The 54968-nt window shown below is 70.3% G+C and carries 57 protein-coding genes and 2 pseudogenes (1 of these 59 only partly in view); 23 read left to right on the top strand and 36 right to left on the bottom strand.

Translation table 11 applies throughout. The features are described 5' to 3' along the window. The 3 genes in view from KUM44_RS19130 to afsQ1 are tightly spaced (each overlapping or abutting the next) and all read right to left on the bottom strand, a layout consistent with a single transcriptional unit that may run on beyond the window. Positions 1–418 carry the 5' portion of a hypothetical protein gene (locus tag KUM44_RS19130; protein WP_217209262.1) on the bottom strand. It extends 179 nt beyond the left edge of the window, so 418 of the gene's 597 nt are visible here — the first part of the coding sequence; its start codon is at positions 416–418; the stop codon falls past the left edge of the window. Further along, complete coding sequence (locus KUM44_RS19125) at positions 418–1977, bottom strand: HAMP domain-containing sensor histidine kinase (RefSeq protein ID WP_217209260.1); 1560 nt, start codon at positions 1975–1977, stop codon at positions 418–420. Before KUM44_RS19125 ends, KUM44_RS19130 begins: the two co-directional genes overlap by 1 nt. Next, on the bottom strand, positions 1974–2651 hold the full coding sequence (gene afsQ1, locus KUM44_RS19120; RefSeq protein ID WP_217209258.1) for a two-component system response regulator AfsQ1: 678 nt from the start codon (positions 2649–2651) through the stop codon (positions 1974–1976). Before afsQ1 ends, KUM44_RS19125 begins: the two co-directional genes overlap by 4 nt. 250 nt (positions 2652–2901) lie before the next feature. Here afsQ1 and KUM44_RS19115 point away from each other — a divergent pair, with 250 nt between their 5' ends. Further along, the gene (locus KUM44_RS19115) at positions 2902–3648 is read left to right on the top strand and encodes a SigE family RNA polymerase sigma factor (protein ID WP_217209256.1); all 747 of its coding nucleotides are present in this window, start codon (positions 2902–2904) and stop codon (positions 3646–3648) included. 196 nt (positions 3649–3844) lie between these two features. Here KUM44_RS19115 and KUM44_RS19110 read toward each other — a convergent pair whose 3' ends face one another. From KUM44_RS19110 to deoC, 5 genes are all read right to left on the bottom strand, one after another. After that, the gene (locus tag KUM44_RS19110) at positions 3845–4237 is read right to left on the bottom strand and encodes a DUF6281 family protein (protein WP_217209254.1); all 393 of its coding nucleotides are present in this window, start codon (positions 4235–4237) and stop codon (positions 3845–3847) included. A 61-nt stretch (positions 4238–4298) separates the two neighbouring features. Next, the gene (locus tag KUM44_RS19105; protein WP_308402665.1) at positions 4299–4934 is read right to left on the bottom strand and encodes a uridine kinase; all 636 of its coding nucleotides are present in this window, start codon (positions 4932–4934) and stop codon (positions 4299–4301) included. Between the two features lie 138 nt (positions 4935–5072). Beyond that, entirely contained in the window at positions 5073–5993 is a 921-nt protein-coding gene (locus KUM44_RS19100; RefSeq protein WP_217209252.1) for an aldehyde dehydrogenase, read from the bottom strand. Continuing rightward, entirely contained in the window at positions 5986–7422 is a 1437-nt protein-coding gene (locus KUM44_RS19095) for an aldehyde dehydrogenase family protein (protein WP_217209251.1), read from the bottom strand. The genes KUM44_RS19100 and KUM44_RS19095 overlap by 8 nt, the downstream gene beginning before the upstream one ends. A gap of 5 nt (positions 7423–7427) precedes the next feature. Continuing rightward, positions 7428–8390 (bottom strand): deoxyribose-phosphate aldolase, encoded by a 963-nt coding sequence (gene deoC / locus KUM44_RS19090; RefSeq protein ID WP_217209369.1) that lies wholly within the window; start codon positions 8388–8390, stop codon positions 7428–7430. Positions 8391–8705: 315 nt separating this feature from the next. Here deoC and KUM44_RS19085 point away from each other — a divergent pair, with 315 nt between their 5' ends. Continuing rightward, the gene (locus KUM44_RS19085) at positions 8706–9401 is read left to right on the top strand and encodes a PH domain-containing protein (RefSeq protein WP_217209249.1); all 696 of its coding nucleotides are present in this window, start codon (positions 8706–8708) and stop codon (positions 9399–9401) included. Between the two features lie 41 nt (positions 9402–9442). On the opposite strand, the gene KUM44_RS19080 is transcribed toward KUM44_RS19085, so the two are convergent. The 5 genes from KUM44_RS19080 to KUM44_RS19060 all read right to left on the bottom strand — a co-directional run bounded on the left by KUM44_RS19080 (position 9443) and on the right by KUM44_RS19060 (position 14392). Next, a complete protein-coding gene (locus KUM44_RS19080) occupies positions 9443–10627 on the bottom strand; it encodes a hypothetical protein (RefSeq protein WP_217209248.1) in 1185 nt (394 codons plus the stop codon). Positions 10628–10810: 183 nt separating this feature from the next. Then, entirely contained in the window at positions 10811–12442 is a 1632-nt protein-coding gene (locus tag KUM44_RS19075) for a phospho-sugar mutase (RefSeq protein WP_217209368.1), read from the bottom strand. 249 nt (positions 12443–12691) lie between these two features. Then, on the bottom strand, positions 12692–13516 hold the full coding sequence (locus KUM44_RS19070) for a purine-nucleoside phosphorylase (RefSeq protein WP_217209247.1): 825 nt from the start codon (positions 13514–13516) through the stop codon (positions 12692–12694). A 109-nt stretch (positions 13517–13625) separates the two neighbouring features. Next, complete coding sequence (locus tag KUM44_RS19065; protein ID WP_217209246.1) at positions 13626–13904, bottom strand: type II toxin-antitoxin system RelE/ParE family toxin; 279 nt, start codon at positions 13902–13904, stop codon at positions 13626–13628. 50 nt (positions 13905–13954) lie between these two features. Continuing rightward, entirely contained in the window at positions 13955–14392 is a 438-nt protein-coding gene (locus KUM44_RS19060; RefSeq protein ID WP_217209245.1) for a gamma-glutamylcyclotransferase, read from the bottom strand. Positions 14393–14473: 81 nt separating this feature from the next. Between KUM44_RS19060 and KUM44_RS19055 the strand changes: the two genes are divergently transcribed. Both KUM44_RS19055 and KUM44_RS19050 read left to right on the top strand, forming a co-directional pair. Continuing rightward, positions 14474–15937 (top strand): NAD(P)H-quinone dehydrogenase, encoded by a 1464-nt coding sequence (locus tag KUM44_RS19055; protein ID WP_308402664.1) that lies wholly within the window; start codon positions 14474–14476, stop codon positions 15935–15937. A 166-nt stretch (positions 15938–16103) separates the two neighbouring features. Then, entirely contained in the window at positions 16104–17042 is a 939-nt protein-coding gene (locus KUM44_RS19050) for a DeoR/GlpR family DNA-binding transcription regulator (RefSeq protein ID WP_217209243.1), read from the top strand. Between the two features lie 113 nt (positions 17043–17155). On the opposite strand, the gene KUM44_RS19045 is transcribed toward KUM44_RS19050, so the two are convergent. Together KUM44_RS19045 and KUM44_RS19040 are read right to left on the bottom strand one after the other, a co-directional pair. After that, positions 17156–17725, bottom strand: a complete 570-nt coding sequence (locus tag KUM44_RS19045) for a TetR/AcrR family transcriptional regulator (RefSeq protein ID WP_374202051.1) — start codon at positions 17723–17725, stop codon at positions 17156–17158. Positions 17726–17808: 83 nt separating this feature from the next. After that, positions 17809–19581, bottom strand: coding sequence for a biotin carboxylase N-terminal domain-containing protein (locus KUM44_RS19040; protein WP_217209241.1), 1773 nt, complete (start codon positions 19579–19581; stop codon positions 17809–17811). 360 nt (positions 19582–19941) lie between these two features. Here KUM44_RS19040 and KUM44_RS19035 point away from each other — a divergent pair, with 360 nt between their 5' ends. After that, complete coding sequence (locus KUM44_RS19035; protein WP_217209240.1) at positions 19942–20463, top strand: hypothetical protein; 522 nt, start codon at positions 19942–19944, stop codon at positions 20461–20463. On the opposite strand, the gene KUM44_RS19030 is transcribed toward KUM44_RS19035, so the two are convergent. Further along, positions 20432–21052, bottom strand: coding sequence for a nucleoside triphosphate pyrophosphatase (locus KUM44_RS19030; protein ID WP_217209239.1), 621 nt, complete (start codon positions 21050–21052; stop codon positions 20432–20434). The genes KUM44_RS19035 and KUM44_RS19030 overlap by 32 nt on opposite strands. Positions 21053–21083: 31 nt before the next feature. Beyond that, a complete protein-coding gene (gene mmpB / locus KUM44_RS46810; RefSeq protein ID WP_302186017.1) occupies positions 21084–21212 on the bottom strand; it encodes a morphogenic membrane protein MmpB in 129 nt (42 codons plus the stop codon). Between the two features lie 120 nt (positions 21213–21332). Here mmpB and KUM44_RS19025 point away from each other — a divergent pair, with 120 nt between their 5' ends. Next, the gene (locus KUM44_RS19025; RefSeq protein WP_217209238.1) at positions 21333–22463 is read left to right on the top strand and encodes an SGNH/GDSL hydrolase family protein; all 1131 of its coding nucleotides are present in this window, start codon (positions 21333–21335) and stop codon (positions 22461–22463) included. A gap of 81 nt (positions 22464–22544) precedes the next feature. On the opposite strand, the gene KUM44_RS19020 is transcribed toward KUM44_RS19025, so the two are convergent. Together KUM44_RS19020 and KUM44_RS19015 are read right to left on the bottom strand one after the other, a co-directional pair. After that, positions 22545–22754, bottom strand: coding sequence for an acyl-CoA carboxylase epsilon subunit (locus KUM44_RS19020; protein ID WP_217209237.1), 210 nt, complete (start codon positions 22752–22754; stop codon positions 22545–22547). Positions 22755–22771: 17 nt separating this feature from the next. Continuing rightward, the gene (locus KUM44_RS19015) at positions 22772–24394 is read right to left on the bottom strand and encodes an acyl-CoA carboxylase subunit beta (protein WP_217209236.1); all 1623 of its coding nucleotides are present in this window, start codon (positions 24392–24394) and stop codon (positions 22772–22774) included. Positions 24395–24504: 110 nt separating this feature from the next. Here KUM44_RS19015 and KUM44_RS19010 point away from each other — a divergent pair, with 110 nt between their 5' ends. Continuing rightward, a complete protein-coding gene (locus tag KUM44_RS19010; protein WP_217209234.1) occupies positions 24505–25365 on the top strand; it encodes a biotin--[acetyl-CoA-carboxylase] ligase in 861 nt (286 codons plus the stop codon). A 98-nt stretch (positions 25366–25463) separates the two neighbouring features. Further along, positions 25464–26594 carry an adenylate/guanylate cyclase domain-containing protein gene (locus KUM44_RS19005; RefSeq protein WP_217209232.1) on the top strand — a complete coding sequence of 377 codons (1131 nt, stop codon included), beginning with the start codon at positions 25464–25466 and terminating at the stop codon, positions 26592–26594. A 124-nt stretch (positions 26595–26718) separates the two neighbouring features. On the opposite strand, the gene KUM44_RS19000 is transcribed toward KUM44_RS19005, so the two are convergent. Further along, entirely contained in the window at positions 26719–27330 is a 612-nt protein-coding gene (locus tag KUM44_RS19000; protein ID WP_254389762.1) for a hypothetical protein, read from the bottom strand. Positions 27331–27541: 211 nt separating this feature from the next. On the opposite strand from KUM44_RS19000, the gene KUM44_RS18995 reads away from it, so the two are divergent. The 3 genes from KUM44_RS18995 (at position 27542) to hutH (ending at position 31274) form a co-directional block, all read left to right on the top strand. After that, complete coding sequence (locus KUM44_RS18995) at positions 27542–28342, top strand: enoyl-CoA hydratase/isomerase family protein (protein ID WP_217209230.1); 801 nt, start codon at positions 27542–27544, stop codon at positions 28340–28342. Between the two features lie 104 nt (positions 28343–28446). Next, the gene (locus tag KUM44_RS18990) at positions 28447–29592 is read left to right on the top strand and encodes a sensor domain-containing diguanylate cyclase (protein ID WP_217209228.1); all 1146 of its coding nucleotides are present in this window, start codon (positions 28447–28449) and stop codon (positions 29590–29592) included. A gap of 143 nt (positions 29593–29735) precedes the next feature. Beyond that, the gene (gene hutH, locus KUM44_RS18985; protein WP_217209362.1) at positions 29736–31274 is read left to right on the top strand and encodes a histidine ammonia-lyase; all 1539 of its coding nucleotides are present in this window, start codon (positions 29736–29738) and stop codon (positions 31272–31274) included. A gap of 54 nt (positions 31275–31328) precedes the next feature. Here the strand turns inward: hutH and KUM44_RS18980 are convergent, their stop codons facing one another. Together KUM44_RS18980 and KUM44_RS18975 are read right to left on the bottom strand one after the other, a co-directional pair. After that, positions 31329–32087, bottom strand: a complete 759-nt coding sequence (locus KUM44_RS18980) for a hypothetical protein (RefSeq protein ID WP_217209226.1) — start codon at positions 32085–32087, stop codon at positions 31329–31331. A gap of 42 nt (positions 32088–32129) precedes the next feature. Next, a complete protein-coding gene (locus KUM44_RS18975) occupies positions 32130–32468 on the bottom strand; it encodes an LAETG motif-containing sortase-dependent surface protein (protein ID WP_308402662.1) in 339 nt (112 codons plus the stop codon). Between the two features lie 148 nt (positions 32469–32616). On the opposite strand from KUM44_RS18975, the gene KUM44_RS18970 reads away from it, so the two are divergent. Both KUM44_RS18970 and KUM44_RS18965 read left to right on the top strand, forming a co-directional pair. Next, complete coding sequence (locus KUM44_RS18970) at positions 32617–32931, top strand: hypothetical protein (protein WP_308402661.1); 315 nt, start codon at positions 32617–32619, stop codon at positions 32929–32931. A gap of 222 nt (positions 32932–33153) precedes the next feature. After that, a complete protein-coding gene (locus KUM44_RS18965) occupies positions 33154–34404 on the top strand; it encodes an Ig-like domain-containing protein (protein ID WP_254389725.1) in 1251 nt (416 codons plus the stop codon). A 541-nt stretch (positions 34405–34945) separates the two neighbouring features. On the opposite strand, the gene KUM44_RS18960 is transcribed toward KUM44_RS18965, so the two are convergent. From KUM44_RS18960 to KUM44_RS18950, 3 genes and pseudogenes are all read right to left on the bottom strand, one after another. Further along, positions 34946–35161: a DUF397 domain-containing protein gene (locus tag KUM44_RS18960; protein WP_217209220.1), complete on the bottom strand. Its 216-nt coding sequence runs from the start codon at positions 35159–35161 to the stop codon at positions 34946–34948. Continuing rightward, positions 35133–35366 (bottom strand): annotated as a pseudogene (locus KUM44_RS18955) (Scr1 family TA system antitoxin-like transcriptional regulator); the annotation flags it as partial. The gene KUM44_RS18960 and the pseudogene KUM44_RS18955, both read right to left, overlap by 29 nt. Next, positions 35360–35596, bottom strand: coding sequence for a trypsin-like peptidase domain-containing protein (locus KUM44_RS18950; protein ID WP_217209219.1), 237 nt, complete (start codon positions 35594–35596; stop codon positions 35360–35362). The gene KUM44_RS18950 and the pseudogene KUM44_RS18955, both read right to left, overlap by 7 nt. Positions 35597–35845: 249 nt before the next feature. On the opposite strand from KUM44_RS18950, the gene KUM44_RS18945 reads away from it, so the two are divergent. Together KUM44_RS18945 and KUM44_RS18940 are read left to right on the top strand one after the other, a co-directional pair. Continuing rightward, entirely contained in the window at positions 35846–39121 is a 3276-nt protein-coding gene (locus KUM44_RS18945) for a S8 family serine peptidase (RefSeq protein ID WP_254389747.1), read from the top strand. A 74-nt stretch (positions 39122–39195) separates the two neighbouring features. After that, positions 39196–39966, top strand: coding sequence for a group II truncated hemoglobin (locus KUM44_RS18940; protein ID WP_217209218.1), 771 nt, complete (start codon positions 39196–39198; stop codon positions 39964–39966). A gap of 9 nt (positions 39967–39975) precedes the next feature. Here the strand turns inward: KUM44_RS18940 and KUM44_RS18935 are convergent, their stop codons facing one another. Both KUM44_RS18935 and KUM44_RS18930 read right to left on the bottom strand, forming a co-directional pair. After that, positions 39976–40359: a VOC family protein gene (locus KUM44_RS18935; RefSeq protein ID WP_217209217.1), complete on the bottom strand. Its 384-nt coding sequence runs from the start codon at positions 40357–40359 to the stop codon at positions 39976–39978. Positions 40360–40584: 225 nt separating this feature from the next. Continuing rightward, positions 40585–41625, bottom strand: a complete 1041-nt coding sequence (locus KUM44_RS18930; RefSeq protein WP_217209216.1) for an NAD(P)-dependent alcohol dehydrogenase — start codon at positions 41623–41625, stop codon at positions 40585–40587. A gap of 172 nt (positions 41626–41797) precedes the next feature. On the opposite strand from KUM44_RS18930, the gene KUM44_RS18925 reads away from it, so the two are divergent. Further along, positions 41798–42736: a helix-turn-helix domain-containing protein gene (locus KUM44_RS18925; RefSeq protein ID WP_217209215.1), complete on the top strand. Its 939-nt coding sequence runs from the start codon at positions 41798–41800 to the stop codon at positions 42734–42736. Between the two features lie 98 nt (positions 42737–42834). Here KUM44_RS18925 and KUM44_RS18920 read toward each other — a convergent pair whose 3' ends face one another. The 4 genes from KUM44_RS18920 to KUM44_RS18905 all read right to left on the bottom strand — a co-directional run bounded on the left by KUM44_RS18920 (position 42835) and on the right by KUM44_RS18905 (position 45884). Continuing rightward, entirely contained in the window at positions 42835–43299 is a 465-nt protein-coding gene (locus tag KUM44_RS18920; RefSeq protein ID WP_217209214.1) for an SRPBCC family protein, read from the bottom strand. A gap of 95 nt (positions 43300–43394) precedes the next feature. Further along, complete coding sequence (locus KUM44_RS18915) at positions 43395–43991, bottom strand: hypothetical protein (RefSeq protein WP_308402659.1); 597 nt, start codon at positions 43989–43991, stop codon at positions 43395–43397. Beyond that, positions 43988–44653, bottom strand: a complete 666-nt coding sequence (msrA, locus tag KUM44_RS18910) for a peptide-methionine (S)-S-oxide reductase MsrA (RefSeq protein ID WP_217209212.1) — start codon at positions 44651–44653, stop codon at positions 43988–43990. Before msrA ends, KUM44_RS18915 begins: the two co-directional genes overlap by 4 nt. A 112-nt stretch (positions 44654–44765) precedes the next feature. Next, complete coding sequence (locus KUM44_RS18905) at positions 44766–45884, bottom strand: hypothetical protein (protein ID WP_217209210.1); 1119 nt, start codon at positions 45882–45884, stop codon at positions 44766–44768. A gap of 161 nt (positions 45885–46045) precedes the next feature. On the opposite strand from KUM44_RS18905, the gene KUM44_RS18900 reads away from it, so the two are divergent. Continuing rightward, entirely contained in the window at positions 46046–47200 is a 1155-nt protein-coding gene (locus tag KUM44_RS18900) for a cystathionine gamma-synthase (protein WP_217209208.1), read from the top strand. 10 nt (positions 47201–47210) lie between these two features. Here the strand turns inward: KUM44_RS18900 and KUM44_RS45525 are convergent, their stop codons facing one another. The 3 genes from KUM44_RS45525 to KUM44_RS18890 form a co-directional block, all read right to left on the bottom strand. Beyond that, positions 47211–47459: a hypothetical protein gene (locus KUM44_RS45525; protein WP_308402658.1), complete on the bottom strand. Its 249-nt coding sequence runs from the start codon at positions 47457–47459 to the stop codon at positions 47211–47213. Continuing rightward, positions 47456–47929 (bottom strand): sigma factor-like helix-turn-helix DNA-binding protein, encoded by a 474-nt coding sequence (locus KUM44_RS45520; RefSeq protein ID WP_308402657.1) that lies wholly within the window; start codon positions 47927–47929, stop codon positions 47456–47458. The genes KUM44_RS45525 and KUM44_RS45520 overlap by 4 nt, the downstream gene beginning before the upstream one ends. A gap of 109 nt (positions 47930–48038) precedes the next feature. Then, positions 48039–48545 carry a MarR family winged helix-turn-helix transcriptional regulator gene (locus tag KUM44_RS18890; protein WP_217209207.1) on the bottom strand — a complete coding sequence of 169 codons (507 nt, stop codon included), beginning with the start codon at positions 48543–48545 and terminating at the stop codon, positions 48039–48041. A gap of 163 nt (positions 48546–48708) precedes the next feature. Here KUM44_RS18890 and ilvA point away from each other — a divergent pair, with 163 nt between their 5' ends. The 4 genes and pseudogenes from ilvA to KUM44_RS18870 all read left to right on the top strand — a co-directional run. After that, entirely contained in the window at positions 48709–49938 is a 1230-nt protein-coding gene (gene ilvA / locus KUM44_RS18885) for a threonine ammonia-lyase (protein ID WP_217209206.1), read from the top strand. A 216-nt stretch (positions 49939–50154) separates the two neighbouring features. After that, positions 50155–51135, top strand: a complete 981-nt coding sequence (locus KUM44_RS18880) for an ATP-binding cassette domain-containing protein (RefSeq protein ID WP_217209205.1) — start codon at positions 50155–50157, stop codon at positions 51133–51135. A gap of 196 nt (positions 51136–51331) precedes the next feature. Next, on the top strand, positions 51332–52138 hold the full coding sequence (locus tag KUM44_RS18875) for an ABC transporter permease (protein WP_217209204.1): 807 nt from the start codon (positions 51332–51334) through the stop codon (positions 52136–52138). A 110-nt stretch (positions 52139–52248) separates the two neighbouring features. Beyond that, a pseudogene (locus KUM44_RS18870) lies at positions 52249–52460 on the top strand (ABC transporter permease); the annotation flags it as partial. Between the two features lie 94 nt (positions 52461–52554). Here KUM44_RS18870 and greA read toward each other — a convergent pair. After that, the gene (greA, locus tag KUM44_RS18865) at positions 52555–53055 is read right to left on the bottom strand and encodes a transcription elongation factor GreA (protein ID WP_217209203.1); all 501 of its coding nucleotides are present in this window, start codon (positions 53053–53055) and stop codon (positions 52555–52557) included. A 241-nt stretch (positions 53056–53296) separates the two neighbouring features. Further along, positions 53297–53695 carry a DUF4307 domain-containing protein gene (locus KUM44_RS18860; protein ID WP_217209202.1) on the bottom strand — a complete coding sequence of 133 codons (399 nt, stop codon included), beginning with the start codon at positions 53693–53695 and terminating at the stop codon, positions 53297–53299. A 169-nt stretch (positions 53696–53864) separates the two neighbouring features. On the opposite strand from KUM44_RS18860, the gene mca reads away from it, so the two are divergent. Both mca and KUM44_RS18850 read left to right on the top strand, forming a co-directional pair. After that, complete coding sequence (mca, locus tag KUM44_RS18855) at positions 53865–54725, top strand: mycothiol conjugate amidase Mca (RefSeq protein WP_217209355.1); 861 nt, start codon at positions 53865–53867, stop codon at positions 54723–54725. Continuing rightward, entirely contained in the window at positions 54718–54960 is a 243-nt protein-coding gene (locus KUM44_RS18850) for a hypothetical protein (protein WP_217209200.1), read from the top strand. Before mca ends, KUM44_RS18850 begins: the two co-directional genes overlap by 8 nt. Positions 54961–54968 lie beyond the last annotated feature (8 nt).

Genomic DNA, 54968 nt, shown 5'->3' with positions numbered 1-54968 from the left:
CGCTCGGGGCTGTGCTCAGGCGGAGGGTCTCGTCGGGGTCGCCGAGGCGTGGGCCCGTTACGCCCATGGCGCCTCGGACGTCCGTGGTGTAGCCGGCCTCTTTTTCGGCGGTCGAGGGGGTTGCCTCCAACTCGTCGAGGAGGCCCTGGGCGACCAGGACGCGGCGGGCCGAGTCCGCCGTTCCGTCGGGGACCCGTACGGTGCGGTCGACCGCCACCAGTTGGGAGCCGCACAGGAGGAACACCTGGACCGGGAGGCCGCGCGCTGCCTGCGTCGACACGTTCGGTTCGGAGAGCGAGCAGTGCACGCGGGAGGGGGCGGGGCCGAAGTTGGTGGGGACCTCCGTGGGCCGTATGCCGCATCCGGTCAGCAGGGCGGCGCCCGTCGCGGAGAGCGCCAGCAGGTGGCGTACGTTCATCAGGCGTCCCCCTTCTTCGTGTCCTGGCCGTTGGTCTGTTCCGCCAGTTCCGAGGCGTCCCGGGGCAGGCGCAGGGTGAACACCGCGCCTCCCTCGGGGGAGTTGGCGGCGGTGATGTCGCCGCCGTGGATGTGGGCGTTCTCCAGGGCGATGGACAGGCCGAGGCCGCTTCCCTCGGAGCGGGGGCGGGAGGCGCTGGCCTTGTAGAAGCGGTCGAAGACGTGGGGGAGGACATCCTCGGGGATGCCGGGGCCGTGGTCCTGGACCTGGATCACCAGCGAGTCGGGCGTGTCGCGGACCGAGACGCGTACCGGTGAGCCGCCGTGCTTGAGCGCGTTGCCGATGAGGTTGGCCAGGATGACGTCGAGGCGGCGGGGGTCCAGGCGGGCCATGATGCCGCGCTCGGCGTCGAGGTCCACCGCGTCCAGCCAGGCGCGGGCGTCGATGCAGGCGGTGATCTGGTCGGCGATGTCGACGTGGTCGAGGACCAGGCGTGCGGTGCCCGCGTCGAAGCGGGTGACCTCCATCAGGTTCTCGACCAGGTCGTTGAGGCGGCGGGTCTCGCTGACGACGAGGCGTACGGCGGGTTCGATCATGGGGTCCATGGACCCGGAGTCCGCCTCCAGCTCCTCCTCCAGGACTTCGGTGACGGCGGTGATCGCGGTCAGGGGCGTGCGCAGTTCGTGGGACATGTCGGCCACGAATCGCCGTGACGCCTCGTCACGCGAGGCCATGTCGGCGACCCGCTTCTCCAGCGCCTCGGCGGCGTTGTTGAAGGTCCGGGAGAGGTCGGCCAGTTCGTCCGTGCCGGAGACTCTCAGGCGCGTGTCCAGCTTGCCCTCGCCGAGGCGGCGTGCGGCCACCCCGAGGCGCTGTACGGGCTTCAGCACAGTAGTGGCGGCCGCCTGTGCGAGCAGCGCGGAGCCGATCAGCGCGAGGCCCGTGGCGATACCGAGGGACCAGGCCAGGGAGTTGAGGTCCTTGGCCTCCTGCTCCAGGGACTTCATCATGTAGCCGGTCGGACCGCCGCCGATCACCTTCGTACCGGCGATCAGATACGGGGTGTCGTCCTCCACGATCCGCTGCCAGTACAGGTGGTACTCGGCCTTGTTGGAGGAGTCGAGCTCCTGCTTCTCGTTCACGGCCGTGCGCAGTGACTTGGGCACGTCCGCCACGGTGAAGCCGTCCAGGCCGCCGGAACTGCCGTAGGCCGGCTTGCCCTCGGCGTCCTGGGCGACGAGGAGGACGCTGAAGCGCTGGCTGCTGTTGGCCATCTGACCGGCCGTGTGCTGGAGCTCGTCCTGCGTCGGCTCCGTGGGCAGCAGGCCCGCGCGGTTCTGCATCTCCTGCTGGAAGTCGCGCAGCACCGCGTCCTGGGTGCGGGTGAGGACCGCCTCGCGGTTGAGCCAGTACGCGATGCCGGACGCGGACACGGCCGCGGTCAGCGCGACCAGGCCGAAGACGACGACCAGGCGCAGCCGAAGACTGGTGAAGCGCAGCCTTGACCACACTCCCTTACGAGCCGCGAACCAGCCGCGGACGCCTTGCGTTTTTGTCACTGAGGCGTGTCCAGGCGGTAGCCCACACCACGGACGGTGCGGATGAGGGTGGGGGAGGACGGGACGTCCTCGACCTTGGCGCGCAGGCGCTGCACGCAGGCGTCGACCAGGCGTGAGTCGCCGAGGTAGTCGTGCTCCCAGACCAGGCGCAGGAGTTGCTGGCGGGACAGGGCCTGGCCCGGACGGCGGCTCAGCTCCAGCAGCAGGCGCAGCTCGGTCGGGGTGAGCTGGAGGTCCTCGCCGTTCTTCGTCACGGTCATCGCCGCGCGGTCGATGACCAGGCTGCCGAAGCTCGCCGCGTCGTTCGACTCGCGTTCGCCGCGTCGCAGCACGGCCCGGATCCGGGCGTCGAGGACGCGCCCCTGCACGGGTTTGACGACGTAGTCGTCCGCGCCGGACTCCAGTCCGACCACGACGTCGATGTCGTCGCTGCGCGCGGTCAGCAGGATGATCGGCAGCTGGTCCGTGCGCCGGATGCGCCGGCACACCTCGAAGCCGTCGATGCCGGGCAGCATCACGTCCAGCACGATCAGGTCCGGCCGCTGCTCACGCAGCAGTTTCAGACCGTCCTCGCCGGTGGCAGCGGTGGCCACCCGGTGTCCCTGGCGCGTCAGTGAGAGCTCCAGGGCCGTACGGATGGCGTCGTCGTCCTCGATCAGCAACAGGGAAGGCACGGGGGTCATTCTGGCCCATGAGAGGCGGTCTTTCGACACCTGTACGAGCTGTACGGCTACGCGCACGTAGCGCTCATGACTGTGTCCGGGCTGTCGTGCGCCTGGGGGCCACGTCTGACACAGGCCCCTGTGACAGGTCTGTGACAGTCGGCGGACACGGCCATGAAGGTGCCCGGGCAAGCTTTTCGACACGAGCAAGGCAGCATGACGAACGAGCAGAACACCGGAAGTCCACGACGGGGGGCGCGAGATGAACACGCTGCACGGCACCAGCAACAGCGCAGTGATCACGCGTCTGCACGACGTGAACGGGGGCCGGGGTTCGGAGAAGTCCGGTGCCGTGAGCGGGCGGGGGTGCGCTCGCGGCGCCGGGCGTCAGCACACCGCGTACATGACGGTGGTTGACGGTCTCACGGGGGAGACGCACGGGGGAGCCGCGTACAGGGAGGACTCGGGGGAGCGTCGTCGCTCGCTGTCGGAGGCGGAGTTCACCGCCTACGTCCAGGAGCGCCGCGCCTCCCTGTACGCAACCGCCTACCACCTGACCGGCGACCGTTTCGAGGCCGAGGACCTGCTCCAGAGCGCGCTGTTCTCGACGTACCGGGCGTGGGACCGGATCAGTGACAAGGCCGCGGTGGGTGGCTATCTGCGGCGGACGATGACGAACCTGCACATCAGCGCGTGGCGCCGCCGCAAGCTGAACGAATACCCGACCGAGGAGCTGCCGGAGACGCCCGGCGACACGGACGCGATGCGTGGCACGGAACTGCGCGCGGTCCTGTGGCAGGCGCTCGCCCGGCTCCCCGAACTCCAGCGCACGATGCTGGTCCTGCGCTACTACGAGGGCCGCACCGACCCGGAGATCGCGGAGATCCTCGACATCAGTGTCGGCACGGTGAAGTCCAGCATCTGGCGGTCGCTCCGTCGGCTGCGCGAGGACGAGGTCCTCAGCTTCGGCCGTGACGAGGAGGATGCCTTCGGGGAGCTCGTCGCCTGAAGGTCCGGGGGGACCGCATCCGGGGGGTACAACGGGGGAGCGGTGAGAAGTGGGGGGACCCACGGGGGCCGGGGGGCCCACGGGGGACCAACGGGGAAACGGGGGGTGCTCCACCACGGGGGAAGCGGTGGAGCACAACGACAGCGGGGCTGGAGGGCCGGGGGGTCCGTCCAGTCCCGCTTCGCTGTGGGGTCGGTCAGCGGGCCTTGCGGACCTTCATGAGGGTCGCTGAGGCGCGTGTGTCGCCCACGGCGATGGTGACGGCCGGGTCCGCCCCCTCGACCTCGTACGCGGCGACCCTGCGCTCGGGGACCTCGTCCCCGGCGTCGTCAGGGGTGTCGTCGCACTCCTGGACCGTGGCCGTGCCCAGCTTTTCGCCGACGGTGAAGTCGACGTTCACGACGTCGAGGTAGGTGCGTCCGTCATAGGTGACCACGTACGCGCACGAGGCCTCGGCCGTAACGCCCGCACCGTCCGGCCCCGCACCGTCCGGCCCCGCACCGTCCGGCCCCGCACAGCCGGCGGCCGCAGCCGCGAGGAGCAGGGACGTCATGAGCAGCCGTCGGCCGGCCCGGAGGGCAGTCGTCATCGGCTTCCTTCCCACGCGGACCGTTCACCCGGTCCTAAGACGTGGCGGGCGCCGACTTCGTTCAGCCGGCCGGCGTCGCCGCCGGGCGGCGGCCCGCCGCGGCTGCGGTGAGGCGGCCGAGGGCCTCGTCGCGGTCGCAGGCGTAGGCGCCCAGGGACGTCTGGTGGGCGATGATCGACTGCTCCAGTCGCATCAGGCGCCAGCCGCGGCGCAGCAGGAAGGGCGCCGACTTGCGGCCCTCCTTCAGGTCGCGCAGGAACCGGCGGCGAAAGGTCGTCACCGGGCCACGGCTCAGGCACAGCGCGTCGGCCAGCACCCCGAGCTCCCGGCAGCGCGTCACGATCTCGGCGGCGAAGATGCCCTCCGCGATGAACAGCGGCGTACGCCCGATCTCGACGGTCTCCTCGCCGGTACGGGCGCTGAGCGAGATGTCGTACAGCGGCACGTTCGTACGGCCCGTGCGGCACAGCTCCGCGATGGCCGCGACGGCCGTGTCGGCGTCCCACGAGTCGGGGTGGTCCCAGTCGATGTCGGCGCTCCCGGGGACCTGCGGCAGGGTCGGGTCGTCGCCCTCCTTGTAGAAGTCGTCGAGCCGCAGCACCGGAAGCCCGGAACGAGCGGCGAGAAGGGACTTGCCGGAGCCGGAAGGGCCGCAGAGCAGCACGACTCGCGTCGGTATGGACGGATGGGAACTCACGGGACACCAGTCTGAGGCATGGCCCGGCCCGGGAACGACCCGGTGGACGGAGATTGAAACGCGCGTCACATTCAGAGGAAGAGGGCCGTGTCTCCTCCGGACGGAGAGGAGGCACGGCCCTCTGGTTCGCGGGGCGGGTCAGTAGGACGAGCCCGAGGCGCCGAGGGAACCCGTCGGGTGCCAGACCGTCTTGGTCTCCAGGAACGCCGTCATGCGGTCGATGCCGGGGTCGGCCGACCAGTCGACCTCGTCCACAGGCTGTGGACGCAGGACGCGCTTGAGGTTGTCCGCCGCGGCGATCTCCAGTTCCTTGGCCAGGACGTCGTCTGCGCCCGCGAGGTCGATCGCGTTGACGTCCTGGTGCGCGGCCAGCGGCGTGGCGATCTCCGCCGTACGGCCGGAGAGGATGTTGACGACGCCGCCGGGCAGGTCGGAGGTGGCCAGGACCTCGCCGAGGGAGAGGGCGGGGAGCGGGGACTTCTCGGACGCCACCACGATCGCCGTGTTGCCGGTGGCGATCACCGGGGCGACGACCGAGACCAGGCCCAGGAACGACGACTCCTGCGGGGCCAGGACGACGACGACGCCCGTGGGCTCCGGGGAGGAGAGGTTGAAGAACGGGCCCGCGACCGGGTTTCCGCCGCCGACCACCTGGGCGATCTTGTCGGTCCAGCCCGCGTACCAGACCCAGCGGTCGATCGCGGCGTCCACCTGGGCGGCGGCCTTCGACTTCGACAGACCCTCCGAGTCCGCCACCTCACGGACGTACTGCTCGCGCCGGGCCTCCAGCATCTCGGCGATGCGGTAGAGGATCTGGCCGCGGTTGTACGCCGTCGCGCCGGACCACCCGCCGAACGCCTTGCGGGCGGCCACGACCGCGTCACGGGCGTCCTTGCGGGACGACAGGGGCACGTTCGCCAGCCAGTTGCCCTTGGAGTCCGTCACCTCGTACACCCGGCCGCTCTCGGAACGCGGGAACTTCCCGCCGACGTACAGCTTGTAGGTCTTGAAGACGGAGAGCCGCTCGGCGCGCTCGGTCTTGTCGTTTCTGTCAGACATCGAGGTACGCCTCCAGGCCGTGGCGGCCGCCCTCGCGGCCGAAGCCCGACTCCTTGTAGCCGCCGAACGGCGAGGTCGGGTCGAACTTGTTGAACGTGTTGGACCAGACGACGCCGGCGCGGAGCTTGTTCGCGACGGCGAGGATCCGTGACCCCTTCTCCGTCCAGATGCCCGCCGACAGGCCGTACGGCGTGTTGTTCGCCTTGGCGACGGCCTCGTCCGGCGTGCGGAAGGTGAGGACCGACAGCACCGGGCCGAAGATCTCGTCGCGGGCGACGGTGTGCGCCTGGGTGACGTTCGTGAAGAGTGTCGGGGCGAACCAGTAGCCGCTCTCCGGCAGTTCGCAGGCCGGCGACCAGCGCTCGGCGCCCTCCGCCTCGCCCTGCTCGACGAGCGAGGTGATGCGGGTGAGCTGCTCCTCGGAGTTGATCGCGCCGATGTCGGTGTTCTTGTCCAGCGGGTCGCCGAGACGGAGGGTCGACAGGCGGCGCTTCAGGGAGTCCAGCAGCTCGTCCTGGATGGACTCCTGGACGAGGAGGCGGCTGCCGGCGCAGCAGACCTGGCCCTGGTTGAAGAAGATCCCGTTGACGATCCCCTCGACGGCCTGGTCGATCGGGGCGTCGTCGAAGACGATGTTGGCGCCCTTGCCGCCCAGCTCCAGGGTGACCTTCTTGCGGGTGCCGGCGACGGTCCGCGCGATCTCCTTGCCGACGGCCGTGGAGCCGGTGAAGGCGACCTTGTTCACGTCGGGGTGCGCGACGACCGAGGCGCCCGCGTCGCCGTATCCGGGAAGGATGTTGACGACGCCCTTGGGCAGGCCCGCCTGGCGGCAGATGTCCGCGAAGAAGAGGGCGGAGAGGGGGGTCGTCTCGGCGGGCTTGAGGACGACCGTGTTGCCGGTGGCGAGGGCCGGGGCGATCTTCCAGGCCAGCATCAGCAGCGGGAAGTTCCAGGGGATGACCTGGCCCGCGACGCCGAGCGGCCGGGGGCTCGACCCGAAGCCCGCGTGGTCGAGCTTGTCGGCCCAGCCCGCGTAGTAGAAGAAGTGCGCGGCGACCAGGGGCAGGTCGGCGTCGCGGGTCTCCTTGATCGGCTTGCCGTTGTCCAGGGTCTCGAGGACGGCCAGCTCGCGCGAGCGCTCCTGGATGATCCGCGCGATGCGGAACAGGTACTTGGCGCGCTCGGCGCCGGGCAGCGCCGACCACTTCTCGAAGGCTTTGCGGGCGGCCTTCACCGCGCGGTCCACGTCCGCCTCGCCGGCCTGGGCGATCTCGGCGAGGACCTCCTCGGTGGACGGTGAGACGGTCTTGAAGACCTTGCCGTCGGCGGCCTCGGTGAACTCGCCGTCGATGAACAGACCGTACGAGGGCGCGATGTCGACGATCGAGCGGGACTCAGGCGCCGGTGCGTATTCGAATGCGGATGCCATGGTGATCAGTCCACCGTCACGTAGTCGGGGCCGGAGTAGCGGCCGGTGGCCAGCTTCTGACGCTGCATCAGCAGGTCGTTCAGGAGCGAGGAGGCGCCGAAGCGGAACCAGTGGTTGTCCAGCCAGTCCTCGCCCGCGGTCTCGTTGACCAGGACGAGGAACTTGATGGCGTCCTTGGTCGTCCTGATGCCGCCGGCCGGCTTCACGCCGACCTGGATGCCGGTCTGGGCGCGGAAGTCGCGCACCGCTTCCAGCATAAGGAGGGTGTTCGCGGGGGTGGCGTTGACGGCGACCTTGCCGGTGGACGTCTTGATGAAGTCGGCGCCGCCCAGCATGCCGAGCCAGCTGGCCCGCCGGATGTTGTCGTACGTCGACAGCTCGCCGGTCTCGAAGATGACCTTGAGGCGGGCGCTCGTCCCGCAGGCCGACTTCACGGCGACGATCTCGTCGTACACCTTCATGTAGTTGCCCGCGAGGAACGCCCCGCGGTCGATGACCATGTCGATCTCGTCGGCGCCCGCCGCCACGGCCTCGCGCACGTCCGCCAGCTTGACGGTGAGGGGGGCGCGGCCCGCCGGGAACGCGGTCGCGACCGAGGCGACCTTCACGGTCGAGCCCGCGACGGCCTCCTTGGCGGTGGCCACCATGTCGGGATAGACGCAGACGGCCGCGGTCGCCGGGGTCGTCCGGTCGGTGGGGTCGGGGTGGACCGCCTTGGCGCCGAGCGCCCGGACCTTGCCCGGGGTGTCCGCGCCTTCCAGCGTCGTCAGGTCGACCATCGAGATGGCGAGGTCGATGGCGTACGCCTTGGCGGTCGTCTTGATGGAACGGGTACCGAGGGACGCCGCACGCCCCTCCAGGCCGACCGCGTCGACGCCGGGCAGCCCGTGAAGGAAGCGGCGCAGCGTGCTGTCGGACGCGGTGACGTCCGTGAGTGCGTGAGCTGCGGCAGATGCATTGGTGGGCATGGTCACCAGACGAGCATATCTACGCGCGTAGCGGCTGTACACCCCGTGGGGCCGGATCTGTGAATCGCCGGGTGGCCGGATGCCCACAGGACGCGGGATCCGTCGACGCCGGCCGGCCGCACGCCCCAGGGGCGTGGGGAACTGCGCGACCAGCCCCATCCGGCCCGCACCCGCCCACGCACACCGCACCCCCCACAGCGATCGGGCGCTCGCCCCCCTCCCCCCGGGCACCCGCACGCGCCCACAAACCACCCCGCCCCCGGCCGGACCGGCACCCCGCCAGGCCGCCGGCAGGCATGCGGCACAATCGGCCCCATGACGACCCCCGACCACGAGCACCAGCCCTCCACCCCGGACCCCGCGTCGAGGGACCGGATCTACCGCTCCCCCCTGGGCATCCTCGGCGGCGTCGCGCTGCTCGCCATCGTGTTCTGGCTCGGCATCGACGCCCTGGTGCGCGGTGAGAGCCGCACGCAGTGGCTCGCGCTCGCCGCGATGATCCTGATCGTCCCGCTGGCGTCGGCGTTCACGCTCCGTCCCGCCGTGTACGCCAACGAGGAGCGCCTGCGCATCCGCAACCCGCTGCGTGTCATCGTGCTCCCCTGGGGACAGATCGCCTCGCTGCGGTCCGGCTACTCGAACGAGGTCGTCGCGACGTCCGGCACCAAGTACCAGCTCTGGGCGATCCCCGTCTCGCTGCGGGCCCGCAAGAAGGCGGCGCAGCACGCGGACCGTACGGCGGCGAAGACGAACGCCGCAGGCCGAGGGGGCGGCGACAGGGCACCCGGAGGACGCGGGCGCGGGTTCGCGGCGTCGCACGGGGCGGCCGACGCGCACGGTCCGATGCGGGCCGAGACCGACAAGATCATGGACGACCTGCGGGAACTGCTGGAGAACCACGGGGAGGCCGAGTCCGCACAGGGCGAGGTGACCGTGCGGTGGGCCTATGAGGTCGTGGGCCCCGCGATCGCGGGAGCCGTGCTGCTGCTGATTCTGCTGGCGGTGGGCTGAGAGACGGCGGGACTGCCTGAGGGTGCCCGTGCACTCGGCGATCAGGGCGCGCCCGGATACACCAGCGCCATGTACGCACCGCAGTACGCCGAGCCGATGACCGCCCCCGCGAGGGCGAGCGCCCGGTGGCGACGGCTCGCGCGGGACAGGTGCAGGGCGAGCGGGAGCAGGAGCGGGAAGGCGGGGAGCAGGAAGCGGGCGCGGGGGAAGTAGACGCCGCCGCTGCCCAGGACGATCGCGAGCAGTACGGCCGTGAAGACCAGCAGCGAAACCGGCTGCCGGTCCGCCACGGCCAGCCCGAACAGCACGACCGACGCGATCAGCGTGAGCGTCACCATCACCAGGAACAGCTCCGGCTTCGGGGCGTAGATCAGCAGCCGCCGCATCTGACGCAGCGTTTCGAGGCCGCCGTCCAGCTCGTTGTGCCACAGCCGCTGTACGGCGAAGTAGCCGTCCCAGCGCCCCACGCGCAGGCCCACCCAGCCGACATATCCGCACCAGCCGAGTGGCGCGGTCACGGCGGCCGCGAGGGTACGGAGGCCGAAGCGGCGGCGCAGCGTGAGCAGGGCCGCGGTCGTGACCGCCGCCGCCACCGCGACCCCGGTCGGACGGGTCAGGCCCGCGAGCGCGGCGAGCCAGGCCGCGGTGAGGAGCCGGCCGGTGAGCACGGCGTACAGGGACCAGGCGGCGAGCGCTGTGAACAGGGACTCGGTGTAGCCCATCCACTGCACCAGGCCGACCGGGAGCGCGGCCCAGAGAGTGGTCAGGAGGACGCCGGTCCGGCGCCCGTACAGCCGGTCGCCGACCGCGAAGACTCCCCACGCGGCGACGAGGGAGGCGATGACGGCGAGGCCGAGGCCGGTGCTCGCGCGGGTGCCCGGCGTGAGTGCCGAGAGCGCCTTCACGAGGGCGGGGTAGAGCGGGAAGAACGCCAGGTTGTTGGCGTTGTGCGCGGTGCCGAGCTCGTGCGCGTAGCCGTGGTCGGCGATGCCGAGATACCAGTCGGTGTCCCACTGCGTCGCCAGGATCGGCCAGACGCCGTGCCGCTGCCGGTGCGCCCAGAGGGTGAGGAACAGCAGGCCCGTGCCGCGTACGGCGAGGTAGGCGAGGAGGGCGGGGGCCGCGCGGCGCAGGGCGGGGAGGAGAGCGGGGCGGGCCCGTGGTGGGGGGCGGGAGCCGGGGGCGGTGGTGGTGCGGGGGGTCGGCCGGGATGCGGTCGTTGACACGGCGCGGCTCCAGGCGGATCGGTGGTGCGTTTCCCGTCCACCGTTGCCCGGGGGGCCTGGCGGGGAGTGGAGCGCGGGTCAACCGCCGTGCGGAAATCGCCCGAAAGGGTGCCTCCGGATGGGGGCACCCTTTCGGGAAGGACCAGTGAGCCGTCGTAGGACTTCGAGCCGGCCGCGTACGGCTCAGATGCCGGCCGCCGCCGACAGGTCCCGCTTGATCGTCGCGAGCAGGTCGGCCGCCTTGGCGCGGGCAGCCGCCAGTCCGGCGTGCGCGGCGACCGGGACGACGACCTCCAGGTAGCACTTGAGCTTGGGCTCCGTGCCGCTGGGGCGGACGATGACGCGGGCACCCTCCAGGGTGTAGCGCAGGCCGTCGGTGGGCGGCAGGGTGTCGGTGCCCTGGGTGAGGTCCTCGGCGCGGGTGATGGCCAGACCGGCGAGCTCGGTCGGCGGCTGCTCGCGCAACCGGCGCATGGCGTTCGCGATGACCGACAGGTCCTGGACGCGGACCGAGAGCTGGTCGGTGGCGTGCAGGCCGTGTTCCACCGCGAGGTCGTCGAGCAGATCGAGGAGCGTGCGGCCCTCGGCCTTGAGGACGGAGGCCAGCTCGGTGATCAGCAGGGCGGCCGTGATGCCGTCCTTGTCGCGTACGCCCTCGGGGTCGACGCAGTAGCCGAGGGCCTCCTCGTAGCCGTAGCGCAGGCCGTCGACGCGGGCGATCCACTTGAAGCCGGTGAGGGTCTCCTCGTAGGGCAGGCCCGCCTTCTCGGCGATACGGCCGAGGAGGGAGGAGGAGACGATCGACTCGGCGAAGGTGCCCTGCGCTCCGCGGCGGACGAGGTGCGCGGCGAGCAGCGCGCCCACCTCGTCGCCGCGCAGCATCCGCCAAGCGTCCCCGTCCTTGACGGCGGCGGCGCAGCGGTCGGCGTCCGGGTCGTTGGCGATGATCAGGTCGGGGTCGGTCTCGCGGGCCTTGGCGAAGGCCAGGTCCATCGCGCCGGGCTCTTCCGGGTTGGGGAAGGCGACGGTAGGGAAGTCCGGGTCCGGCTCGGCCTGCTCGGCGACGAGGGCGGGGGCGGGGAAGCCGGTGCGCTCGAAGGCGGCGAGGAGGACGTCCTTGCCGACGCCGTGCATCGCCGTGTAGACGGTGCGGGCGGTGCGCGGGGAGTCGGCGGCGAGGACCACGTCCGTGCGGGCGAGGTAGGCGTCCAGGACGCTGTCGTCGAGGGTTTCCCAGCCCTCCGTGGGGCGGGGGACGACCGTCAGGGACGGTACGGCGGCGATCTCTTCCGCGATCTCGACGTCCGCGGGCGGGACGATCTGGGAGCCGTCGCCGAGGTAGACCTTGTAGCCGTTGTCGCGGGGCGGGTTGTGGCTGGCGGTGACCTCGACTCCGGCGACCGCGCCGAGGTGCCTTATGGCGTACGCGAGGACCGGGGTGGGGAGGGGGCGGGGGAGAACGGCGGCGCGGAGGCCCGCGCCGGTCATCACCGCGGCGGTGTCGCGGGCGAAGTCCTCCGACTTGTGGCGGGCGTCGTAGCCGATGACGACGAGGCCGTTCTCGTGGCCCTGCTTCCTGAGGTACGCGGCGAGGCCGGCGGCGGCGCGGATGACGACCGTGCGGTTCATGCGCATCGGGCCGGCGCCGAGTTCGCCTCGCAGTCCTGCGGTGCCGAACTGGAGGGTGCCGCTGAAGCGTGCGGTGAGCTCTTCGATGTCGGCTGCTTCGATGAGCTTGGCGAGCTCGTCGCGGGTCTCCGGGTCCGGGTCCTCGGTGAGCCAGGCCTGGGCCCGGGCGATGAGATCGTCGTGCACGTCGGTCAACCTCTCGTTCGTGTCGTTCGGGAGCGGGTCGGATACGGGCGGATCTTCTCGCCCCCGCCGCCCCTACCCGTCCCATCCCTGGGGGCTGCGCCCCCAGACCCCCCGCATCGGCCCTGCGGGCCTTGTCCTCGAACGCCGGACGGGCTGAAGAACTCAGCCTCTCCGGCGTTTGAGGAGCGGGGTCCGGGGCGGAGCCCCGGAAGGATGGGACGGGTAGGGGCGGCGGGGGCGAGGAACGGTTTACAGGCGCCCGAGCACCTGCGCCAGCAGCGACCCCATCCGCGTGGCCGAGTCGCGCCCGGCCTGAAGGACTTCCTCGTGGTTGAGGGGCTCACCCGTCATACCGGCCGCGAGGTTCGTCACCAGGGAGATGCCCAGCACCTCCGCACCCGCCTCACGCGCCGCGATGGCCTCGAGCACCGTCGACATGCCCACCAGGTCCGCCCCGATGACCCGCGCCATCCGGATCTCCGCCGGCGTCTCGTAGTGCGGGCCGGGGAACTGGGCGTAGACGCCCTCCTCCAGCGTGGGGTCGATCTCCTTGCACAGGGCACGCAGCCGCGGCGAGTACAGGTCCGTCAGGTCGACGAAGTTCGCGCCGATGATCGGGGACGTCGCCGTGAGGTTGATGTGGTCGCTGATCAGGACCGGCTGACCGGGCCGCATGCCCTCGCGCAGGCCACCGCAGCCGTTGGTGAGGACGATCGTCTTGCAGCCGGCCGCCACCGCGGTGCGGACGCCGTGGGCCACCGCCGCCACGCCGCGACCCTCGTAGTAGTGGGTGCGGCCCAGGAAGACGAGGGCGCGCTTGTTGCCGATCCGGTAGGAGCGGATCTTGCCGCCGTGCCCCTCCACCGCAGGCGGCGGGAAACCGGGCAGCTCGGTGACCTGGAACTCGGCCTCGGGTGCGCCCAGGGCGTCCACGGCCGGTGCCCAGCCGGAGCCCATCACGAGGGCGACGTCGTGGGTCTCGGCGCCGGTGAGTTCGCGCAGGCGCGCGGCGGCGGCGTCGGCGGCGGCGTGGGGGTCGCCCTGGATGTCGTCCGGAAGAAGAGATGCGTTCACGCGACTGAGGGTAGCCGGTTTGGGCCTACGCGCGTAGATGACAGAGCTCACGGGATGGCGATCGTTGTCTTGTCGTTTCCAACGAACAGCTCGCCCGGGTCCGGACCGCTCACTCGTCCGTGACGAGGATGTCCTTGTCGTTGAAGACCTCGACGATGAAGATCAACAGACGGCCGCGACTGACCGTGTACTCCACGAGGACGTTCTGTGTGAGCCGGATCGTGCGATCGTCGCCCGTCGAGCTTATGGGCCGTGACACCGAGAGGAAGGGGTCGCGGGCCAGCAGGGCGATGCCTTTGTCGAACGCGGTGCGCTGCCTGTCGTCGAGCCTGTCGCGGGCTTCGGCGGCCTGCACCGTGTAGTAGACGTCGTACGTGGTGGGGGCCATGCGATCTCCCGTTGGTGCGTCGATCCCCCAAGTCTAGGAGTCGCCCACCTTCAGCACGGCCGCTTCCGCAGCTCCATCACGTAATCGTGTGGCGCCCCGGCGGACTCCGCCGCGTCCGCGATCTCGCCCAGGTAGCGTGCCGCGGGCAGCCCGCCCTCGTAGGCGTTCAGCACGTACACCCACGCAGGCTCCTCGCCCTCCAGCGTGTCCACCCGGACCCGAAGCCGGCGGTAGATGCCGAGGCCGACGCCCTCCCAGCGGTCCAGGGACTCCTCGTCCATCGGGGCGATGTCGTACAGCGCGACGAAGACCTGCTCCCCCGGCTCCTCGACGAGCGTCGCCAGCGCGCCGTCCCAGCCGAGCTGCTCGCCCCCGAACGTCAGCCGCCATCCGTTGAGCCAGCCGGTGGCGCGCAGCGGCGAGTGGGGGGCGCGGCGGGTCATCAGCCGCGCGTCGAGATTGCCGGCGTACGCGGCGTAGAGCGACATGGAGAGAGGGTACGGCAGTCGAATCGTCCACCCCGCCCGTAACAGTGGTGTCTCGGGCGGGCCCCCGGGCCGTGCCACTCCGTGGCGTGCGGGACAATGGAGTACGTGACTCGGATCGTGATCATCGGTGGCGGACCCGGCGGATACGAGGCGGCCCTGGTGGCCGCCCAGCTCGGCGCGGAGGTGACCGTCGTCGACTGCGACGGTCTGGGCGGGGCGTCGGTGCTCACCGACTGCGTGCCGTCGAAGACTCTCATCGCCACGGCCGAGGTGATGACCACCTTCGACTCCTCGTACGAGGAGCTGGGCATCATCGTCGCCGACGACACGCCGCACATCGACACGCCCGCCCGGGTGGTGGGCGTCGACCTGGGCAAGGTCAACCGGCGTGTGAAGCGCCTCGCGCTCGCCCAGTCCCACGACATCACGGCCTCCGTCACGCGCGCCGGCGCCCGGGTCCTGCGCGGCCGCGGCCGGCTGGAGGGCATGCAGGGCCTCGACGGGTCGCGCAAGGTCGTCGTCCGCGCCGCCGACGGCACCGAGGAGACCCTCACCGCCGACGCCGTCCTGATCGCCACCGGCGGTCACCCGCGCGAGCTGCCCGACGCCCAGCCCGACGGCGAGCGCATCCTCAACTGGACCCAGGTCTACGACCTGACCGAGCTGCCCGAGGAACTCATCGTGGTCGGGTCGGGTGTGACGGGTGCCGAGTTCGCCGGTGCCTACCAGGCGCTCGGATCGCGGGTCACCCTCGTCTCGTCGCGGGATCGCGTGCTCCCGGGCGAGGACCCCGACGCCGCCGCGGTCCTCGAGGACGTCTTCCGGCGCCGTGGCATGAACGTCATGGCCCGCTCGCGCGCCGCCGCCGCCAAGCGCGTCGGCGACCGGGTCGAGGTCACCCTCGCCGACGGGCGTGTCATCAGCGGCAGCCACTGTCTGATGGCCGTCGGCGCCATCCCGAACTCCGAGGGCATGGGCCTGGAGGAGGCCGGCGTCAAGCTGCGCGAGTCCGGGCACATCTGGACCGACAAGGTGTCGAGGACCACCGCTCCCGGCGTGTACGCCGCCGGTGACGTGACCGGTGTCTTCGCCCTCGCGTCGGTGGCCGCCATGCAGGGACGTATCGCCATGTACCACTTCCTCGGCGACGCGGTGGCCCCGCTGAACCTGAAGACCGTGTCCTCCAACGTCTTCACCGACCCCGAGATCGCCACCGTCGGCTACTCCCAGGCCGACGTGGACGCAGGGAAGATCGACGCCCGGGTCGTCAAACTGCCGCTGCTGCGCAACCCGCGCGCCAAGATGCAGGGCATCCGGGACGGCTTCGTCAAGATCTTCTGCCGTCCGGGCACGGGCATCGTGGTCGGCGGTGTGGTCGTGTCGCCGCGCGCCTCGGAACTGATCCATCCGATCTCGATCGCGGTCGACAACAATCTGACGGTCGAACAGATCGCGAACGCCTTCACCGTGTACCCCTCCCTTTCGGGCTCGATCGCCGAGGTGGCACGGCAGTTGCACACCCGGAAGTCCGGCGGCGAACTCTGATGACCGGAAGCAACTCCCCGCTGGTCACGGGGAGTTGTCGAGCATGCGTGCGGCATAGGCGGCGGGACTAGGCCCTATACCACTTCTCGCCCTTGCGTACGAACAACTTCTGTTATTCGGCGCAAACTGCTGAAACCAGACGGTCGTTGGGGTTACTGTCAGTTTCGTGTTCGCTGCAGAACGTCGCCAATTGATCCTCGAAATGGTGCGAGCGAACGGGGCCGTGTCGCTCCGTGAGCTCGCCCGCGTCGTCCAGACCTCCGAAGTGACCGTACGGCGGGACGTGCGCGCACTGGAGGCAGAAGGACTCCTCGACCGCCGGCATGGCGGTGCGGTATTGCCGGGCGGGTTCACGCGGGAGTCCGGCTTTCCGCAGAAATCACATCTCGCGACCGCCGAGAAGACGGCCATCGCCGACCTCGCCGCGAATTTCGTGGAAGAGGGCGAGGCGATCGTCGTCGGGGCGGGGACCACCACGCAGGAGCTGGCACGCCGGCTCGCTCGCGTCCCCGGACTGACCGTCGTCACCAACTCCCTCCTGGTGGCGCAGGCGTTGGCCCATGCCAACCGGGTCGAGGTCGTGATGACCGGCGGCACGCTCCGCGGGTCGAACTACGCGCTGGTCGGCAGCGGTGCCGAACAGTCCCTCCAGGGACTGCGGGTGTCGCGGGCCTTCATCTCCGGGAGCGGCCTCACCGCCGAGCGTGGGCTGTCCACGTCCAACATGCTCTCGGCGTCCGTCGACCGGGCGTTGGTGCAGGCGGCCGCGGAGGTCGTCGTCCTCGCCGACCACACGAAGCTCGGTACGGACACGATGTTCCAGACGGTGCCCACCGATGTCATCACACGGCTGGTCACCGACGAGCCGCCGGTCCACGACGACCGTGCCCACACCGAACTCCAGGCCCTCGCCGACCAGGGGGTGCAGATCGCCGTGGCCGGGGCGAGCGGGAGCCCGGGGGGTGACGAGGTCCCGGCGCGGCGTCGTTCCCTGCCGGGGCCTAGGCGAGGGCAGGGGCTGCGGTCCGCTGCCGCGGTGCTCGGGGAGCAAGGGGCGGAGAGGGAGCGGGAGCGGGCCCGGGTTGCGGACTTGCGGCGGCGTTAGGGTCGCCGTTCGCCTGTTCGCCGTAGGAGGTTGTGGTGGTGCGCGAGTGCCGGCTGGTTGTGGCTTGTCGCGCCCACGCGGCGGAGCCGCATATCGATACAGCCCCGCGCCCCTTAGGTGGGCTTGAGTCCTCGCAACGTCAAGTGCAGCAGTCTGTTCGCCAGGTCCGGGTCTCCCGGGGTTTCCTCCGCCGCCAATGCGATTGCGTGGGTGAGCTGGAGGAGGTCGGTGATCGCCACGTCCTGCCGGACCGTGCCCGCCTCCTGCGCCCGTGCCAGCAGTGCGCCGCCCGCTTCTCTGATCGGGCCGCTGCATCGGGACAGGGCTGAGGTGGTGTCGGTGGAGACGGACATCAGGGATCTGGCCAGGCCCCGGTACTCCCCGGCGTGCGTGACCATCTCGCGCAGCCAGGTCACCAGGGCCGCACAGGGCTCGGGGGCGTCGAGCAGTTCGCGGGAGCGGGTCAGCAGGTCGCCGACCGCGTCCTCGAAGACCGCGCTCAGCAAGGCGTCGCGGTTGGGGAAGTGGCGGTACAGCGTGCCGATGCCGACGCCCGCGCGGCGGGCCACGTCCTCCAGCGACGCTGCCGTGCCGTGTTCGGCGAAGGCGGAGCGGGCCTCGGTGACCAGGCGCTCGTGATTGCGGCGGGCGTCGGCGCGCATCCCTGCGGGCGGCCGGACCATCGGGTTCACCTGCCCTTCCTCACTGAGAAGCGCCCGATGGACTGATCGATCAGTCCGCCGGGCGCCTCAGGATGTCGTACGACTCAGTCCTTGATCTCGCAGATGGGGGCGCCGGAGGTGAGGGAGGCGCCGACCTCGGCGGACAGGCCCTTGACGGTGCCGGACTTGTGCGCGTTGAGCGGCTGTTCCATCTTCATCGCCTCGAGGACGACGATCAGGTCGCCTTCCTTGACCTCCTGGCCCTCCTCGACGGCGACCTTGACGATGGTGCCCTGCATCGGGGAGGCGAGGGTGTCGCCGGAGGCCGCGGGGCCGGACTTCTTGGCCGCGCGCCGCTTGGGCTTGGCTCCTGCGGCGAGGCCGGTGCGGGCCAGCGACATGCCGAGCGAGGACGGGAGGGAGACCTCCAGGCGCTTGCCGCCGACCTCGACGACGATCGTCTCGCGGTCCGGGTCCTCGTCCGACTCGGTGTCGGCGGGGGCCGCGAAGGGCTTGATGTCGTTGACGAACTCGGTCTCGATCCAGCGGGTGTGGACCGTGAACGGGTCGGCGGAGCCGGTCAGTTCCGGTGCGAAGGCCGGGTCCTTGACGACCGCGCGGTGGAAGGGGATGGCGGTGGCCATGCCCTCGACCTGGAACTCGGCCAGGGCGCGGGCGGCGCGCTGGAGGGCCTGCTCGCGGGTGGCGCCGGTGACGATGAGCTTGGCGAGGAGGGAGTCCCAGGCCGGGCCGATCACGCTGCCGGACTCGACGCCCGCGTCCAGGCGGACGCCGGGGCCGGTCGGCGGGGCGAAGGTGGTCACCGTGCCGGGGGCGGGCAGGAAGTTACGGCCCGGGTCCTCGCCGTTGATGCGGAACTCGAAGGAGTGGCCGCGCAGCACCGGGTCGTCGTAGCCGAGTTCCTCGCCGTCGGCGATGCGGAACATCTCGCGCACGAGGTCGATGCCGGTGACCTCCTCGGTGACCGGGTGCTCGACCTGGAGACGGGTGTTGACCTCCAGGAAGGAGATCGTGCCGTCCATGCCGACCAGGAACTCGACCGTGCCGGCGCCGACATAGCCGGCCTCCTTCAGGATCGCCTTGGAGGCGGAGTACAGCTCGGCGACCTGGGCCTCGGAGAGGAAGGGCGCGGGGGCCTCCTCGACCAGCTTCTGGTGGCGGCGCTGAAGGGAGCAGTCACGGGTGGAGACGACGACCACGTTGCCGTGGGTGTCGGCGAGGCACTGGGTCTCGACGTGACGCGGCTTGTCCAGGTAGCGCTCGACGAAGCACTCGCCGCGGCCGAAGGCGGCGACCGCCTCGCGGACGGCCGAGTCGTACAGTTCGGGGACCTCTTGAAGCGTCCGCGCCACCTTCAGACCGCGGCCGCCACCGCCGAACGCGGCCTTGATGGCGATCGGCAGGCCGTGCTCCTCGGCGAACGCCACGACCTCGTCCGCGCCGGACACCGGGTCGGGCGTACCGGCGACGAGCGGGGCGCCGGCGCGCTGGGCGATGTGGCGGGCGGCGACCTTGTCGCCGAGGTCGCGGATGGCCTGCGGCGGCGGGCCGATCCAGATGAGGCCGGCGTCGAGGACGGCCTGGGCGAAGTCGGCGTTCTCCGACAGGAAGCCGTAGCCGGGGTGGATGGCGTCCGCGCCCGACTCGCGCGCGGCGTTCAGCACCTTGTCCATGTCCAGGTAACTGGTCGCCGGAGTGTCACCACCCAGGGCGAACGCCTCATCCGCGGCGCGGACATGCAGAGCGTCCCGGTCCGGGTCGGCGTATACGGCCACGCTCGCGATGCCGGCATCCCGGCAGGCCCGGGCCACGCGGACAGCGATTTCGCCACGGTTGGCGATGAGCACCTTGCGCACGATTGAGGCTCCCTCCTTGAAACAAGCCGAGTTTAGGGACTGCCGACACGCCACATCGACCCGTCCCCAGTGGTGAGCTTGCCCACACGGAGCGTGATTCCAGGCTCGCTCGACCTGCGAAATCCCATGTCGCGCCCCGGCACGCAGGTCTCTCCCGGAAAACCCTAGCTCTCCGCTGTGGTCAAGGTCTCTGTCATCACGTGCTGCGGGCCACTCGGTTTCTTTGTCGAATCCCTACGAATGGCCCAATGATTCTTTGCCCGCACCCGAACCCTTGTCCCGGGGTTTACCCGTTAGTAGCGTTCGCGATGTCTCGTCCGTACTTGGAGTAACAGAGCGCTCGGAAGCAGGTGGGGACCGGTGGTACGCAGGCCGGTGGCGTGGGTGGTGGCGGTCGTGCTCTTCGTCGAGGGGCTCGGTATCGCGGCGCTTCAGTGGTTCCTCGGTGTCGTCGTCGACCGCCAGGACATGTCCCTGGCGGGCCTCGACCCGGACGTGATGTCGCTGTCCTCGAAGATCGGCGGTGTCGTCTTCGGCGCCTACTTCGCGCTGTGCGGCCTGGTCGCCCTGCTCGTGGCCCTGCGCGACCGCGCCCCGGCCGGCTTCGGCCGCGTTCTGCTGATCAGCGCGGCCGTGGTGCACGCGCTGCTGGGCGCGTTCGCCTGGGGGCTGGTGGGCTGGACGGCGTTTTTGTTCATGGTCGTCGTACTCGGCCTGATCGTGCTGCTGCTCATGACGTATGACGCCGAGGCGGCGCCCGGCTCCGCGGAGCCCGCCGACACCGCGCCCGACGGGAGCACCGGCGGCGGTGGCTCCCCGGCGGGCGGTTCCCCGGCCGGCGGCTCCCCGGTCAGTCCTCCGCCGGCGCCCACAACTCCGTGATGCCGATGCCCAGTTGCCCCAGCAGCCGCCGTACCAGCGGCAGGCTGATGCCGATCACATTGCCGTGGTCGCCGTCGATGCCGTCGATGAACGGGGCCGAGCGGCCGTCGAGGGTGAACGCCCCGGCGACGTAGAGCGGTTCGCCGGAGGCGACGTACGCGGCGATCTCCTCGTCGGTCGGCTCGCCGAAGCGGACGACAGTGGAGGCGGTGGCGGAGGCGTACCGGCCGGTCACGGTGTCGTAGATGCAGTGGCCGGTCTGGAGCGTGCCCGCCCGTCCGCGCATCGACTTCCAGCGTGCCGTGGCCTCCTCGGCGTCGGCCGGCTTGCCCAGGGGCTGGCCGTCCAGGTCGAGGACCGAGTCGCAGCCGATCACGATCGCGCCCTTGACCTCGGGCTTCGCCGCCACGACGGAGGCCTTCGCCTCGGCGAGGGCCAGCGCCAGTTCGGCGGGGGTGGGTGCGGTGACGGCTTCCTCGTCGACACCGCTCACGATGACCTCGGGGTCCAGGCCGGCCTGGCGCAGCAGATTGAGCCGGGCGGGGGACTGGGAGGCCAGGACGAGTCGGCGGCGGGGCTGATCAGTCATGCGGCCAGCGTATCGGCGAGCCCGGCCCGGCTCACCTCAGCCCGAGCACGATCAGCGTGAGCACCATGGCCAGCGCCAGGAGAACGCCCAGTCGCCGCAACATCTCCTGCATGTCGCGCAGTTCTTTGGGCGGCTCGTTCTCGGGGTCGGACCACAGCATGCCTTCCATCGTCGGCCGGGGGTCGGCGGCGGCGCCTGAGTACGCATACTCAACTTTCCCCTAAACAGTGCTACCGTTCCATTAGCTAAAGGTTCTTCGGTTCCGTTTGGGGGATGTGTCATGTTCACCGCTTCCTGGATCGCGTCACCGCAGCTGCCCAGCGAGGGCTTCACGCCCAACTGGTCCCGCGAGGGCTTCTGGCGCCAGTCACTGCGGCAGGTGGTACGGCTGTCGGCGGGGGGTGACCGGGTGCGGGTGCGGCTGACCCACGCCCACGGCGCCTCGCCCGTCCGGGTCGCGGCCGCGAGCGTGGGGCGCACGGCCGCGGGGGCCGCCGTGGAGCCGGGGTCGCTCGTGCGGCTCACCTTCGGGGGTGCGGACGGTGCCGCGATACCGGCGCGCGGGGAGCTGGTCAGCGACGACGTCCCGCTTGCCGTCGCCGCCGGGGAATCGGTGACCGTCACCCTGTACTTCGACGCCACCACCGGGCCCGCGACCTTCCACGCCCAGGCCTTCACGGCCGGCTACCGGGGCGAGGGCGATCTGTCGGCGGACGCGGGCGGCGAGGGCTTCGACGCGGTGACGGAGTCCTGGTACTTCCTGTCGGCGGTCGAGGTCGACGCCGGGCGCACGGACGCCGTCGCCCTCTTCGGCGACTCGATCACGGACGGGTTCGGTTCCACGGTGGGCGCGAACCGGCGCTGGTCGGACGCGCTCGCCGAGTGCACGGGACGGCCCGTGCTGAACGCGGGTATCGGCGGGAACCTGCTGCTCAACGACTCCGCCTGGTACGGCGAGGGGGGCGTTCGCCGGTTGCGCCGGGACGTTCTCGACCGGCCCGGCGTGGACACGCTCGTCGTGCTCCTCGGGCTGAACGACATCGGCTTCAGCGAGACGGACGAGCAGCCCACGTACAAGCCGGCGCCGGTGGTGGAGGCCGGGGAACTCATCGCCGGGCACCGGGAGTTGATACGGCAGGGCAGGGCGGCGGGGCTGAGGGTGATCGGGTCGACCTTGCTGCCGTTCGGGGGGTCGGACCACTGGGGTGAGCGTGCGGCCAAGGTGAGCCACGAGCTGAACGAGTGGATTCGGAGCGCGGGGGAGTACGACGCGGTGGTGGACCTTGGGCGGGCGCTGGCCGATCCGGGGGATCCGGATCGGCTGCGTCCGTCGTACGACTTCGGCGATCACCTGCACCCCAATGATGTGGGGTACCAAGTGATGGCCGAGGTCGTGGCTCGCCGTTTGTAGCTGCGGGCCGGTGGGGGCTTGTCGCGCCCACGCGGCGGAGCCGCATATCGATACAGCCCCGCACCTTGAGGGGCGCTCCCGCTAGCTTGGCCAATAAGTGCGGGCCCATGTCGTCGGGCCCGGCTGTGGCACCCTCTGGGCCGCGATGCGCGCCGGGTCGGACCAGGAGTCGCGGGGGGTCGGTGCGCCGGGCGGGAGGGTACTCGCCGCCGCGGCGCGGGCGCGGACCACCGCCAGTGCGGCGGCCAGCTCCTCCGGTGTCGGGTTGCCCCGTAGGACCTTGATGTTCATGACGGCTCCCAGCAGGCCTAGAGGGGGATGTTGCCGTGCTTCTTCGGAGGCAGGGATTCCCGCTTCGTACGCAGCTGACGCAGGCCGCGGACGACATGGCGGCGGGTGTCGGACGGCATGATCACCGAGTCGATGTAGCCGCGCTCGGCCGCGATGTAGGGGTTGAGGAGCGTGTCCTCGTACTCCTGGATCAGCCGGGCGCGCACCGCCTCCAGGTCGTCGCCGTTCGCCTCCGCCTCGGCGATGGTGCGCCGGTGCAGGATGTTGACGGCGCCCTGCGCGCCCATGACGGCGATCTGGGCGGTGGGCCAGGCGAGGTTGATGTCCGCGCCGAGGTGCTTGGAGCCCATGACGTCGTAGGCGCCGCCGAAGGCCTTGCGGGTGATGACCGTGATCAGCGGGACCGTGGCCTCCGCGTAGGCGTAGATCAGCTTGGCGCCGCGGCGGATGATGCCGTCGTGCTCCTGGTCGACACCCGGGAGGAAGCCGGGGACGTCGACGAAGGTGATGACCGGGACGTTGAAGGCGTCGCAGGTCCGCACGAAGCGGGCGGCCTTCTCGCTGGCCTGGATGTCGAGGCAGCCGGCGAACTGCATCGGCTGGTTGGCGACGATCCCGACGGGACGGCCCTCGACCCGCCCGAACCCGGTGAGGATGTTCGGCGCGAACAGCGGCTGCGTCTCGAAGAACTCGGCGTCGTCCAGGACGTGTTCGATCACCGTGTGCATGTCGTACGGCTGGTTCGCGCTGTCCGGCACGATCGTGTCCAGCTCGCGGTCCTCGTCGTTGACGGCGAGGTCGGCCTCCTCCGGGAAGGCCGGGGGCTCGGACAGGTTGTTGGACGGCAGGTACGACAGCAGCTGCTTGACGTACTCGATGGCGTCCTTCTCGTCACCGGCCATGTGGTGGGCCACGCCGGAGGCGGAGTTGTGGGTGCGGGCGCCGCCCAGCTCCTCGAAGCCGACGTCCTCGCCGGTGACCGTCTTGATGACGTCCGGGCCGGTGATGAACATGTGCGAGGTCTGGTCGACCATGATCGTGAAGTCGGTGATGGCGGGCGAGTAGACCGCTCCGCCCGCGCACGGGCCGACGACCAGCGAGATCTGGGGGATCACACCGCTCGCGTGCGTGTTGCGGCGGAAGATCTCGCCGTACGCGCCCAGCGAGGCCACGCCCTCCTGGATGCGGGCGCCGCCGGAGTCGTTGATGCCGATGACCGGACAGCCGGTCTTCAGCGCGAAGTCCATGACCTTGACGATCTTCTGGCCGTAGACCTCGCCCAGCGCACCGCCGAAGACGGTGAAGTCCTGCGAGAAGACGGCGACGGGCCGGCCGTCCACCGTCCCGTACCCGGTGACGACACCGTCGCCGTACGGGCGGTTCTTCTCCAGACCGAAGTTGGTGGAGCGGTGCCGGGCGAACTCGTCGAGCTCGACGAAGGAGTCCTCGTCGAGGAGGAGGTCGATGCGCTCACGGGCCGTCAACTTGCCCTTGGCGTGCTGCTTTTCGACGGCGCGAGCGGAGCCGGCGTGCGTCGCTTCCTCGATACGGCGCTGGAGATCCGCGAGCTTGCCCGCGGTGGTGTGGATGTCGATCCCTTGGGGCTCTTGGATCTCGTGACGCTCTTCCGGCTCGGACATCGGGATGGCGCTCCCTGCCTGCTCAAAAGGGGGGACGGTTACTCATCCGTAGAGTAGTGGGGGGCCTACGAATCAGCAGTGCGGCGTTTCACACACCTAGGGTGGCTTGCATGACGCCGCGAGATGCATCAGACGACAGCCGTTGGTCCGACCTGGACCGTCCGCCGCTGAACGCCGCCGCGCTGCGGCGCGGGCTCGTGCGGGAGGGCGGGCTGTGGCGCGAGGTGGAGGTCGTGCGGAGCACCGGCTCCACCAACACCGACCTGGTGGCCTTGGCCACCGCGGGCAAGGCGGCCGAGGGCGCGGTCCTGGTCGCCGAGGAGCAGACGGCCGGCAAGGGGCGCCTGGACCGCCAGTGGACGGCCCCGGCCCGCTCCGGGCTGTTCTTCTCCGTGCTCCTGAACCCGGCCGAGGTCCCGGCCGCCCGCTGGGGCTGGCTCCCGCTGCTCACGGGCGTCGCCGTGGCGACGGGACTGTCCCGGGCCGCGGGCGTCGACACGGCACTCAAGTGGCCCAACGACCTGCTGGTGACCGTCGGCGGCCAGGAACGCAAGGCCGGCGGCATCCTGGCGGAGCGCGCCGGGAACGAGGGCGTGGTCGTCGGAGTCGGCATCAACGTCACCCTGCGCGAGGACGAGCTGCCGGTGCCCCAGGCGGGCTCGCTGGCCCTTGCCGGCGCCGTGAGCACGGACCGCGATCCCCTGCTGCGGGGCATCCTGCGCTCGCTGGAGGAGTGGTACGGGCGCTGGCGGGCCGCGGCGGGTGATCCCGTCGTGAGCGAGCTCCAGGAGACGTACGCGGCGGGCTGCGCGACGCTGGGGAGGGAGGTGCGGGCCGAACTCCCGGGCGACCGGTCGATCACGGGCGAGGCCGTCGCGATCGACGGCGACGGGCGGCTGGTGCTGGCCACCGAGGAAGGCGTGCAGGAGCCCGTGGGCGCGGGGGACATCGTGCACCTGCGGATGGCGTGAGTTCGGCTCCCCGGCTTTCCGGAGTGAGGTGGCCCACACCTGCCGTAAAGTGAAGGCCGGTCGATTACTGACCGCGGCAGATCGGAAGGGCAGCAGGCGTGACCGTCGACGATTCGGGCTCCGGCACGGGCGCGGACGGCCGGGTGGACCCCCACGCCGCCGACCCCGGCGAGGATCCGCTCGCCCTGCGCCTCGAAGGCCTCATCCTCGGCGCCGAGCGGCGCTACACCCCGTTTCAGGCGGCCCGCAGCGCCGGTGTCTCCATGGAGCTGGCGTCCCGCTTCTGGCGGGCCATGGGCTTCGCCGACATCGGGCAGGCCAAGGCGCTGACCGAGGCCGATGTCCTGGCGCTGCGGCGCCTCGCCGGTCTCGTCGAGGCGGGGCTGCTCAGCGAGGCCATGGCCGTGCAGGTGGCCAGGTCCACCGGGCAGACCACCGCCCGGCTGGCCGAGTGGCAGATCGACTCCTTCCTGGAGGGCCTGACCGAGCCCCCGGAACCCGGCATGACGCGCACCGAGGTGACGTATCCGATCATCGAGCTGCTCCTGCCCGAGCTGGAGGAGTTCCTCGTCTACGTCTGGCGCCGCCAGCTCGCCGCCTCGGCCGGCCGGGTCATCCAGGCTGCCGACGACGAGGAGATGGTCGACCGCAGGCTGGCCGTCGGCTTCGCCGACCTCGTCGGCTTCACCCGGCTGACCCGCCGGATGGAGGAGGAGGAACTCGGCGAACTCGTCGAGGCCTTCGAGACCACGGCGGCGGACCTGGTGGCCGCGCGCGGGGGACGGCTGGTCAAGACGCTCGGCGACGAGGTCCTGTACGCGGCCGACGACGCTGGGGTCGCGGCGGAGATCGCCCTGCGGCTCATCGAGACGATGGCGGGCGACGCGACGATGCCCGAACTGCGCGTCGGCATCGCGTTCGGCACGGTGACCACCCGTATGGGCGATGTGTTCGGTACAACCGTGAATCTCGCCTCCCGGCTGACGTCGATAGCCCCGCGGGACGCCGTGCTCGTCGACAGTGCGTTCGCTGAGGAACTCATCCGAACGGGTGAGGCACCGGCGTCCGAGGCGGAGGCGGCGGAGGCCGCTGCCGCTGCGGAGAAGGAGGGGGAGGAGGCGCCGGTGTATCGGTTTGCGTTGCAGCCGATGTGGCAGCGGCCGGTGCGGGGATTGGGCGTGGTGGAGCCCTGGTTGTTGACGCGGAGGGCTGCCGCCGGGGGCGAGTGAGCGCCGTGGGGGTGCGGTTGCTTCGTCGGGTGCGGGTGCGTTGTGGCTTGTCGCGCCCACGCGGCGGAGCCGCAAATCGATACAGTCCCGCGCCCCTTGAAGGGCGTTGCTGTGCTCGGCCTTTTTAGTCGCCGTTCGTCACGCGGTCTACGCACAGGGCGATGATCGGTACGCAGACCGAGTCCTCGGCGGGGTGATCCGGCTGGAGGGTCGGGGGGTTCGCCGTCGGTCGACTGGGGGGCGGGGTTGGGGTCGGCCGGGGTGCCTGCTCGGTCGGCGCTGGTGGGCGGGGTGCGGCCGGGGTGTCGGCCGGTGTCGTGGCGGGGCTTGGTGGCGTGGTCGGGTTCGTCGTCGGTACGACGATCGTCGTCGTTGTCGGTGTGGCGTTCAGGCCGCCCATGGCGGAGGTTGCGGAGGGGCTCGCTGTCGGGACTGTGGCGGCGGTGTTGGCCGAGCGGTCCGTGTCCGCTTCCGTGGTCGTGGCTGTGTCCGGGCTGGTGGCGGAGTCCGGGGTGGGCTCTGTTCCCGCTGCGCCCAGGCCCGCCACCTCCGCCTCGGGCGTCAGGCGTACGAGGCTCAGCGCGCCGGCCGCCAGGGCGAGGCCGCCCGCTGCCAGGAGGACCTTGCGGGGGCGGGGGCGTCGGTGGCGGCCGCGGGAGCCGAAGAGCCGGGCGCCGGTCTGTCCGTCCTCACCGACCGTCACGGTTTCCGTCGCTGTTCTCGTCGTCCCGCTCATCACAACCCCTCCCCGCCCGCTCGCGCCCCCGATGCGCCGTGGCTCGCGCACGCTATGCGCTGTCGTTGGCGGTACGGCGGGAGTTGGGCGGGATGTCACTCGAACGGGGTGTCGGGGCTCGACTCGAGGGCCGCTTGTGGCTCTTTCCCCGGAGGGTCCCGGCTGCGATGATCGGGGTGATGTTGTTAACCCGCGTTAACCGGAGGGTGTCATGAGCGAGGAGCGGTACGGGGAGTTCGTGCTGGTGCGGCGGCACGGGGAGGGGCATGTCGCGGAGCTCGCCCTCGACCGCCCCAAGGCCATGAACGCCGTGTCGACGGACATGGCCCGTTCGATCGCGGGGGCGTGTGCGGCGCTGGGCGCGGACCGTGACGTACGGGTGGTGGTGCTGACCTCGACTCATGAGCGGGCGTTCTGCGTCGGGGCGGATCTGAAGGAGCGGAACTCGTTCAGTGACGCCGACCTGGTGCGGCAGCGGCCCGTGGCGCGGGGGGCCTACACGGGGGTGCTGGAGCTGCCGGTGCCGACGATCGCGGCGGTGCACGGATTCGCGCTGGGGGGTGGCTTCGAGCTGGCCCTGTCGTGCGATGTGATCGTGGCGGACCGTACGGCCGTGGTGGGGCTGCCCGAGGTGTCGGTCGGGGTGATTCCGGGCGGCGGGGGGACGCAGCTGCTGCCGCGGCGGGTGGGGGCGGCCCGGGCGGCCGAGCTGATCTTCACGGCGCGACGGGTCGAGGCCGTCGAGGCGCGGGAGCTGGGGCTGGTCGACGAGCTGGTCGAGGAGGGGCGGGACCGGGAGGAGGCGCTGGCGCTGGGGGCCCAGATCGCCGTGAACTCGCCGGTGGGGTTGCGCAACGCCAAGCGGGCGCTGCGCCTGGGGCACGGGCTGGATCTGCGGGCCGGGCTGGAGGTCGAGGACTCGGCCTGGCGGGCCACGGCGTTCTCCGGGGACCGGGCGGAGGGCGTCGCGGCGTTCAACGAGAAGCGCAGGCCGCAGTGGCCGGGGGAGTGAGGATCGCCCTGCCGTCGCGCCGGGTGTGGTGTCTGTGCCCGGTGACCTCCCCGTTCGCCACGCCAAACGTCCCGAATCGGGGTAAAACTCCCTAGCCTGGAGTGATGGGTGAGGACAGACGGCTCGCGGCCGTGGTGGCGTTGGCGCAGGGGATGGCGGCGGCGCACACCCCGCGTGAGTCCTGGCGGGCGGCGGCGCTCGGGGCGTGTCGGGCGCTGGCCGGGAGTTTTGCCGCGCTGTCGGTGTGGGAGCGGGAGCTCGGGCGGTTGCGGGTGCTCGTGAATGTGGGGGACCGCGCCGAGGGGGAGGAGGAGTTCCCGGGGGACGAGGCCTATCCGGTGCATCAGTTCCCGGAGATCGCCGAGTTCCTGCACGAGCGGTGGGCTGCCGGGGGCGAGCCCAACGCCTGGGTGGAGACGGCCGAGGGGCCCGCGACCGGGCATCCCGGGTACTGCCATCAGCGGGTCGCCGCTCTTCGGCGGCGTGGGCGCGGGTGCTGTGTGGTCGCGCCGCTCGTGCTGCACGGGCGGGCCTGGGGGGAGCTCTATGTCGCCCGTCCCGCCGGTGCGCCCGTCTTCGACCGGGGGGACGCCGACTTCGCCACCGTGCTCGCCTCCGTCGTGGCGGCCGGGCTCGCGCAGAGTGAGCGGCTGGAGGAGGCCCGGCGGCTGGCGTTCACCGATGCGCTGACCGGGCTGGCGAATCGGCGGGCCGTGGATGTGCGGTTGGAGGAGGCCGTCGAGCGGCATCGCAGTGAGGGGGTCGTGGTCAGCCTTGTCGTCTGTGACCTCAACGGGCTCAAGCGGGTCAACGACACCCAGGGGCACGCGGTCGGGGATCGGCTTCTGGAGCGGTTCGGATCGGTGCTGTCGGTGTGCGGGGCCATGCTGCCGGGGGCGCTGGCGGCGCGGCTCGGGGGTGACGAGTTCTGTCTGCTGGCTGTCGGGCCCGCTGCGGATGAGGTGGTGAAGGCCGCTGATGAACTGTGCCGGCGGGCAGGAGAGTTGGAGCTGGGGGAGGGGGTCGCCTGTGGGGTGGCTTCCACCGAGGACGCGATCGGGGTCGTGCGCTCTGCGCGGCGGCTGTTCCGGTTGGCTGATGCCGCGCAGTACCGGGCCAAGGCGGTGCGGGCGGGGCGGCCTGTGGTGGCGGGCCGGGAGGGGCCGGACGATCCTGTCGTACGTCTTGCCGACGAGCCCTTCGGGGAGGGGGGCGGGGAGCGGCGGCGGTTCCGGGGCCGGCTGCCGTGAGTTTCGCGCCCCGCCGCGGCTGAAAACTCAGCCCCTCCGGCGCGACCAGCCACGACGGTGCCGCAGCCGCAATCAGTAAGGGTCGTACCGCCCACCCGCTAGTGACATCTTCGTCTTCACTGCGTACGCTCCTGAATATGGATATGCACACTGTGGTGGTGGGGACCTCCGGGGTCACCGCGTCCGACGTTCTTGCCGTGGCGCGGGGCGGGGCCCGCGTCGAGCTGTCGACAGAGGCGGTCACGGCGCTCACCGCGGCCCGCGAGATCGTGGAGGCGCTGGCGGCCAAGCCCGACCCCGTCTACGGCGTCTCCACCGGCTTCGGGGCCCTGGCGACCCGGCACATCAGCCAGGAGCTGCGGGCCCAGTTGCAGCGCAACATCGTCCGTTCGCACGCCGCCGGGATGGGGCCACGGGTGGAGCGGGAGGTCGTACGGGCGCTGATGTTCCTGCGGCTCAAGACCGTCTGCTCGGGGCACACGGGCGTACGGCCCGAGGTCGCGCAGACCATGGCCGACATCCTCAACGCCGGTATCACGCCCGTCGTCCACGAGTACGGCTCGCTGGGCTGCTCCGGTGACCTCGCTCCCCTGTCGCACTGCGCCCTCACGCTGATGGGGGAGGGGGACGCCGAGGGGCCGGACGGGACCGTGCGGCCCGCCGGGGAACTGCTCGCCGCGCAGGGCATCGCACCTGTCGAGCTGCGCGAGAAGGAGGGCCTCGCCCTCCTCAACGGCACCGACGGCATGCTCGGAATGCTCGTCATGGCCCTCGCCGATCTTGACGTCCTCTACAAGTCCGCCGATGTCACCGCCGCGCTGAGCCTCGAAGGGCTCCTCGGGACCGACAAGGTGCTCGCGCCCGAACTGCACGCCATCCGGCCGCACCCCGGGCAGGGCGCCTCCGCCGCCAACATGCTGGCCGTGCTGAAGGGTTCGGGGCTGACCGGGCATCACCAGGACGACGCGCCGCGCGTGCAGGACGCGTACTCGGTGCGGTGTGCTCCGCAGGTCGCCGGGGCCGGGCGGGACACCATGGCGCATGCCCGGCTCGTCGCCGAGCGGGAGCTGGCCTCGGCGGTCGACAATCCCGTCGTTCTGCCCGACGGGCGCGTCGAGTCCAACGGGAACTTCCATGGTGCGCCCGTCGCCTACGTCCTCGACTTCCTCGCCATCGCCGTCGCCGACCTCGCCTCCATCGCCGAGCGGCGCACGGACCGGCTGCTGGACAAGAACCGCAGTCACGGGCTGCCGCCGTTCCTGGCCGACGACGCGGGCGTCGACTCGGGGCTGATGATCGCCCAGTACACGCAGGCCGCCCTGGTCAGCGAGTTGAAGCGGCTGGCCGTGCCCGCCTCCGCCGACTCCATTCCGTCCTCCGCCATGCAGGAGGACCACGTCTCCATGGGCTGGTCCGCCGCCCGCAAGCTGCGTACGGCCGTCGACAACCTCACGCGTGTGCTGGCGGTCGAGTTGTACGCCGCCACCCGGGCCATCGAGCTGCGGGAGGGACTCACCCCGGCGCCGGCCTCGCAGGCCGTCATCGACGCCGTACGGGCCTCCGGGGTCCAGGGCGCCGGTCCGGACCGGTTCCTGGCGCCCGACCTCGCGGCGGCCGACGCGTTCGTGCGCGCCGGGGAGTTGGTCGCCGCGGCGGAGAAGGTCACCGGGCCGCTTCAGTGACGCGTGAGGGCCCTGTCGTACGACCGACAGGGCCCCGATGCGGTCGGGAGCGGGTTACTTCAGCTTGGCGGCCTGCGCGTCGATGACGGCGGCCGGGACGTCGTACGCCTTGTCGGTCATCATCAGACCGAGGTTGATCGTGTAGTACGTGGCGATGGTGCTGCCGTGCCGCACCACCTCGACGTGCGTGGTGCCCTCGTCGCCGTCGTCCTCGCTCACCGCGGCGAACGCCACCGACTCGTCACCGGCCCCGGACGCCTTCTCCGAGGTGATCTTGGTGAGCTTCTGGTCGGTGCCCTGCATGACGACGGGGAAGCCGCCGGAGCAGCTCTCCACCGCGTCCGACACGGACTTGAAGGTCTCCTCGGCGCCGGCACCGTCGTACGACGACAGGCCCACGACCGTCATGTTGAGGCTCATCGCGTCGGTGAGCGAGTCCTCGATCTCGCCCTTGCTCAGGTCCTCCAGCGACTTGGAGGCACTGTCGGTGGGGTTCTTCTCCTGCGTGGTCATCACGGCCGTGCTCGAGGCCGCGTCCCCCGGCGCCAGACCGCCCATGGCGTAGGCGAGCGGCTGGCACTTCGCCTCGCTGCTCTTGATCTGGTCCTTGGACTTCGGCAGCTGCTTGCCGGAGGCGTCCACCTTGTAACCGTCGACATCGCCCTGCGCGATGATCGACTTCTTCAACTCCGCGGCCGTGAGCGCCTTCGCGTCAGAACCGCCGGAGTCACCCCCGCAACCCGTGACAAGGGCGAGCGACAGCGCGCTCACGGCAGCCGTGGCGGCTACACGCACGCCCGATGATCTCTTCATGGGCGGACTATGAAGCCCAGGTCAAAGGGGCGTCAAGTGAATTCAAAAACCCAGACGTTCCCGGCGAACCGAATACGCGACGAAGCCCGCGCCCAGCGCGAGGGAGACGGTCCCGCCGACGATGTACGGCGTGGTGTCGAAGCCGCCGGTGTCGGCGAGCCGGGTGCCGTTCGCGGTGGTGTCCTGCGCGCTCTCGGACGTGGCCCGCGCCTGCTGGGTGACCTGCGACGTGGGGGTCGCCGAAGGCTCCGCTCCGGCCGGATCGTCGCCCGTCGCGTTCGCGGAGGGCACGAACCACAGGGCGCCCAGCAGGGCTCCCGCGGCGGTGGCGGTCAGCAGCGATCGGCGTGCGGTGGACGACGATCGGTGAGCGGCGGACACGGAATATCGATCCCCTTGTGGTGCTGGCGAATTGGCCGTGTGGGGCGATGTTAGTGAAAGTCGCGGGTCACGGGAAAGTCACGGGCGAAAAGAGCCGTACGCTCCGGGCATGAGCACTCCAGAAACATCACGTTTTGTACGGCTTCGCGTGGAACTCGTCCTCGAAGTGGACGACCAGGACGCCGTCACCAAGGCCGCGCTGCGGCGGATCGCCGACGACACGACCATGCCGGCCGACGAGCGGACCCACGCCGAAGCTGCTGTGACGGAAGACACTGCGGAGGCCCTCGCGTATCTCGTTGATCCGTTCGACCTGGTCAGCGAGGTGCCCGGGGTCGATCTCGCGCAGGCATCCTGGTCCAGCGAGCACGTCGAGTACGACCCGGATTCGCCCGAGTGGGACCTCGACGAGGATGATGGCGACGAGGACTTCGACGGCGAAGACGCCGGGCGGGCCGGCTGAGGCTTCTTGGGGAAATCGTGACCCCGGGCGGCAACCGCCGCCCGGGGTTTCGTCGTCTCAGGGGGCGCACTGGCCGACATCCGTACCACCCGCCTGTGAAGGGCGTGGTGCGCCCCACACATACAAGGGATGTGGAACGGGCCGAACCGGTCGTAGCGTTGAAGATTCTTAACGGGGACTCTCGGGCGTTTTGGGGATTCGGGAACAATGGAGAAGCGTGTGATGACGAACAGTAAGCGGCGCAAGGGCCTGACGGTCGCGTCCGCACTGCTCGGCGGTGTCCTGGTGCTCTCGGCCTGCTCCGGCGGCGACGACAACGCCTCCGGCAGCGACGGCGGCGACAGCTCGCAGTCCAAGGTCGACGAGGCGGCGGCCAAGAAGACCTCCGCGGCGCAGATCAAGATCACGCCCAAGGACGGCACCGACAACGCCTCCATCAACAACTCCGCCGCCGTCACCGTGAGCAAGGGCACGCTCACCGAGGTGGCGATGACGACCGCCGAGGGGGCCGCGGTCGAGGGCGAGATATCCGCGGACAAGACCAGCTGGAAGCCCAGCGCCCAGCTGGAGCGCTCCACGACCTACAAGGTCACCGTGACCGCGAAGGACGCCAAGGGCCTGGAGGCCCACGAGAACGCCTCCTTCACCACGGTCTCCCCGAAGAACAGCTTCCTCGGCTACTTCACGCCGGAGGACGGCTCCACGGTCGGCGTGGGCATGCCGGTCTCGATCAACTTCGACAAGTCGATCACCAACAAGGCGGCCGTCCAGAAGGGCGTCACCGTCACCTCGACCAGCGGCCAGGAAGTCGTCTGCCACTGGTTCAACGACACCCGCATGGACTGCCGGCCCGACGAGTACTGGAAGGGCGGCTCGACCGTCACCCTGAAGATGGCCCTGGACGGCGTCGAGGGCGCCGACGGTGTCTACGGCGTCCAGGAGAAGACGGTCACCTTCAAGATCGGCCGCAACCAGATCAGTTACGTCGACGCGAAGACCAAGCAGATGAAGGTCACGCAGGACGGCAAGACCATCAAGACCATCCCGATCTCGGCCGGTTCGCCGGAGAACAAGACCTACCAAGGCATCATGGTGATGTCCGAGAAGTTCAAGGAGACGCGCATGAACGGCGCGACCGTGGGCTTCACGGACGACGACGGCAAGGGCGAGTACGACATCAAGAACGTGCCGCACGCCATCCGCCTGTCCACCTCCGGCACCTTCATCCACGGCAACTACTGGGGTGCCAAGTCCATCTTCGGCAGCGTGAACACCAGCCACGGCTGCGTGGGCCTGTCCGACACCGAGGGCGCCAACGACAAGGGCACCGCGGGCTACTGGTTCTACAACAACTCGATCGTCGGCGACGTCGTGGTCGTCCAGAACACCGGCGACAAGACCATCGCCCCGGACAACGGCCTCAACGGCTGGAACATGGACTGGGCGCAGTGGAAGGCCGGTTCGGCGGTCTGACGGATGCTTGGGCAGTGAGCGCACTGTGCGACTGACGTGAGTTGATGAAGGCGGTCACCCGATCGGGTGGCCGCCTTCAAGTTTCGCTTCGCATAAGGGAGTTACCGGTAAAGTCCGGCATGTGACGCGCCTTCGGGTGCGCCTCCCTTGTTCCGGGCCCCTCCCCATCGGGGCCCGGCCCGAGCGGGGCGGTTCCGGGCAATGAAAAAGGCCGCCTCCCTATGCAAAGGGAGGCGCGCCCAGTGAGACGTCATGCCAAGCCAAAGCCGACTCTCGTGTGCCGGACCATCCGGTGCCTGCCGGAAAGGTGGGCCAGGCACGTGAGGAGGTGGTGGCTGTGGCTGCTCGCCAGGTAGCGGGAGGCCCCCAGAGGATTTAGGGGCCTTCCACCAAAGCGCCTGTTGAGCTGAAGCCCCTGTCGCGGCCTTGCCCGCCGTGGCGGGGGCTTTTCTGCTACTAGGAAAGTACACCGTCGGCACTCGCCGCAAGCCCGACTCGGCCACATGCACCGGGACCCGTCGAGCAGGGGGCGGCCAGGAGTTCAGAGGGGCTGCACGTCGTGCTTGAGTGCGGTGATGAAGGGGGCCCAGGCGTGGGCGGTGAGGAGCAGGGCCGGGCCGTCGGGGGCCTTGGAGTCGCGTACGGGGACGAGGCCGGGGATGTTGTCGGCGATCTCGACGCAGTCGCCGCCGCTTTCGTTGCTGTAGCTGCTCTTGAACCAGAGAGCGTCACTCAAGTCGATCCGGTTGCTTGCCATTTCGGTAATCCTCTGCCGCAGCCTTGATCATGGCGAGGGACGTGTCTGGTGACAGCGCGACGGCCCTGAGCCGATCGTATGCCTTGCGGTACTGCTTCACGAGGGCCGGATCGTCGATGGTGTCCCCGCTGTAGGACGCCTCCGTGTAAACCAGCGGGGGTGCGTCGGGGAAAGCCATGACCATGTTGGAGGCCGCCATCAGGGGCCCTGACGCCCCTGCGCCGACCTCATCGGCAACGGCACGGCACCCCGCAGGACACGGTCCAGCCGTACGACAGCGATGTCCTCCTTCGCCGATGCCCGCCACCGGTCGGCCAGTACCACCCCGGTCACCTCGGGCTGGTTCGGCAGATGGGGGAAGACGAGTCGCACCTGCCTGCCGGGGCCCTGCTCAGCGGCCTCCACCACGTGCGCACAGGTGAGTGTCAAGGGCAATGCGGGAGCGTAACTTGAGCACTGCGTAACGGAGTTCTCGCCGCCACGTAACAGTTGACCGGTGGGCCTCTCGCCTTCTTCTCATCTCTTGAGGCGCCTGATCACCCCTCGGCATACTGCGTGTTCCGGGGGGCGGCGTGTATGCGCACATGATCTCTCCCGGCCGGGTGAAGGGGAATTCACCCGGACCATCTGCAAGGGGGAATCTTGCGCAGACAACTCAAGAGCGTATGTGCGGCCTCCGTCGCCATGGCGGCCGCCGTGGCCCTCGCCTCGGGAATGACCAGCCCGGCGTCGGCCGAACCGGAGCGGCGCCCGGCCGGCGCCGGGCCCGCGTCCACGCACCGGATCACCCTGATCACGGGTGACCGGGTCGCCGTCGGCTCCAAGGGCCAGGTGGTGGGCCTGGAGCGGGCGAAGGGGCGCGGGCACATACCCGTACAGATTCGCAAGGCCGACGGCCACACCCTGGTGATCCCGGCCGACGCGGCCCGGCTGATCGCCGCCGGCAAGCTCGACCAGCGTCTCTTCGACGTCACCGAGCTGAACAAGTCCGCGACCCGCGCCTCCCAGGCCAAGGGCCCGAAGGTCATCGTCGGCTACCAGGGCGCCGCCGCCGGGACCAAGGCGGACGTCCGGGACTCGGGCAAGCTCCGCAGGGCCCTGAAGTCCCTGAACGCGGACGCCGTGCAGATCCCGCACCAGGACACGCCCGAGCTGTGGGACGCGCTCACCAACGGCGACAAGGCGGCCTCCGGCATCGCGCACGTCTGGCTCGACGGCGTGCGCAAGGCCAGCCTCGACAAGTCCGTCGCCCAGATCGGCACCCCCAAGGCGTGGTCGGCCGGCTACGACGGCAAGGGCGTCAAGATCGCCGTCCTGGACACCGGCGTCGACGCCACCCACCCGGACCTCAAGGACCAGGTGATCGCGTCGAAGAACTTCACCCCGGCCGCCGACGCCACCGACAAGTTCGGTCACGGCACGCACGTCGCGTCCATCGCGGCGGGCACCGGCGCTGCATCTCCCGCGGGGTCTGCCGGCAAGTACAAGGGCGTGGCGCCCGGCGCCGACCTCCTCAACGGCAAGGTCCTCAACGACAATGGCGAAGGTGACGACTCCGGCATCGTGGCGGGCATGGAGTGGGCGGTCGAGCAGGGCGCCGACATCGTCAACCTCAGCCTCGGCGGACGGGACACACCCGAGATCGACCCGATGGAGGCGGCGGTCAACAAGCTTTCCGCCGAAAAGGGAGTGCTCTTCGCCATCGCGGCCGGCAACTCCGGCCCGGAGTCGGTCGGTTCGCCCGGCAGCGCCGAGGCCGCCCTCACCGTCGGCGCCGTCGACGACAGGGACGTCCTCGCGCCCTTCTCCAGCACCGGCCCGCGGATCGGCGACGGCGGCATCAAGCCGGACGTGACCGCGCCCGGCGTGGACATCACGGCCGCCTCCGCCAAGGGCAGTGTCATCGAGCAGGAGGAAGGCGAGAACCCGCCCGGCTACCTGACCATCGAGGGCACGTCCATGGCCACCCCGCATGTCGCGGGCGCGGCGGCCATCCTCAAGCAGCAGCACCCGGACTGGACGTACGCCGAGCTCAAGGGCGCGCTGGCCGGTTCCACCAAGGGTGGCAAGTACACGCCGTTCCAGCAGGGTACGGGCCGTATCCAGGTCGACAAGGCCATCAAGCAGACCGTGATCGCCGACCCGGCGTCGGTGAACTTCGGTGTGCAGCAGTGGCCGCACACCGACGACAAGCCGGTCGCCAAGCAGCTGACGTACCGCAACTTCGGTACCGAGGACGTCACGCTCACCCTCTCCGCCACGGGCTTCGACCCCAAGGGCCGGCCGGCCCCCGCGGGCTTCTTCAAGCTGGGCGCGACCAACGTGAAGGTCCCGGCGGGCGGGAAGGCCTCCGTCGCCCTGACCGTCAACACCAAGCTGGGCGGCACGGTCGACGGCGCCTACTCCGCGTACGTCACGGCGATGGGCGGCGGGCAGAGCGTCCGTACGGCCGCCGGGGTGCAGCGCGAGGTGGAGTCGTACGACCTCACCGTCAAGCACATCGGCCGGGACGGCAGGCCGGCACCCGAGTACAACACCCGCCTGTTCGGGTACACGGGTCTGTCGACGAACACGGAACACCGCGTGCCGGTCACCGAGTCCGGGGTCACCAAGATGCGGCTGCCCAAGGGCTCCTATGTGCTGGACGCCGTGATCGACAAGGACCCGGAGTCCCCGGCGGGCGGGCTCGACTGGCTGGTGCAGCCGAAGCTGGACCTCACCAAGAACACCTCCGTGACGCTCGACGCCCGCACCACCAAGCCGGCGGACATCACCGTGCCGGACACGCGGGCCAAGCAGGTGGCCGCAACCATCGACTACTCCTACGACACGGCGGGCGCCAGCTCCTCCATGAGTGTCGACACCTTCGCCAACCTGCGCATGGCGCACGTCGGCCCGCAGGTCGCGAGCGGCCTGAACCAGACCTGGAACGGCCAGTGGACCAAGGGCGCCGACACCGAGTACAACGTGGCGACGCTGGCCGAGGCCAAGAAGATCCAGGGCGACAAGGTCCGCCACTTCAAGGCCAGTGAACTCGCCAAGGTGAAGAACGGCCTCGGTGCCTCGGCATCCGGCAAGACCGGCGCGCTGCTCGCCATCGGCAACTTCCCCGACACCGGCGTGATGAGCGAGCCGATCGAGCAGAAGCTGCCGGGCTCGCGGACGATGTACCTGTCCACGTCCGACAAGATCAAGTGGTCGTTGGAATTCGAGCAGTTCGCCGGCCGGGACGCCCAGGGCCGTCCGGTGGTCGACCTGACCTACTCCCTGGGCGACGAGCAGGCCTACAAGGCGGGTCAGAGCTACTCGAACACCTTCAACACGGCGGTCATCGGCCCGCACCTCGACAAGTACTACGGCCTGTTCCGTGAGGGCGACGAGATCTACGGCGAGCTGCCGGTGTTCGCCGACGGCGGCAAGCACGCCGGCTGGTCGCCTTTCACCTCGGCGAACACGAGCCTGTACCGCAACGGCACCAAGATCGGCTCCTACGACGACACGGTGTTCGGCGGAGGCACGTTCAAGGTCCCGGCAGGGGACGCCGAGTACAGGCTGACGACCTCCGCCAAGCGGAGCGTCAAGGTCGCGGCGGCCTCCACACGGATCGACGCGAGCTGGACCTTCCGCTCCAAGAGGTCGTCCGACGACCAGGTCAGGCTCCCGGCCTCCACCGTCCGCTTCAACGCCAAGACGGGCCTGGACAGCCGGGTCGAGGCCGACAGGACCCAGACCTTCCCGGTCACCGTCGTGGGTGCGGCCGCGGGCAGCAACCTGAAGTCGCTGCACGTGTACGTGTCGTACGACTACGGCCAGACCTGGAAGAAGCTCGACGTCAGGGACGGCAAGATCACCGTGAAGAACCCGGCGAAGGGCAAGGGCGTCTCCTTCCACGCCAAGATCGCCGACAAGAAGGGCAACAAGTCGACGATCTCGATCTACAACGCGTACTACGGGAAGTAGGCCGGAAGTAGGCCCTCAGCGAACCGCCCGCCGGAAGTGCAGCTTCCGGCGGGCCTTCGTGTTTCCGTGAGGCCATGACGGCTCACACGGTGGAATACATCCGGTACCGCATCCCCGAGCAGCAGTCGGCGGAGTTCCTGGCCGCCTACACCCGCGCCGCGGCCCAGCTGGCCGCGTCCCCGCACTGTGTCGACTACGAACTCGCCCGCTGTGAGGAGGACTTCGAGCACTACGTCCTGCGCATCACGTGGACCTCGACACAGGACCACATGGAGGGTTTTCGCGCGTCGGAGCTGTTCCCCGGCTTCCTCGCCGAGATCCGCCCGTACATCCCGTACATCCAGGAGATGCGGCACTACAAGCCGACGACGGTACGCGGTGCGGGCGCGTCGGTGCCGACGCTGTACGCCTGGGCGGGCGGCGCGGAGGCCTTCGCCCGCCTGACGTCGGTCTTCTACGACAAGGTGCTCAAGGACGACCTCCTGGCCCCGCTCTTCGCCGGCCTGGACCCCGCCCATGCGGAACACGTGGCCCTCTGGCTCGGCGAGGTCTTCGGGGGGCCGCCCGCCTACTCCGAGACCCAGGGCGGTCATGGTCACATGGTCGCCAAGCACATGGGCCGTGGCATCACCGAGCCCCAGCGCCGCCGCTGGGTCAACCTCATCCAGGACGCGGCGGACGAGGCGGGCCTGCCGACGGACGCGGAGTTCCGCTCGGCGTTCCTGGCTTATCTGGAGTGGGGGACGCGGCTGGCCGTGTACTTCTCGGGGCCGGACGCGGTGCCGCCGGCGGAGCAGCCGGTGCCGCGGTGGAACTGGGGGGCGGCACCGCCGTACCAGGGATGACGGGCCGCGTCAGCCACCGCTGCCGTACGGCCTTGTCAGGATCTCCAGGTTGTGGCCGTTCGGGTCCTCGAAGTACGTGCCGCGGCCGCCGTCGTTGTGGTTGATCTCGCCGGCGCGGCGGTGGTACGGGTCGGCCCAGTACGTCAGGCCGGCCTCGCGGATCCGGTGGAAGATCGTGTCGAAGTCGTCCTCCGACACCAGGAACGCGTAGTGCTGCGGCGTGATGGCGTCGGGGGAGTCCGCGTAGTCCAGGGTCACACCGTTGGGGATCTCGACCGGGACGAACGGTCCGTACTGCGGGCTCACTTCCAGGCCCAGGATGTCGGCGAGAAACCGGGCCGAGGCCTGCTTGTCGTGCGCGGCGACGATGGTGTGGTTGAGCTGGACGGTCATCGGGGGCTGCCTCCTCGTGTGCACGGTTCTGACGGGCTCCTGATCTCACGCTAGGCAGGGGCCGCAGCACGGCACATCGGTCCTGAGAAGGGGGTGGGCCTACTCCTCAGGTACTCGGCCTCGCCCGCACCAGGACCGGCAGGGGAGGCCCGGCACGGCGGCTCACCCGTACTGCCGAGGCCCCGGAGCGGTGCGGCTCCGGGGCCCCCGGTCTGCGGCGGGTTGTCAGATCGTCGCCGTGTCGATCACGAACCGGTACCGCACATCGCTGCTGAGCACCCGCTCGTACGCCTCGTTGATCCGGTCGGCGTCGATCAGCTCGATCTCGGCGCCGAGGCCGTGCTCGGCACAGAAGTCCAGCATCTCCTGGGTCTCGGCGATGCCGCCGATCATGGAGCCGGCGAGGGTCTTGTTGCCGCCGATGAGCGAGAACAGGTTCAGCGCGACGGGCTCCTCCGGGGCGCCCACGTTCACCAGGGCGCCGCCCGTCCTGAGCAGGCTGAGGTACGCGCCGAAGTCCAGCGGCGCCGACACCGTGGAGACGATCAGGTCGAAGGAGCCGGCGAGCTCCTCGAACGTCTTCGGGTCGCTGGTCGCGTAGTAGTGGTCGGCGCCCAGCTTCAGGCCGTCGTCCTTCTTGCGCAGCGACTGGGAGAGGACGGTGACCTCGGCGCCGAGCGCGTGCGCGATCTTGACGCCCATGTGCCCGAGACCGCCCAGGCCGATCACGGCGACCTTCTTGCCCGGGCCCGCGCCCCAGTGCTTGAGCGGCGAGTACGTTGTGATGCCCGCGCACAGCAGGGGCGCGGCGACGTCCAGGGACAGGCCGTCGGGGATACGGACGACGAAGTTCTCGTCGACGACGACCTTCTCCGAGTAGCCGCCGTAGGTGGGCTCGCCGTCCTTGCCGACGGCGTTGTACGTGCCCACCGAGCCGCCCGTGCAGTGCTGCTCAGCGCCGGCCTTGCAGTTGTCGCACTCACGGCAGGAGTCGACCAGGCAGCCGACGCCCACGCGGTCGCCGACCTGGTACTTCGTGACGCCCGGGCCGACCTCGGAGACGACGCCGGCGATCTCGTGGCCGGGGACCATCGGGAAGATGGCCTCGCCCCAGCCCTCCCGGGCCTGGTGGATGTCGGAGTGGCAGATGCCCGCGAACTTGATGTCGATCAGCACGTCGTGCTCGCGGACGGCACGGCGCTCGATGGTGGTGCGCTCCAGCGGAGCCTTGGCGGCGGGTGCGGCGTACGCAGCGACAGTGGTCATGCCGGGGTTCTCCTAGCAGGGGGTTTCGCGCCCGGCTGCCTTCTGACCTGGGCGCGGTGTCCAGCCTGCCGGAGGCTTCGGAGGCCACCCAGACCACGGCTTTGCGTACGTTCGCCGGTCCTACCACTGGCGGGGTCAGGCTCGTGGGCGTACGACCGGGAATACTTGAGGCATGGACGAAGCCCCCGCATCCGCATCCGGATCCGCCGACACCGGCGCCGGCCTCGACCGGCGTGCCGAGCTCAGCGAGTTCCTGCGCACCCGGCGTGCCCGGCTGAAGCCGGAGGACGTCGGGATGCCGGACTTCGGGCGGCACCGCAGGGTGCCGGGGCTGCGACGGGAGGAGCTGGCGCAGCTGGCCGGGGTTTCCGTGGCGTACTACACGCGCCTGGAGCAGGGCAACGGGCGCAACGTCTCGGCGGAGGTCCTCGACGCCATCGCCCGGGCGCTGCGGCTGAGCGACGCCGAGCACGCGCACCTCACGCACCTCGCGAAGCCGAAGCAGCACAAGAAGAAGCAGGTCGCGCGGCCCGAGCAGGTACGGCCGGCGCTGCGGCAGCTGCTGGACTCGATCGACGGTGTGCCCGCGTACATCTCGGGCCGGCGCTCGGACATCCTCGCCTGGAACCGGATGGCGGCGGCGCTCTTCGGCGACTGGTCGGAGCTGCCGGCGCAGGAGCGGAACTGGGCGCGACTGGTGTTCCTGCGGCCCGAGTACCGCGAGCTGTTCGTGGAGTGGGACCAGAAGGCGTCCGACATGGTCAGCTATCTGCGGATGGACGCGGGCTGCCACTCCGACGACCCGCGTCTGTCGGCCCTCGTCGGCGAACTCTCCCTGAAGAGCGAGGAGTTCCGCCGGCTGTGGGCCACGCACGACGTCAAGGAGAAGACTTACGGCGTCAAGCATCTGCGGCATCCGCTGGTGGGCGAGCTGACCTTGAACTTCGAGTCGTTCCGCCTCGCCGACGGCACGGAACAGGTCCTGATCACGTACCACGCGGAGCCGGGGTCGGCGTCGGCGGAGGCCTTGCGGCTGCTGGCCAGCTGGGGGGCGGACGCGACGAAGGCGGGGACCGGGTCGGGGCCGGGGGCCGGGGCTTCGGGGGCGTAGGTGTGAGCTGGGGCCGGGCGAGCCTGCGCGGGTGCCGGGTGCCGGGTGCCGGGTGCCGGGTGCCGGGTGCGCGGGGTCCGGGGTCTCCGGCCGGGCGGTCAGCGTCTGCGGCCCTCGACCGCTGCGGCGACGTCCTCCAGGTCCTTCGCGACGGCCTTGCTCACCGCCCGGGCGCCCACGCCGCCCAGAAGCCTGGCGAGCAGGCCCGTGACCCCGCCGGAGGGCACGCCCGTGAACGTCATACGGACCGTCGTCGCCGTCGGGCCGTCCGCCAGCAGCTGCCATTCCGAGATGTAGTGGGTGCCGTGCGACTCGGCCTCCACCACATAGCGCTCGGGCGCTTCGCAGGCCGTCACCCACATCTCCTCGGTGGCTTCCTTGCCGAACATGCGCCGCGTCTCCCGCCACCGCGTGCCGACACCGAAGACCCCGGCCGTGAGCACGTCGACGCTGGTGACCCCACTGAGCACCTGCGCCATGCCCCGCAGATCGGTCAAGGACTCCCACACGGGCCCCTGGCCTGCGGCGATGCGCCGCTCCACGACGACGCTTCTGCTGGTCATGCCCTCCATGAAAGCAGCCGGGACCGACCGCCGCCCGATGACCGGGCCTGGTCCGGTGACGCGGTGCCGCGGTGGCGCCGCGACGTTCCCGCGTGTCAGAGGCCGGCGGTGTGGCTGGGGAGCCAGGCGGCGTGCCGCTCACGCAGCTCGTCGCGCTCGGCGGCCGTCGCGAGGACGACGTCCGCGCCACCGTCGTACGGATGGTGGATCCGGCGTAGTTCCGTGTCGGTGAAGAAGACCTCCACGAGCGTCTCGTCGGCGACGGCACGCAGCAGGTCGTCGGCACAGCCGTGCCGCCAGCGACGCCGGTCGGCGTAGAGGCGGGTGTGAGTGTGGAACGCCGGGTCGGGGTCGTCCTGCTCCGACTCGATCCACCAGCGGACGCTGCCGGGGTGGAGCTCCTGGCGTGGACTCGGCCAACCGGCGGGGCCGTCCGGCGCGTACGACCAGTCCATGGTCACGACGAACACGTCCAGGTCCCTGAACAACTCGTCGAGGACCGTGTTGTACCGCTCCAGCACGATGCGGTACTCGTCCTCGGTCTCCGGGTACCGCTTGGAGCCGGGGAGGCTGTGCAAGCGCACCCAGGTGTCCGTGTACATGGCGCGGAAGGTGTGGGCGACAGGCGGGCCCGACGGCCGTGCGGCCCGCCACAACTGCGCCAACCGCGTCGGTGTGACACCGTCGCTCACCCGTCGGCCCTGGCGACGCCGATCGGGCACGAGACGCCGGTGCCGCCGATCCCGCAGTAGCCCGCCGGGTTCTTGTCCAGGTACTGCTGGTGGTACGCCTCGGCCGGGTAGAAGGTCCGGCCCTCCGCCGGGAGGATCTCCGTGCTGATCGTGCCGTGGCCGGAGCCCGTGAGGACCTTCTGGTACGACGCTCGGGAGGCCTCGGCGGCCTTCGCCTGTTCCGGGGTGTGGGTGTAGATCGCCGAGCGGTACTGCGTGCCCACGTCGTTGCCCTGGCGGAAGCCCTGGGTGGGGTCGTGGGCCTCCCAGAAGGTCTTCAGCAGACGCTCGTACGAGATCACGCTCGGGTCGAAGACCACGCGGACGGCCTCCGTGTGGCCGGTCAGACCCGAGCAGACCTCCTCGTAGGTGGGATGCTCGGTGTAGCCGCCCTGGTAGCCGACCAGGGTCGTCCACACGCCCTCCGGGAGTTGCCAGAACTTGCGCTCGGCGCCCCAGAAGCAGCCCAGTCCGAAGTCGGCGGTCTCCAGGCCCTCGGGGTAGGGGCCGAGCAGCGGGTTGCCGAGGACCGTGTGGCGGTCGGGGACCGTGAAGATCGGTTCCGGACGGCCATGCAGTGCCTGCTCGGGGGTGGGCAGGACGGGCGTACGGCCGAAGAGCATGAGGGTTCCTTCCTCGCGGGGCACCTCCCAACCGGGCGGTACCCCCTTCAACGTACGGCCGGGTCCGCAGATTCCGCGCCGCGCCTTCCCGGCGTCGCGGCGGTCGCGGGGCTCAGTGCGGGAGGGGCGCCGGGCTCCCGCCGTTGGCCTCGTAGCCCGCCACCGCCAGCGCTCGGTAGACCGCGAACTCCGCCGCCGGGTCCGGGGAGAGCGTCCACGGCAGCGCGCCGACGTGGCCGTCGACGTGGATCAGCTGGTCCATGGCCTCCGCCCAGCGCTCGCCGCGGACCAGGAAGAAGACCAGCAGGTGGCGTACGTGCGCCAGCATCGGGTCGTCGTGGCGGGCCGCGTGCACCGCGAACAGCGCGCCGTGGATCGCCTTCGTCACGACCTCGCTCTGGTAGAAGCCGCTGACCAGGTTCACCTCGGGCAGGTGCTCGAAGACCGCGAACAGCGGCATCGCGGCGAGGAGGGAGCCCTGGGGTGCGCGGGCCGCCGCCGCTTCCGCGAAGTCGTACGCCAGCCGGCGCGAGCCGTGCCACTTCTCGCACCAGTAGTGCAGGGCCGCCAGATGAGCGCCCATGTGGGCCGGGGCCCGGTCCAGGATCTTCAGCCAGAGCTGCTCGAACTCCGGCCGGGGGTAGGCCAGCCCGCGAGCCACCGACAGCTCGACGATGTACGGGATCGGGTCACCCGGGGCCAGCAACGCCGCGTCGCCGCACGCCGACTTGGCCTCCTCCATGATGATCCGGAACTCGTCCGTGCCCGGCGTCGCCGTCCGCCACGCCTGCTGCACCAGGAACTCCGCGTGCACGGCCGCGCCGCCCGCGTCCTTGGGCTGCTCGGTGCGCCACACCCGCAGCCACTGGCCGCCCGGCGACTCACCGACCCCGCCGGGGCGCTGTTGCAGCTCCAGCGACGCGGCTCCGGCGAAGGCCTGCACACGCTGCCAGCGCAGCTCGCCCTCCGCCTCGGTGCCCGCGAGGAGCTGGGACGCCGCCTTGTAGTCCTGCGTGCGCTGCACCAGGTCCAGGACGTCCAGCAGGTCCTGGTCGGGCCCGGGCATGCGGACGTCCAGCTCCTCCTGGCGCACGAAGCCGTAGTTCGCCGGGTCCGCGGCGTCGGGGTGCCCCGCGGGGACCTGCTCGATCATGCCCCGCCTGCGCCGCATGAACGGCAGCACCACGAAGCCGAGCATGACCAGCGCTATCAGGACCCAGAGAATCTCCATGCCTCCAGCGTTCCAGACAGGCCTGACAATTGGCCAACGGGTGCCGCCGACGGTCGGTCGGGACACCCGCGGCGGCCCGTTGCGGTGGGCCCGGGAGTGGGTGTGGGCGCGAGTCCTGCCGTGGGCGCATCCCCGTCGTTCGCGGACTACGCTCGGTGCCCATGAGTGACAGGCACATCAGTCAGCACTTCGAGACCCTGGCGATCCACGCGGGCAACACCGCCGATCCCCTCACCGGCGCGGTCGTCCCGCCGATCTACCAGGTCTCGACCTACAAGCAGGACGGCGTCGGCGGGCTGCGCGGCGGTTACGAGTACAGCCGTAGCGCCAACCCGACCAGGACCGCCCTGGAAGAGAACCTCGCCGCCCTGGAGGGCGGTCGCCGCGGGCTTGCGTTCGCGTCCGGACTGGCGGCCGAGGACTGCCTGTTGCGTACGCTGCTCAGCCCCGGCGACCACGTGGTCATCCCCAACGACGCGTACGGCGGCACGTTCCGGCTGTTCGCGAAGGTCGTCGCGCGGTGGGGGGTGGAGTGGTCGGTCGCCGACACCGGTGATCCGGGTGCCGTGCGGGCCGCCATCACCCCGAAGACCAAGGTGGTGTGGGTGGAGACCCCCTCCAACCCGCTGCTGGGGATCACCGACATCGCCGCCGTAGCGCAGATCGCCCGGGACGCGGGTGCGAAGCTCGTCGTCGACAACACCTTCGCCACGCCGTATCTCCAGCAGCCCCTGTCGTTGGGCGCGGACATCGTGGTGCACTCGCTGACCAAGTACATGGGCGGCCACTCCGATGTCGTGGGTGGTGCGCTGATCGTCGGTGACCCGGACCTGGGTGACGAGCTGGCCTTCCACCAGAACGCCATGGGGGCCGTGGCCGGGCCTTTCGACTCCTGGCTGGTGCTGCGGGGGACCAAGACGCTGTCGGTGCGCATGGACCGGCACAGCGAGAACGCCACGAAGATCGCCGACATGCTCACCCGGCACGCGCGCGTGACGCGTGTGCTGTACCCGGGCCTGCCCGACCACCCCGGTCACGAGGTCGCCGCCAAGCAGATGAAGGCGTTCGGCGGCATGGTCTCCTTCCGGGTCGAGGGCGGAGAGGAGGCGGCCGTCGAGGTCTGCAACCGCGCCAAGGTGTTCACGCTCGGCGAGTCACTGGGCGGTGTCGAGTCGCTGATCGAGCACCCCGGGCGGATGACCCACGCCTCCGTGGCCGGCTCTGCCCTGGAGGTTCCCGCCGACCTCGTGCGGCTCTCCGTGGGCATCGAGAACGTCGAGGACCTCATCGAGGACCTTCAGCAGGCGCTCGGGTAGCCCTCCCGGCTCACCAGCCCGTCAGGGGTGGGGTCGTCTCCGACGGCGGCTCCACCCATGGTCGGGCCGTCAGTGCCCAGATCACGAATGCCGCTGTCGCCCCGAGCAGGAGCAGCCACATCAGTCGTGCGGTGGCCCTTCTCCGGCGCAGCATGCGGGCGCCGCGCCGCAGGACCTCCGGGTACAGATCCGGCGGGACCGGGGTCGGCGTGCGCTCCATGATCTGGCGTGCGGCCGCTTCGCGTTGGGCGCGGTTCACGGCGACACCGCCTTCGCGACCGGCGGGGTGCTGCGCGGATGCAGCAGGTGCGCTGCCGCTCGGTCGCAGATCGTCCGGACGCGTTCCCGGGGCAGGCCGAGCAGCGCCGCCGCCTGTTCCTCGGCGACCCCCTCGTACAGCCGCAGGACCAGGACCAGACGTTCCTGCGGGGAGAGCCGGGCCAGCGGGCTGTCGGGGTGCGGGTGGGGGCGGCGCCAGGTGGAACGGGAGAAGCGGGTGGCCAGGTCGCCGCGCGTGCGGTCGTACGGGTCCTCGCCGCGCAGTCCGTCCCAGCACGCGTACGTGTGCGCCAGGGACAGCGTCAGCAGGCGCCGCGCGTGTGGGTTGTGATCGGGAGGCTCCGCGGTGAGCAGCGTGGCGGCATGCATCAGCCGTCCGGCCGCGCCCGCGACGAACGCCTCGAACTCGCGGTCCCGGCGGGCGTCCTGGACCACACGTCGTCGTCCCACCGCCCCTCCTGCCTGACCGACCCTGAGGAACCGGGCCCACGCCAGGAGGACCCGGTTTCATATGAGGCCAGCTGTCGGCCTGGGTCAAGAGCCGGGACCGGATCACCCCTCAGGACGCGGTGGGCGTCTCCGCGCCGGGGATTCCCTGCGCCGCCATCCGGGAGGAGAGCGCCGTGTTGAAGCGGGTGAGGAGCGAGCAGAACGCCTCGCGCTCCTCCGGGGCCCAGTCATGCGTCAGCTCGGCCATCAACTGACGTCGGGACGAGCGGACTTCCTCCAGCCGCGACTGCCCGCGCGGGGACAGCTGAAGCACGACTGCCCGGCCGTCCTCGGGGTGCGAGGTGCGCTTGACGAGGCCCGTGTCGACGAGCGGTGCCACCTGCCGGGTGACCGTCGACGAGTCGATCCCCATGCTCGCGGCCAGCGCCTTGACGCCCATGGGGCCCTCTTTGTCGAGGCGGTTGAGCAGCAGGTATGCGGCGCGGTCCATGGAGTTGCGCACCTGACCCACGCCACCGAGCCGGGTCTGTTCGGCACGGCGGGCGAAGACCGCCACCTCGTGTTGCAGCGTGTCGAGGAGACCGCTGTCGGAGACGGTCGTCATGTCCATCGACATTTCAGGTGTTGTGGGCATGGCCGGGGGCTCACTTCATGAAGGGGGTGCTGGGTTGGGGGACAGGGTACGCGGCCCGGACGCGGGGTGTACCGGCGCTGCGCAAACCCATCTCGGTGCTTGGTCACAACAGGGCCTTGCGCCTGTGAACTGCGAGACTTGTGTCATGAGCTACAGCACGGCTGACTCCTTGCCTCCCGTCACGCTCGACGACGTACGGGGCGCCCAGAAGATGCTGACGGGCGTGGCGCGGGTGACGGCGATGGAAGGCAGCAGGCACCTGTCCCAGCTGGTGGGCGCGCCGGTGCACTTCAAGTGCGAGAACCTCCAGCGGACGGGATCGTTCAAGCTGCGCGGCGCGTACGTGCGGATCGCCGGGCTGCTGCCGGAGGAGCGGGCCGCGGGGGTCGTGGCCGCCAGCGCCGGCAATCACGCGCAGGGCGTCGCGCTGGCGTCGTCGCTGCTCGGCGTGGGCTCGACGGTGTTCATGCCGCAGGGCGCCCCGCTGCCGAAGATCAGCGCCACCCGGGACTACGGGGCCGAGGTGCGGCTGCACGGTCAGGTGGTCGACGAGACGCTCGCCGCGGCGCAGGAGTACGCCGCCGAGACGGGCGCGGTCTTCATCCACCCCTTCGACCACCCCGACATCATCGCGGGCCAGGGCACGGTCGGCCTCGAGATCCTCGAACAGTGCCCCGAGGTGCGGACCATCGTCGTCGGTGTGGGCGGGGGCGGGCTCGCGGCGGGCATCGCGATGGCGGTGAAGACGCTGCGGCCCGACGTGCGGATCGTGGGCGTGCAGGCGGCGGGCGCGGCGGCGTACCCGCCCTCGCTGGCGGCCGGGCACCCGGTCGCGGTCGACAACCCGGTGACGATGGCCGACGGCATCAAGGTCGGCCGGCCCGGTGACGTGCCGTTCCAACTCGTCCGCGACCTGGTCGACGAGGTCCGGACCGTCACCGAGGACGAGATCGCCACCGCCCTGCTGCTGTGCCTGGAGCGGGCCAAGCTGGTCGTCGAACCGGCGGGCGCGAGCCCCGTCGCGGCGCTGCTCAGCGACCCCGGGGCCTTCGAGGGGCCGGTCGTCGCGCTGCTGTCCGGCGGCAACGTCGACCCGGTGCTGCTCCAGCGCGTCCTGCGGCACGGCATGGCCGCGCAGGGCCGCTACCTGGCCGTACGGCTGCGGCTGACCGACCGGCCGGGCGCGCTCGCCACGCTGCTCGGGGTGTTGTCAGGGGTCGACGCCAACGTCCTCGATGTGAGCCATGTACGGACCGACCCACGGCTCGGGCTCACGGAGGCGGAGGTCGAGCTCCACCTGGAGACGAAGGGCCGCACGCACTGCGTCGAGGTCGGCCAGGCCCTGCGCGAGGCGGGCTACACCGTCATCGGCTGAGGCGGCGCCGCGCTGAGGTGCGGTGCGGTGTGGTGCGGTGTGGTGCGCAAAAGTACGCGAAAGCGCAGGTCGAAGCTCCCGTGTCACTCATTCGGGTAAGTGCATTGTGAGACGCGATACATCGCGTTATGGCGTGTCTCGTGATTCCGTCACCCGGCGGAACGAAAAGTGCAAACCTAGGCTTTCCGAAGTTTCCCCGACGAGGTGGAGATTCATATGCCAGGTGCCATCTATGCCGAAGGCCTGGTGAAGACCTTCGGTGACGTAAGGGCTCTGGACGGCGTCGACCTCGATGTCCCCGAGGGCACGGTCCTCGGCCTGCTCGGGCCTAACGGCGCGGGCAAGACGACGGCCGTCCGCTGCCTCACGACCCTGCTGCGCCCCGACAGCGGCTCGGCGGTCGTCGCAGGCATCGACGTCCTGAAGCATCCCGACGCCGTCCGCCGCTCCATCGGCCTGTCCGGCCAGTTCGCGGCAGTCGACGAGTACCTCACCGGCCGCGAGAACCTTCAGATGGTCGGCCAGCTCTACCAGATGAAGGCGAAGGCGGCGAAGGCCCGCGCGGACGAACTGCTGGCCCAGTTCGACCTCGCCGACGCCGCCGACCGCCCCACCAAGACCTACTCCGGCGGCATGCGCCGCCGCCTGGACCTGGCCGCCGCCCTGGTCGTCTCCCCGCCCGTGATGTTCATGGACGAACCGACGACGGGCCTCGACCCCCGCAACCGCCAGATGCTCTGGGAGGTCATCAAGCAGCTGGTCTCCGGCGGCACGACCCTGCTGCTGACCACCCAGTACCTCGAAGAGGCCGACCATCTCGCGCACGACATCGCGGTCGTCGACCACGGCCATGTCATCGCCACCGGCACCTCCGACCAGCTCAAGGCCCGCACCGGCGGCGAGCGGGTCGAGGTCGTGGTGCACGAGCGCGACGACATCCCGCCCGCATCGGAGGTGTTGCGCGGCTTCGGCAAGGGGGACACGACGGTCGAGGAGCACATGCGCAAGCTCACCGTCCCCGTGACCGGAGGCGCGAAGCTCCTCGCCGAGGTCATCCGCGAGCTCGACACCCGCGGCATCGAGATCGACGACATCGGCCTGCGCCGCCCGACCCTCGACGATGTGTTCCTGTCACTGACGGGCCACCTCGCGGAGGTCGGGAACGAGGAGACCGACAAGAAGGAGGCCGCGAAGTGAGCGCCGTCACCGACGCCGTGCGGGTCGCGCCGGCCACGAACCCCTTCAGCCAGTCCGTCCGGGACTCGATGGTCGTCGCGAAGCGCAATCTGATCCGGATGTCCCGGATCCCGAATCCTGTTCACGGAGCTTCGATTCGACTCAGCTCGCCGCCAGCCCATGGCCGGCGAGTGAGTGGCGGGAAGGGGCAGCCGAAGTGAGTGCCGTGAACGATTCCCTGGTCATCGCCCGCCGGAACTTGATTCGGATGACCCGGATTCCCGAGATGATCCTTTTTGGGGTCATCCAGCCAGTGATGTTCGTGGTCCTCTTCACGTACGTCTTCGGCGGCTCGATGAAGATCGGCAACACCACGGACCCGGAGGTCTACAAGAACTTCCTGATGGCGGGCATCTTCGCCCAGACCGTCACCTTCGCCACCGCAGGGGCGGGAGCTGGTATCGCGGACGACATGCACAAGGGGCTCATCGATCGCTTCCGCTCACTGCCCATGGCGCGCGGCGCTGTGCTCACCGGTCGCACCGTGGCTGACCTGGTGCAGACGGGCGTCACGTTGCTCGTCCTCGCGATCGTCGCCTTGATCGTGGGCTGGCGGCCTGGCTCCGCGGAGCCGACCAACTTCGGGAAGATCCTGGGCGCCTTCGGCCTGCTGCTCCTGCTCGGGTACGCGTTCACCTGGATCGGCGCTCTGATCGGCCTGAGCGTCCGTACCCCGGAGGCGGCCACCTCCGGCGGACTGATCTGGCTCTTCCCGGTGACGTTCATTTCGATCGCCTTCGTGGATTCCAGCCAGATGACTCCCTGGCTTCGGCACGTCGCGGACTGGAACCCCTTCAGTGCCACCGTTCAGGCGTGCCGCCAGCTTTTTGGTGACCCCGGCTTGTCCCAGTCCAGTGCCTGGCCTATGCAGCACCCGGTGTGGGCGTCGTTGATCTACTCGATCGTGATCGTCGTGATTTTCCGAACTCTTGCAGTCCGCAAGTACCGCCGGGCAGACGGTTGAGTACTCGGCCTGTTCGGAGCCTGTTCATGTAAGCGGGCATGTGAGGTCAGGGTGGTGGCGGTTCGGGCAGCACACGAGGTTGAGCGACACGATGTTGACTGACCGGTTGCCATATGACCCCGTGGCTGCGGCACATCGCCGAGTGGAATCCGTTCAGCGCGACCGTGCGGGCGTGCCGTGTGCTGTTCGCCAATCCGGGACAGTCACCGTCGGACGCCTGGCCCATGCAGCATCCGGTCTGGGCCTCGCTGATCTACTCGGTCCTGATCATCATCGTGTTCCGCACCTCGCGGTACGGAAGTACCGCTCGGCGACCGCATGACCGCATGACCGCATGACCGCATGACGAGGCCCCCGGCGCCGGGAGGCGGCCGGGGGCTCGTGGAAGACCGGTTCTGGAGGTCCTGAGGGCGGGGTCAGCCGTTGTAGGGCTCGGCCTTGAGGATCCGCACCGAGGCCGTCTTGCCGTTCGGCAGCTCGTACTCGGCGTCCTCGCCGACCTTGTGGCCGATCACGCCGGAGCCCAGTGGGGACTGGGGCGAGTACGTCTCGATGTCGGAGCTCGCGTACTCGCGCGAGGCGAGCAGGAAGGTCATCGTGTCGTCCTCGTCGCCGTCGAAGGCGATCGTCACGACCATGCCGGGCGCCACCGCGCCGTCCGCCGACGCCGGCGCCTCGCCGACCTTGGCGTTCTCCAGGAGCTGGGTCAGCTGGCGCACTCGGAGCTCCTGCTTGCCCTGCTCCTCCTTGGCCGCGTGGTACCCGCCGTTCTCGCGCAGGTCGCCCTCCTCGCGCGCGGCCGCGATCTTGGCGGCGATCTCCGTGCGCGCAGGACCAGACAGGTACTCCAGCTCGGCCTTGAGCTGGTTGTACGCCTCCTGGGTCAGCCAGGTGACGTTCTCGCTGGTCTGGGTCACAGGTGCTCCTCGTAGGTACTGGGAATACAAAGCATCGCCCTACCCAGAAGGATGTTCCTTCACGGATGGGCGAAACCACGAGCCTAACAATTCAATGGCCGAAGGGGGAGGACATAAGCCATCAGAATCGCGTCAACGCAGGTCAGCGCCTATGCAATCCGGACACGGCCGGTCGGTGTCGATCAAGGCCGGTCGTTTTTGCCGGCATGATCGGTGGCGCGGTCGGCGGTGCGCGGTGCGGTCAGTCGGCGTGGCAGCCGAGCAGTTCGGCCGTCGTTCCCTGGGACGTCGTACGCAGTGTGACGACCTTGTCGATCCGGGTGGCGTCACCGTCGAAGCGGAAGTCGGCCCGGCCCACCTCGGCGCCGCTCTCCGCCTGGGAGCGCAGGGTGCAGTAGCCGGAGGCGCCGGAGTCCTTGCGGACCTCCAGATGCACCTTCACCGCGTCCTTGCCGGCGTCGAACTCGATCACCTCGGCGCTGATCTTGTTCTGGGCGACGTAGTGATAGCCGAAGTAGCCGACCACCGCCAGCAGGACGGTTCCGAGGACGGCGCCGACGACCTTGAGTGTGCGGTCGGCGCGGTCGTCCGAGGAGCGGCCGTAGCGGCTCTCTGGCAGCCGCGTGCTCGCCGTGCTCATGATCGTCCTCTCGGCCGGGGCGGGACGGATGTCCCGAAACGGGGCCTGAGGGTCGTACCCCGGAATTATCCGCCCCCCGATTCGGTCACTATAGAAGCCGCCGTTCGCCCTCGAAGACACCGGGGCGCCGACTTACGAGGATTGAGTCTTGACTGACCAGCTGCGACTGATGGCCGTGCACGCCCACCCCGACGACGAGTCGAGCAAGGGCGCGGCGACCATGGCGAAGTACGTGTCCGAGGGGGTGGACGTGCTGGTCGTGACCTGCACGGGCGGGGAGCGCGGCTCCATCCTCAATCCGAAGCTACAGGGCGACAAGTACATCGAGGAGCACATCCACGAGGTACGCAAGAAGGAGATGGACGAGGCCCGCGAGATCCTCGGGGTCAAGCAGGAGTGGCTCGGCTTCGTCGACTCCGGACTGCCCGAGGGCGACCCGCTGCCGCCGCTCCCCGAGGGCTGCTTCGCCCTGGAGGACGTCGACAAGGCGGCCGGTGAGCTGGTGAAGCATATCCGCTCGTTCCGTCCGCAGGTGATCACCACCTATGACGAGAACGGCGGCTACCCGCACCCCGACCACATCATGACCCACAAGATCTCGATGGTGGCGTTCGAGGGCGCGGCGGACACCGAGAAGTACCCGGAGGCGGAGTACGGGTCCGCGTACCAGCCGCGGAAGCTCTACTACAACCAGGGCTTCAACCGTCCCCGCACCGAGGCGCTGCACCAGGCCATGCTCGACCGCGGCCTGGAGTCCCCGTACGGGGACTGGCTGAAGCGATGGGACGAGTTCGGGATGAAGCAGCGCACGCTGACCACGCACGTTCCGTGCGGTGACTTCTACGAGATCCGCGACAAGGCCCTGATCGCGCACGCCACGCAGATCGACCCCGACGGCGGCTGGTTCCGCGTCCCGCTGGAGCTCCAGAAGGAGGTCTGGCCGACGGAGGAGTACGAGCTGGCGAAGTCCCTCGTCGATACCTCCCTCCCCGAGGACGACCTCTTTGCGGGCATCCGCGACAATGCCTGACATGAGCGCAAGCGCAAGCCTGGCAATGACACAGCTCGTCACCTTCGCCAAGGAGGTGGACGAGGACAAGGTCACTCCCGGCGTCCTCGGCTTCATCGTCTTCGCGGTGATGGCCCTGGCGGTCTGGGGCCTGATGAAGTCGATGAACCGCCACATGAGCAAGGTCGACTTCAAGGAGGCTCCGGACTCGAAGGCGGAATCCGGCGTGTCCGGGGACGCGGCCGCGAAGGGCTGACAGCGAGG

It is taken from the genome of Streptomyces sp. AC550_RSS872 (genome assembly GCF_019049285.1).
Lineage (GTDB): Bacteria > Actinomycetota > Actinomycetes > Streptomycetales > Streptomycetaceae > Streptomyces.
Note: the sequence above shows the minus strand (reverse complement) of the source record. Positions and strands in the feature narration are given on the sequence as shown.

Bases quoted from the DNA above. Each gene is read 5' to 3' on its own strand.
- KUM44_RS19115 (WP_217209256.1), top strand. From the start codon at position 2,902: ATGAACACGCTGCACGGCACCAGCAACAGCGCAGTGATCACGCGTCTG.
- KUM44_RS19110 (WP_217209254.1), bottom strand. From the start codon at position 4,237: ATGACGACTGCCCTCCGGGCCGGCCGACGGCTGCTCATGACGTCCCTG.
- KUM44_RS19100 (WP_217209252.1), bottom strand. From the start codon at position 5,993: ATGTCTGACAGAAACGACAAGACCGAGCGCGCCGAGCGGCTCTCCGTC.
- KUM44_RS19095 (WP_217209251.1), bottom strand. From the start codon at position 7,422: ATGGCATCCGCATTCGAATACGCACCGGCGCCTGAGTCCCGCTCGATC.
- deoC (WP_217209369.1), bottom strand. From the start codon at position 8,390: ATGCCCACCAATGCATCTGCCGCAGCTCACGCACTCACGGACGTCACC.
- KUM44_RS19085 (WP_217209249.1), top strand. From the start codon at position 8,706: ATGACGACCCCCGACCACGAGCACCAGCCCTCCACCCCGGACCCCGCG.
- KUM44_RS19065 (WP_217209246.1), bottom strand. From the start codon at position 13,904: ATGGCCCCCACCACGTACGACGTCTACTACACGGTGCAGGCCGCCGAA.
- KUM44_RS19060 (WP_217209245.1), bottom strand. From the start codon at position 14,392: ATGTCGCTCTACGCCGCGTACGCCGGCAATCTCGACGCGCGGCTGATG.
- KUM44_RS19045 (WP_374202051.1), bottom strand. From the start codon at position 17,725: ATGGTCCGGCCGCCCGCAGGGATGCGCGCCGACGCCCGCCGCAATCAC.
- KUM44_RS19030 (WP_217209239.1), bottom strand. From the start codon at position 21,052: ATGACTGATCAGCCCCGCCGCCGACTCGTCCTGGCCTCCCAGTCCCCC.
- mmpB (WP_302186017.1), bottom strand. From the start codon at position 21,212: ATGCTGTGGTCCGACCCCGAGAACGAGCCGCCCAAAGAACTGCGCGAC.
- KUM44_RS19025 (WP_217209238.1), top strand. From the start codon at position 21,333: ATGTTCACCGCTTCCTGGATCGCGTCACCGCAGCTGCCCAGCGAGGGC.
- KUM44_RS19020 (WP_217209237.1), bottom strand. From the start codon at position 22,754: ATGAACATCAAGGTCCTACGGGGCAACCCGACACCGGAGGAGCTGGCC.
- KUM44_RS19015 (WP_217209236.1), bottom strand. From the start codon at position 24,394: ATGTCCGAGCCGGAAGAGCGTCACGAGATCCAAGAGCCCCAAGGGATC.
- KUM44_RS19010 (WP_217209234.1), top strand. From the start codon at position 24,505: ATGACGCCGCGAGATGCATCAGACGACAGCCGTTGGTCCGACCTGGAC.
- KUM44_RS19000 (WP_254389762.1), bottom strand. From the start codon at position 27,330: ATGAGCGGGACGACGAGAACAGCGACGGAAACCGTGACGGTCGGTGAG.
- KUM44_RS18995 (WP_217209230.1), top strand. From the start codon at position 27,542: ATGAGCGAGGAGCGGTACGGGGAGTTCGTGCTGGTGCGGCGGCACGGG.
- KUM44_RS18990 (WP_217209228.1), top strand. From the start codon at position 28,447: ATGGGTGAGGACAGACGGCTCGCGGCCGTGGTGGCGTTGGCGCAGGGG.
- hutH (WP_217209362.1), top strand. From the start codon at position 29,736: ATGCACACTGTGGTGGTGGGGACCTCCGGGGTCACCGCGTCCGACGTT.
- KUM44_RS18980 (WP_217209226.1), bottom strand. From the start codon at position 32,087: ATGAAGAGATCATCGGGCGTGCGTGTAGCCGCCACGGCTGCCGTGAGC.
- KUM44_RS18965 (WP_254389725.1), top strand. From the start codon at position 33,154: ATGACGAACAGTAAGCGGCGCAAGGGCCTGACGGTCGCGTCCGCACTG.
- KUM44_RS18960 (WP_217209220.1), bottom strand. From the start codon at position 35,161: ATGGCAAGCAACCGGATCGACTTGAGTGACGCTCTCTGGTTCAAGAGC.
- KUM44_RS18945 (WP_254389747.1), top strand. From the start codon at position 35,846: ATGGCGGCCGCCGTGGCCCTCGCCTCGGGAATGACCAGCCCGGCGTCG.
- KUM44_RS18940 (WP_217209218.1), top strand. From the start codon at position 39,196: ATGACGGCTCACACGGTGGAATACATCCGGTACCGCATCCCCGAGCAG.
- KUM44_RS18935 (WP_217209217.1), bottom strand. From the start codon at position 40,359: ATGACCGTCCAGCTCAACCACACCATCGTCGCCGCGCACGACAAGCAG.
- KUM44_RS18930 (WP_217209216.1), bottom strand. From the start codon at position 41,625: ATGACCACTGTCGCTGCGTACGCCGCACCCGCCGCCAAGGCTCCGCTG.
- KUM44_RS18925 (WP_217209215.1), top strand. From the start codon at position 41,798: ATGGACGAAGCCCCCGCATCCGCATCCGGATCCGCCGACACCGGCGCC.
- KUM44_RS18920 (WP_217209214.1), bottom strand. From the start codon at position 43,299: ATGACCAGCAGAAGCGTCGTCGTGGAGCGGCGCATCGCCGCAGGCCAG.
- msrA (WP_217209212.1), bottom strand. From the start codon at position 44,653: ATGCTCTTCGGCCGTACGCCCGTCCTGCCCACCCCCGAGCAGGCACTG.
- KUM44_RS18905 (WP_217209210.1), bottom strand. From the start codon at position 45,884: ATGGAGATTCTCTGGGTCCTGATAGCGCTGGTCATGCTCGGCTTCGTG.
- KUM44_RS18900 (WP_217209208.1), top strand. From the start codon at position 46,046: ATGAGTGACAGGCACATCAGTCAGCACTTCGAGACCCTGGCGATCCAC.
- KUM44_RS18890 (WP_217209207.1), bottom strand. From the start codon at position 48,545: ATGTCGATGGACATGACGACCGTCTCCGACAGCGGTCTCCTCGACACG.
- ilvA (WP_217209206.1), top strand. From the start codon at position 48,709: ATGAGCTACAGCACGGCTGACTCCTTGCCTCCCGTCACGCTCGACGAC.
- KUM44_RS18880 (WP_217209205.1), top strand. From the start codon at position 50,155: ATGCCAGGTGCCATCTATGCCGAAGGCCTGGTGAAGACCTTCGGTGAC.
- KUM44_RS18860 (WP_217209202.1), bottom strand. From the start codon at position 53,695: ATGAGCACGGCGAGCACGCGGCTGCCAGAGAGCCGCTACGGCCGCTCC.
- mca (WP_217209355.1), top strand. From the start codon at position 53,865: ATGGCCGTGCACGCCCACCCCGACGACGAGTCGAGCAAGGGCGCGGCG.
- KUM44_RS18850 (WP_217209200.1), top strand. From the start codon at position 54,718: ATGCCTGACATGAGCGCAAGCGCAAGCCTGGCAATGACACAGCTCGTC.